Source organism: Rickettsia endosymbiont of Seladonia tumulorum (assembly GCF_964030815.1).
GTDB lineage: Bacteria > Pseudomonadota > Alphaproteobacteria > Rickettsiales > Rickettsiaceae > Rickettsia.
The window spans coordinates 515,001-572,671 of the sequence record NZ_OZ034963.1 but is presented as its reverse complement, the minus strand read 5'-3'; the positions used below and the strand labels follow the sequence as shown (position 1 = coordinate 572,671).

Here is a 57,671-nt window from a genome sequence, read left to right as displayed (position 1 = left end):
CCATATATACGCTGTAATACCTCATTTCGGCTATCACCACGCCAATAAGCTCCCGCAACTTTCATCAGTTTGAAATGTTTAACAAAGCCGGTAGATGGAGCGTGTGGACCTCGGCATAAATCAATAAAGTTACCTTGCCTGTATAAACTAATAGGCTCATTTGACGGGATGGAGGCAATAATTTCAGCTTTGTAATGCTCACCTATCGATTTAAAAAATTCTACAGCCTTTTCTCTGTCCCATAATTCTCTTGTTACTTTCTCATTCTTTTTAACAAGCTCATGCATCTTAGCTTCTATAACCGCTAAATCATCAGTAGTAAAAGGTTTATCCCTAGCGAAATCATAGTAATAACCATTTTCGATAGCAGGACCGATTGTTACTTGCGTTTCAGGAAATAATTCTTTTACCGCTTCCGCTGTTAAATGTGCAGCATCATGCCTTATAACTTCAAGACATTCAGGATCTTTAACAGTCAAAATACGCAATTTACAATCACTATCAATTTGAGTACTTAAATCTTTAAGCTCACCATTAATCTCAGCAATCATTGCTGCTTTAGCAAGCGATGTTGAAATAGACTCAGCTATCTCAAATGCGGTAATATTCTTTTCAAACTGTTTTACACTCCCATCAGGGAAAGAAATATTTATCATTTTTTATTCTAACTTATTTTTCTTTTAAACGATCAGCTATTAATTTATATGATTCATAAGCTTTAGCTGGGTCTTTTTCTAGCAATTCAAATCCTAGTCTTTCATTACTATTAATATGCCATAATTTACAAGTATCAGGGCTAATTTCATCAGTTAACATTACCAAAGATTCCTCACCGGTAAATACCCGTCCAAATTCAAGGCTGCATTCAACAAGCCTAATACCGATGCCGATGAACAAACCGCTTAGGAAGTCATATATACGCAAAGCTTGCTTTTTAACTGTATTAATTTCATCTTTAGTTAACCAACCAAAATTTAATATTTGATGTTCATTAACTATCGGATATTTAAACTCACGACTTTTTACTTTAAAGTCAATTATTGGCTTATCAAATACAAAGCCTTCATCCATGCCAAATTCTTTTACAAACCTACCGCACGCAACAGAAGATACGACTACTTGCAGAGGAAACATCTCAACATATTGAATTAACTGCTCTCTCATATTCAGCTTTTCAATAAAATGATTTTCAATGCCAATCATTTCAAGCTTATTCATTACAAAAGAAGAGATATTATTATTAAGCACTCCTTTGCCTGATACATCAATAATTTCACCATTTTCTAAAGTAGCTCTATCAGAAAAAGCCATTACAAGCAAAAACTCTTCTTCAGAAGTATATAGGGTTTTACTTGAACCTTCATATAGTTTTTTTTTCATATATTATTTTTTAAAATTTATTTAGCGTCATTGCGAGGAAAAACTACAAGTTTTGTACGTGTGCAATATAGTTAAAAAATGCTATAAATTAGCATTTTTTATTATTTTTCTGGCTCTAGTTCCGAAACCACGTTATGACATTTAAAGGCTTCTGAATCCCCGCATATGCTAAGAATGACATTGTGGATATTTTTCGACCATGCAACAAAGCCCCTTTGTACAATAATATATAAAAGAAGTCTAAGGCTTTTTTAGCAACTCAATTGTTTTCGAAAAGTCCAAAATATACTCTTCTTGCTTTTCTAAATCTTTGATTTTGAGTTTGTTATTTACTTGTTCTTTGTCACCGATAAAGACAATGAATTTGGCATTATCATTTAAAGCTCTTTGCATTCTTTTTGCCATTTTACCACTTACTTCTATCAACGCAGATATGTTATGTAAGCGTAATTGATCGGCTATTTTTAAAGAATGCGGAATATTATTCTCACCTATTGGCAATACAAATATTGGAGTTACCGAATCTATATTATATTCCCGCATCAAGGCTATTCGTTCAATTCCTGCTGCAAAACCTATCGCTGGTACTTCATCGTTATTGCCCATAATGCGACTAAGCCCATCATAACGCCCGCCGGCAAGAATAGTGGATTGGCTTCCTAGCTTTGTAGTCGTAAATTCAAAAGCAGTATGGCAGTAATAATCAAGTCCTCTAACTAGGCGTGCATTTATGGTGTATTTTATGCCTAAAATATCAAGATATTTTAATAGCTCTTCGAAATATTCTTTTGACTCATCAGTATAATACTCTGATAAAATAGGGGCATTTGCTATTATTTTTTGATCGATTTCGCTTTTAGAATCAAGAATCCGCATCGGGTTTTTAGTTAGCCTTATTTTACTATCTTCTGATAATTCATCCTTAAAGTCATTTAGATATTCTACTAATTTTTGCTGATAAGTAGCACGTGACTGACTGCAACCAAGAGAGTTTAGCTCTAAAGTAGTATCGGCTAAAACCTCTAAACTTTCAAGTATATCTACTGCTAATTTTAAGGTTTCAGCGTCAGAGATTGCTCCTTTAGCCCCTAAATATTCATAATTTAGCTGGTGGAATTGTCTTTGACGCCCTGCTTGCGGTCTATCATAACGAAAAACAGGACCAGTAGAAAATAATTTGAGAGGTAGTTTATGCTGCAAGCCGTTAGAAATAAAAGCTCTTACAATCCCTGCTGTAAATTCAGGACGTAGTGCTACTGATTCATCGCTTTTATCTAAAAAGCTGTAGATTTCTTTACTAATTACGTCAGAGCTTTCACCCATTGAGCGATTAAAGACTTTGGTATATTCGAGTACTGGCGTACTCATTTGCTTATAGCCATATAATTCCCCAACCTCTTTTGCTTTATTGATTATATAATCATGAACTTTATAATCATCCGGCAAAAGATCTTTCATTCCTCGAAGTGGTTGGAGTTTATCAGTCATTGTACTAGTTTTGTTTTTTTGGTTTTGATGTCATTGCGAGGAAAAATTAAAAATTTTGACGAAGCAATCTCAGGAATTTTCGTATTATTTCATGAGATTGCCACGTCGGTTATTAAAATAACCTCCTCGCAATGACGGACATTAGCTATATTTCTTTTTTCATAAAAAATGATCTCACAATATATAAAACAAATATCGTAACAAACCAAATTAATAAAGCACGTCCTGCAGTATGTAAATTAAATTCACCATCAAATACTTGAATAAATAACAAATATACACATGCACATATAATAAAAGGAGCAATAATATATACCAAAGGACATTTAAAAGGTCTTTGAGCATTCGGTAGTCTTGTTCTAAACAACAACACTATTGTTGCAACAGTTATGTAGTCAATAATTGCTCCCATCGAAGTTAATTGGGTCAATAATTCCGTTGAACAAAATCCTCCAAGAATAGCAGCTAAAGATGCAAATATTATAATTGTAATGTATGGGCTATCGTACTTAGGATGTAATTTTGCAAAGCTTTTTGGTAGTAACCCATCACGTGCGATAGCGTAAAAAATACGTGAAGTACCATAAATATTCATCATTAACACCGTCATCATACCGCAAACTGCACCGGTTGCAACGATAGCTGAGCCGATTTTACTGTTGTTGATAGTTAAAGCATAAGCAAGCGGTTGATCGTTATTTAACTGATCAAAAGGTGCAATACCCGTAACAAGACCTGCCATTGCTACATATACTATAGTAGTTAAAATGAGCGAGCCGATAATACCGATCATTATATCACGCTTTGGGTTTTTACACTCTTCGGCAGCAGTTGCAATTGTTCCAAATCCTGTAAAGGCTAAGAATAAAATAGATGCACCAACTAAGACATTACTAAAACCAAACGGCATAAAATTGCTCCAATTAGTTGCATCAAAATGTGGAGCAGCAGCAATTATAAAGACGAATATCGCCGCCATTTTAACAAATACTAAAATAGCATTTAATTTTTTACTGTCTTTAGTACCTAAAAATAGAATGAACCCAATAAATACCGAAATTAAAAATGCAGGTAATTTTACTATACCGCCATTTGTCGGCACTGTAGTTAAAGCTTTCGGCAACTCAATTCCACCAGCTGCGAGTATCCCTTGTACGTAACCAGACCAACCGGCAGCAACTATTCCTGAAGCAACTCCTAACTCTAATATTATAACGCTACCAATCATCCAAGCAAATACTTCACCGAATGCAACATAGGAATAAGTATAAATACTACCGGATGTCGGAAGCATTGCCGCAAGCTCAGTGTAAACAAAAGCTACAAAAATACAGGTAATACCTGCAATTGCGTATGATAACATTACAGCAGGACCTGCATATTTAGCGGCTATTATGCCGGTAACAACGAACACGCCGGTACCAATCATAGCACCAAGTCCAAGTAGTATTAGGTCAAATGCTCCAAGAGTCTTACTAAGACCGCTCGAGCTACCTATTTCCTTTACTGATTCAAAACTTTTCTTTCTTAAAAAACTCATTAGTTTCTCCTGTTTTTAGTGAGCTTATTTTTTTATGAATTATGTGTTTAATGTCACTCCGCAACTTGATTGCGGAGTCTTGTGTCGCAGACTGCGTCCTAAGATCCCGTGGTCAAGCCACGGGATGACACATCCCTAGTAATCCAGCCGCCGCCAAGTACTCTTGTGCCGTCATAAATAACGCATGCTTGTCCAGGGGCAACAGCCTTTTCTTCAGACAAAAACTTTACTTTCATTCTGTCACCCTCAAGCTTACTTATTTCAGCTAAACGAGGGGGTCTTGTTGAGCGGACTTTAACGCTTACTTCCAGCTTCTCGCCATCTTTTAGGCTACCGGCTAGCCAATTCACGTCCTTAATTACGAATTCCTGCACGTTTAACGCAGATTCTGGACCTACATATACTATATTACTATTAGGATCAATCTTTATCACATATAAAGGCTCGTGGTAAGATATCCCAAGACCACGTCGTTGTCCTATAGTATAGTTAATTATGCCGCTATGAGTTCCTAACTCAAAACCATTTATATGCAGAATCTTACCGCTTTCGCTTGCATTAGGACGCATCTTATTTATTACGTTCTTATAATTCCCATCAGGTACAAAGCAAATATCTTGGCTGTCAGGCTTATCTGCCACCTCAAGCCCAAATTTACTAGCAAGTTTTCTTGTTTCGTCTTTAGTAAGACTTCCAAGCGGGAAATCCAAATATTCAAGCTGTTCTTTAGTAGTTGCAAATAAAAAATAACTTTGATCTTTTAAAGGGTCAAGCCCCATATGAAGTTCTGGACCATTATCACCATTTATTTTTCGTACGTAATGACCTGTAACAAGTTTATCAGCTCCAAGTTCTTTAGCAGTTTTGATTAAGTCCCTGAATTTTACTGATTTATTGCATTGTACGCATGGCAGAGGCGTCTCACCTCGCAAATAGCTATCAACAAAATTATCTATTACCGATTCTTTAAATTTACTTTCATAATCAAGCACATAATGAGGCATGCCAAGCTTGTTTGCTACCATTTTAGCATCATAAATATCCTGACCTGCACAACAAGCATTTTTTTTGCCCACAGCCATACCATGATCGTATAATTGCAGGGTAATACCTATTACATTATAGCCTTGTTCGCACAATATCCCAGCAACCACTGAACTATCAACGCCGCCAGACATCGCAACGACTAAAGTAGACTGTCTATTGTTTGAGTTAATCATAAGAACTTCTAAACAAACAGCAAGTTATACTAGATTTACGATAAATTACAACCAATTATTTATGAAAAATTTAAATTTTAATGTTACTTTTTTTCTGCTATTATTATACATACTGAATAAATACTAATGTGCAGATGTTTAAAAAACACCTTAAAAGAATTAAAAGAAGTTATTTTGGTTTCTTAAAAGGAACAGTTAGAATAAATGATGATATAGTAAATTGTTCTTTCGAATCTGATTGGGAAATAAGCAATGATTAGCATAAAAACTAGAAAACCATTACACTAAACTTTAATTCAAATTAAAAGCTAATAATATGTCGTTGCAATATAAAAAATCCCTTAAAACTTTATGTAAAACGTTTGCTGCATTAATATTTATTTATTTGGTGCTTGTTATTTTAGAATATGCTCGCCAAGGTTTTATAAATGATTTATCGATGCAGAAAGTGGATTTATCAGTTCAAAACTCAATAAAAGAACCTATTTATTTAGTTTCTTATGCTGATGGTGCAGAACATATTTATCGTAACCAGAATGCGACAAGTCATTATGCGATTAATAAAGGTATAGACTTTATACTTAATTATAAGAAAAAACATATTGATCAAACATTTATTGAAAAACATCAAGAAATTTTTAATGAAAAAGCAGGAGCGGGTCTATGGTTATGGAAACCCTATATTATACTTGAAACAATGAAAAATGCTCCCGAGGAAGCTATTATAGTATATTTAGATTCAGCTTTTATTATCAAACAACATATTAGCAATCTGACTAATCTGTTAGGCAATAATGATGTATTACTGGTACATGATCGTGATCGTAAAAACGGCAGTTTTGTAAAAGGCGAAAGCTTTGCCTTGATGAATTGCCTTAATGAAGAATGTAGAAATGATGATCATATTTGGAGTGCGGTTATTGTAGTACGTAATACTAAGCTTGCTCGCTCCTTTATTGAAAAATGGCTAAAAAGTTGTGAGGATATTAGAGTCCTTTCAGGTAAAGATTATAATATTCATCCTAATTATGACGAATATAAATGGCATCACTCAGACCAGTCAGTGCTTAGCCTTGTATATCACCAAAATCCACAATCAGTTAAAGTAATAGAATATGAAGAGACTACGCCGCTTTTAAGTTGGTTTCATCGTAAAAATTCGAATAGTTCGCCGTTAAAAGCTTGGTATAGCATATATGGTATAGATCCAATAATTAACTTTAATACTAATGGTAAAGCATTGCCGTCTACAGCTCTTATAAATACTTCACCAATAGTTAAATTACGTAAATGGATTATTGAGTATACTCGTTAAACTTTGATGTCATTTCTGCATAAGCATTGCTCGCGTGGATCATTTTCCCCTGTCATCCCGTGATTTATTCACGGGATCCAGCTAAAAAATACTAATAAAATTAGTATTTTTTATTATTTTTCTGGATTCCCGCCTCCGCGGGAATGACATCAGAATCATACTTTCTCATAAGCTTTAATTCTTTATTTAGATCAATATTTTTATACTTATCTAATATATTTCGGGCTTTTTCTATATTTGAATGAAAAGTTGATACTATTAATTCTGAATCATTATATTTTATTGTTACCTCATCACCTGTTTTGAGTTTTAACTTTTTCCTAACTTTTATAGGAATTGCAAGTCTACCATTATTATTAATATAACTTTTCTGTACTATCATAAAAATAATTGTTTTCTTAGATTTTACTGTTTTTAATAGAATTAATCAATTAATTAAAATCTTATGTTTTGATAATTCCTTATTTTTTAACATCTCGTACTTTGAAAAAGCTATAAGACAAGGTAAGTACTTTTACATCTCTCATTTCAGGATCGTTTTCGAAATCCTTATCTATATAAAACGTGACTGGCATTAAAACTTTCTCACCGGCTTTTAATAATTGTTCTTCGAAACAAAAACAATGAATCTTTACAAAATATTTTCCTGCTTTATTAGGAGTAACGTTATAAATTGAAGTTCCTATAATATCGTTACTACTTAAATTTTCTGTTTCATAAAAAACTAAAGTATTTTGTCCCGGAACAATCTGCACTCTCTGCTGTCTTGGAATAAAACGCCAAGGTAGATTTTTATCGACATTAGCATCAAACTCAATAATTATAGGTCTAGTTCCTTTGACTTTAGAGTAGATACTTACTGTTTCTCTATTAGTAGTACCGCCATATCCCGTAACTTTACAAAATAAGTTATAAAGCGGTACGGCAGCAAAGCTAAGTAGTACCATGCTAATTATTAGTCCTAATAAGGAAAACGCTAAATTCTTATTAGATTTTTTAGACATTATTTGATTTTATTTAAAAATACTCTAGAAATAGTTTATTTTAGAACATATATATGATATTATAAAGAAAATTAATTGGTAAGGTTAGTAATGACTAGTAATATTAATGCATTAGCAATCTCTAGTGAATCAGGCTTTTATAGCTACTTACAGAAAATTAACAAAATTCCTTCACTAACGCAAGAAGAAGAGTTTTTGCTGGCTAAATCTTACTTAGAGCAGAATGATCTGCAAGCGGCACATAAGTTAGTAACTAGCCATCTTAAGTTAGTTGCAAAAATTGCAACTGGTTATAGAACTTATGGTCTTCCTGTTACCGAATTAGTATCGGAAGGTAATATAGGTTTAATGCAAGCAGTAAAAAAATTCAATCCTGAGCTTGGTTTTCGTTTATCAACTTATGCTATGTGGTGGATTAAAGCAGCTATTCAAGAATATATATTAAAATCTTGGTCATTAGTAAAGATGGGTACGACTGCTGCACAGAAAAAATTATTTTTCAGCCTTAGTAAAATTAAAAATAAAATCACTAATTTATATTCAAGAGCTATTACAAGCGATGATTTTGTCCAAATCGCTGATGAATTAGGCGTTTCAGTTAGTGAAGTTTCTGATATGAATATCAGGCTTTCCGGTTCTGATTTATCATTAAATAATACTATAAATAATGATGATGCAAGTTCAGGTGAATTGATAGAATTACTACCTGAAACACGCCCAAGCCCTGAAGCTATAGCCATTAGTAAAGAAGATATGACTCATAAGAGAGCTTTATTATCTAGTGCTATGAAAGTTTTAAACGCCAGAGAATTACGTATTTTAACAGAGCGTAAATTGCAAGATACTCCTAAAACTCTCGATGTTTTAAGTAGTGAATATAATATTTCTAAAGAACGTATTAGACAAATAGAAAACACCGCTTTTGAGAAGATAAAGAAATTTATTTTGAGTAGTGATGCTATTAAAGCTAATTAGGTTTTTAATAGGAAAACATAAGTATACTCGATGAACTTGAAAAATTGGCTACGTCGTCTTATAAGATCTGTGGTGCTCACGTACTATTTGTACGCTCCGCTCCTCGACTTATATACTCCTTGCTCTTTTCCAAGTTGATCTTCGTATACTCAACTCTTCATTTATTAGGGGTATACATAAACCTATTTATATTAAAGGTAAGAAAAGCAAGGTAGTATTAATTTCAGAAGAAGATTATCGTAATATGGAAGAAACTTTATATTTACTATCTATTCCAAATATGCATAAGTCTATAACCGAAGGACGAAAAGAACCAATAGAAAAGTGTAGCAATAAACTAGATTGGTAATTTTTTATAAATGTATATAATTCGCTAGGTTCTGTGAACATTTCTAATTGATTTTCAATTTTGAGCTATTTTTTAGCGAAAATTAATAAGATTTTTGCCGGAATAGTTATTCATATTTCAAAAAAATCTTATAATTTGCAGCAAAAAAGAGCCGAAATTAAATCTTTTTAGAAATGTTCACAGAGCCTATACTAAACAAGCACAAAAAGATGCTAAAAAAATAGCACGAGCTGGTTTAAATATGTTCGTCATTGCGAGGAAATTACGTTAGTAATTGACGAAGCAATCCAGTTAAAAAATGCTAATTTTTAGCATTTTTTTTTTATTTTTCTGTTTCTATATTCCTTTTTGCTCACAATGACATTATTATGAAACAACCAGTAGTATACATTATTACTAACAAAAGAAATGGTACTCTGTATGTTGGAGTAACTTCTAATCTTACTAAACGTATATATGAGCATAAAAATGAACTTTTAAAAGGATTCTCTAAAAAGTATGATTGTAAAATGCTGGTGTTTTATGAGTTACATGACACTATGATATCAGCAATCACAAGGGAAAAGCAAATAAAAGGCGGTTCAAGAAAAAGAAAGTTGGAACTTATTGAAGAAATAAATCAAGAATGGAGAGATTTATATGAAGAGATTATTTAACTGGATTGTGTACGTACCATTACTGACGTAATTTCCTCGCAATGACGGTGTAAGTATTATGAACAAAATCTCAGCTTTTATCATTACTAAAAATGAAGCTGCAAGGATAGAACGGGCTATAAATAGCGTAAAAAACATTGCTGATGAGGTGATAGTTGTAGATAGCGAAAGTACTGATGAGACTGTAGCAATCGCTGAAAGCTTAGGAGCTAAGGTAGTAGTAAAGCCATGGCTTGGTTATGTAGGGCAGAAATCTTTTGCTGAAGATCTATGTAAAAACGATTGGATTCTTAATATTGATGCTGATGAAGAACTTTCTAAAGAGTTGCAAGACGAAATAGAATATATCTTTGCCTCTCAAAATCAAGATCGTTATTTGGCTTATCAGATAAAGCTTTTAATAATGCATCGTAATGATACACGCCCTAGAATTTTTGCCCCTTATAATAAATGCACTAGATTGTATAATAAAAAATTTGCTAGTTTTGCAAATACTATAAATAGCACCACTCATGATTCGGTAGTGTTTAATAAGGATGTTGATTTTGCAAATAAAATCTATACATTAAATGAAGCTGCTTATCACTATTCAGGTACTTCGATCGAGCAGCTAGTAGCTAAAGCAAATTTTTATTCCGGTGAGCAAGCAAAAGATTTAATTAAGCAGGGTAAAAAACCATCGAATATTCGAATAGCAACCGAAATGATATGGTGGTTTTTCAAAGCATTTTTTATTAGAAGATATTTTGTGTTCGGCTTTGATGGTTTTGTAGATTCAATGATTTTTGCTTTTGCAAGATTTTTGCGGCTTGCGAAGTTGAGAGAGTCATCACTGCAATGTAATCCCGCAACTCGATCGCAGGATCTCAAGACACAGTTTGTTATACAAGATCCCGTGGACAAGCCACGGGATGACAATATTGTATGACGATTTAGAAAATAAAAAAGTAATTATGAAAGAAAATTTTAACGTTAGTAAATTAAAGAATGGTTTAACGATTTTAACATATAATATGCCTTATGTTAATTCGGTAGCAATAAATTTGATAGCCAAAGTTGGTAGCCGTTATGAAAATCCGGAAGAAGAAGGAATATCACATTTCCTTGAACATATGGCTTTTAAAGGTACTAAAACCAGAACAGCAAAGCAAATAGCTGAAGAGTTTGATTCTATAGGCGGACATTTTAATGCTTATACCGGTCATGAAAAGACAGTATATTATTCAAGAGTGTTATCTGAAAATTGTAATAAAGCACTAGCAATAATTGCTGATATAGTACAAAATTCTGCTTTTGCTGAAAAAGAGATAGCAAAGGAGTATCAGGTAATTTTGCAAGAAATAGCACATGCTCAAGATAATCCTGATGATTTAGTATATGAAAAGTTTTATAATAGTGTGTTTAAAGATCAGCCGCTTGGTAAACCGATACTTGGAACAAGCAAAACCCTTGAGACTTTTAATAAGGATCATTTCTTAAACTTTACAGGTAAACATTATAATGCTGAGAACTTTTATTTATCGATTGCAGGTAATGTTGACCATGAAGAAATAGTAAAAGAAGCAGAACGTTTATTTTCTTCTTTAACACAAGGAAAGAAAAGTAATTTTTCACCTGCAAAATATATAGGCGGTCATAGCTTTATAAATAAAGATTTAGAACAAACTACTTTAATATTAGGATTTGAAGGAACATCTTACATTAATTTAGAAAGGCTTTACCAAACTCAGCTACTTGCTATAATATTTGGCGGTGGGATGTCTTCAAGATTATTCCAACATATTCGTGAAAAATTAGGACTTGCATATGCTGTAGGAAGTTATAATAGTCCCTATTTTGATAGCGGAGTATTTACTATTTATGCAAGTACAGCTCACGATAAATTAGAGCTATTAGCCGCAGAGCTGAAGAATGAAATAAAGAGAATGACAGAGCAAGTAAAACAAGAAGAGATCGAAAGAGCTAGAACACAAATCCGCAGTAATTTACAAATGGCTCAGGAAAAAGTAGCTTATAAATCAGAAGAGATAGGCAAAAATTATGCTGTTTTCGGTAAATATATCTCTCCTGAAGAGATTATGGAAATTATCATGAATATAAAAGCCGAGGATATTATACAAACAGCAGCTAGAATATTTAGTACTAACGCTACATCTGCTGTTATTGGTCCTAATAGCTTAAGCGGGTTTTAGTGATTTTGTTACGTAAATACTAAATACGCCATTGCGAGTGGGCATTGCCTGCGTGGACCATTTTCCCCTGTCATCCCGTGATTTATGAACTAGAGCCAGTTAAAAATACTAATAAAATTAGTATTTTTTATTATTTTCTGGATCTAGTTCCCAAGCAACTAGATGACACCGATCACGTTTTTCGATCTACACAACAATGCCTTGCGAGTGAGCGTGGCAATCTCAGGAGTATCATACTGTTTCATAAGATTGCCATGCTCATTTTATTCGCCGAACTCATGACGATTTTGTACACTTAATATCAAGCGAAAATTCATTACCCATAAATCTAGGTTATTAAGCCTTTCACTTGTGAATTCCATAATTTTTGATAAAGCTTACTATTTTTTAACAGCTCTGAGTGGCTACCGTCTTCAGTGATACTACCTTTATCAAAAACTAAAATTCTATCCATATTAAGCAAAGTCGATAATCTATGAGCAATAACTATCACAGTTTTATTTTGCATTAAATATTCCATTGATTCTTGAATTAAGCTTTCTGTTTCGCTATCTAGACTACTTGTTGCTTCATCAAGAATTAGGATAGGTGCGTTTTTTAAGATAGCCCTTGCTATAATAACTCTCTGACGCTGACCACCTGAGAGGTTATTGCCACGCTCGCCGCACATAGTATCGTACCCTTCTGGTAACTTACTAATCACCTCATGTATATGAGCGGCTTTTGCTGCTTCAACTACCTCCTCAAATGATGCTTCTTTACGACCATATCTAATATTTTCTAAAATAGTACGATGGAAAAGTATCGGTTCTTGTGGGATAAGGCTAATAGCTTTTCTTAAAGAATCTTGCGTTACATTTTTGATATTTTGACCATCAATTAAAATCATACCATCTTCGATGTCGTGTAATCTGGTAATTAAGCTAATGAAAGTTGTTTTACCTGATCCAGAAAACCCAACTAATCCTACTTTCTGCTTACTTGGAATTAATACTGATTTATTACGGAATAAGTTATTATTATGATGATAATTAAAGGTAACGTTTCTAAATTCAACGATGCCGTCTTTTATATCTAAAGGAGAGGCGTTTTCTATATCGGTTATAATATGTGGTCCCATTAACGATAGACCTTGGTTAAAAGCTCCTACTTGTTCAAACATATCACCGATTTCTTGGGTTAAATCCCAAATATTATCTGACACATTTATGCATAATGTTAACACCAGCACACAATCACCTATGGTTATAGCGAGTTCACTACGAAGTGTTGAGAGGTAGTAAATCATGACAAAAATCATTATCGAGCAGGAAGTGCCAAGAGCATAACGCAGCTTGAACATAAAAAACTGCATAGTTTGCTCATCAGCTATGGCATTCTCTACTCTTGTTTCCAAATGTTGACGCTCAAATTTATGTGAGGTGAACATTCTAACCGCATTAATATTGCTGATTGCATCAACAATACTACCAGCGACAAGCGATTGGCTTCGTGCATAATTTAGCGAATATCTATTAATGTTACCTGAAAATAAAACGCTAAGCCCTAAGAAAACTGTAATCCATATAATAAATATGGTGGCAAAAATATAATGTACCGAATATAGAGCAACTAATGCAAAAGCAATAATTGCAAGCTTACGGAGAATTTTCTCACCAAATATCGAAATTATCATTTCAAATGATCTAGCAGTCTCAGTAATTCTATTGCTAATATGCCCTGCTAAATTGTCTTGAAAGAATTTATGGCTGTGATACTGGGTATAATTATAAAGCTCATTTAATATCTTTCCTTTAATAACCGGCATGGTTTTTAAATATAAATAATCGTATGAGCGGTAAGCGATATTAATTCCCTCCCACCAAAGGGCATAAAATACTGCCCAATAAATCATTGAAGATAAAAGATTATGTGCATTAGCGTCACTAAATGACTCAATTAAATCGATAATCTTTTGCAATAATATACTATCAACTGCCGGAATCATACCAAATATGATACAACTAGCAGTTAATAAGAGAATTTTAACTTTATCGAATTTTAAAAAATAAATACCTAAACTAAGCGTCGATTTGGATAAAGTAGGATATTTTATCACTATAATGTTACCTCATATTTTAAGAAAGCAGTGTATTTAACTTAATTTTTTTGTAAAAATATACCTAAAACTATTAAATATATTGAAAACTCTTGCTTCTTGTATTAAATAGTGTTACAAAAATCAGAAAATAAACTCAAAATCATTAGAAATGCAAGAAAAAGAATTATCTAATAATTTTTTAGAAGAACAAGAAGACATGAAAGATGATAATTCTCCATTCTTCGATGTAAAATATATTTGCCAAGCAAGCCTGTTAATTACTGATTCTATCCGTAAAGGATATGATGTTACGCAATTGCCAAACGGTGATGTTAATGTTACAGAAGTAAGAATAGTAAATGTTCATTATAATTGGAACTCCGAAAAAGGAAAATTTGTTAAAACTAATCAGATAGAATTTGATAATAGCAAAGGCGGATAATTAAATCAAATACAGAAATTTATTAGTTATGGTTTTGTAATATATGGAATTTGATCAAGTATTATTATCAAGAATTCAGTTTGCTTTTACCATAAGCTTTCATATCATATTTCCAGCATTTACTATAGGTCTTGCAAGCTTTCTGGCAGTCATTGAGGGGTTATGGTTAAAAACAGGAAAAACTGTTTATCAGGAAATATATAAATTCTGGGTAAAGATTTTTGCAGTTACTTTCGGTATGGGCGTAGTTTCTGGCGTCGTAATGTCCTATCAATTTGGCACTAATTGGTCGAATTTTTCTGATAAGGTAGGCAACGTACTTGGTCCATTACTCGGCTTTGAAGTTTTTACCGCTTTCTTTTTAGAATCCTCCTTTCTCGGCATCATGTTATTTGGCTTTAATAAAGTCAGCAAAAAAGTACATTTTATTTCTACTTTAATAGTTGCCATTGGCACTGTTATCTCGGCTTTTTGGATACTTTCAGCCATTAGCTGGATGCATACCCCTACCAGCTTTGAAATTAGGGATGATGGGCTTTTTTATCCTTTAAATTGGCTTGAGATTATCTTCAATCCTTCTTTCCCATATCGTTTTCTTCACATGCTTACGGCAGCTTATCTAACCACTTCGTTTGTTATTGGCGGCGTAGGGAGCTTTTATTTGCTAAATAATCGCTATAAAGAACATGCTAAAATTATGCTTTTTATGGCAGTATTAATGGCACTATTTGTTGCTCCTGTACAAGTATTTATTGGTGATCAGCATGGCTTAAATACTCTTAAATATCAGCCTGTTAAAGTTTCGGCTATGGAAGGAATTTGGGACACAGAAAAAGGGGCAGCTTTAAATATTATTGGCTTTCCGGATAAAGAAGAGGAAAAAACAAAATATGCTGTGCAAATACCATATGCTAGTAGCTTAATCTTAACTCATAGCTTAGATGGTGAAATAAAAGGACTAAAAGAATGGTCAAGAGACGAACGTCCACCGGTTGCTACAGTATTTTATAGCTTTCGTATTATGGTCGGGATTGGTTTTTTAATGGTATTTACTGGCATCGCCGGATTATATCTTTATTTAAAGAAAAGATTATATAATGCTAAATGGTTTCAATATTGGTATATTTTAATGTCACCATCAGGCTTTATTGCAGTTTTAGCCGGCTGGTTTGTCACTGAAGTAGGCAGACAACCTTATATTGTCTATAATATTTTAAGAACTGCCGATATGGCATCACCGGTGCTAGGCAAATATGTATTTATTTCTTTGATGGCTTTTATAGTAGTATATACGATTGTTTTCGGGGCAGGAATGTATTACATATTACGCCTAATCAAACAAGGAATAAAAGCCATAGATAATTCAGAAACATACGGAAAACTTGGCTTAAATAATCCTTTCTAAATTTCTGCTTTCAGCTTTTTTCACTTCTGCTTTTTTTAAGGTATTAGCTTCGATCATAAGCCATTTTAAGCGGTCTTCATAAGTGTTTCGCTCTTCCTCGTTAAAATTCATAACCTCAAGTACAGTCAAGGCTTTCTTTAAAACTTTATTATCCAATTCTTTTGGCAGCCTATCTTTGTTTAATAAATCATGGCGAGTTAAAAAAGCTAGCCATATATCAAGAGAATCTTTAACCTTTTTTACTATATCTGTTAGCTCTTCTTTAGCATTAGTAAATTTATTTAGTTCTATTGTATGTAACTCTATATCTTCAAAATATACTAAGCCGGTTACTCTATCTCTTAACTCAAAGGCACTATGATAGTTTGCAGTATTCGGAATACTAGTAAAATTTAGTATATGAATACCTATTGTTTTATTTAATTTCGAATAGTCATCACCGGCTTTTAATTGTTCTGCATATAATTTAGACCAATAATATAAGGCTCTTTTATCATAATCAGCTTCATCGGTCACTTGTATTTCGATATTAAACATTTTACCAGTTTCACTTTTAGCTTTGACGTCAAGAATAGATAATTTATCTGCTGCAAAATTTTTCGGATTATATGGATTAAGAAGCGTTACTTCTACAATTTGATCTTTTTCACTAACTATTGAATTAATAAGTGATATCAATAAATCCTTATTCTCCTCTACTCCGAAGATTTTTTTAAACGCTAAATCTACTCTTGGATTAACTTTGTACATATCTCTTTTACTATTCTATTTAATATTTTTATTATATCATTTTCTGAACTAAATATCCATAATAGTTAGCTCCTAATAGTGAGTTGCAAATAAGCAACGATATTTCAGCTTATCATAAGTATATTCCGAATAAATCCAATATTTAAGGATTATACTTCTAGGCTTTATGAAGATTTCTAATATGAATTGTTTAAGATGAGAAAATAGTTAGTTTTATTAATGTATACCTTTAATATTTCAAGATTTGGCAAGCCAAATTGCGGTATATGTGCTTCTTTTTCAAAAAGCTTTAGATAATAATGAACATCTAAGGTGAAAAGCAGATTTCACCTTAGATAAAGTTATTTATGGTTTAATTGACTTATAATTCCAAATAAAAATATAAGAAAGTTATATACTATTTAAAGCATATTTTATAAAATTTCAGACAAGATAAATTTCAAGATAAGTCTACACAGCGTAAATTCACTTGTATCAAACTTTATAAAATATGCCGTACCATACCGGTTAATGGTTCTGTGTACAAAGTTTAAATTACTCAAATTAACCACCAAAGAGCATAACGTTGGTGGCCGGGGAGTTAGAAGAACCGTCACAGAACAGTTATAACAGCCTTTAGGTTTAAAACCTTGTACATAGCTACTATCTCCCCAACCATGACAAAGTTGAGGAGCATTTTTAAATGGATGATGCTAACCATCTGTGATCAAGGGCTTCTATACCCAAGGATAGCATTACTGCTATCCTTGCAAAGGATTTTAGCTAACTTTTCTAAAATGTCAACTATATTTTCTATTAATAATAGAAAATATATTTTTTGTAAATGAAGAGTTAATAGACGAGGTTTAATTACTCGTCTCTTACTACTAGGACTGATATACTAGAGTGACGAACGATTTTAGAGGCATTAGGACCAAGCATATAATCTCTTAGCTGCGGTCTAACTGCTGAAATTATTATTAAATCAGCTTTGATATCATTGGAACGCTTAATTATTTCATCATAAACAGCACCGCTACCTATGTAATAATCAGCTTCAATTTCATCTGGTACATATTGTTTTATAAGCTCTTTTACTTGAGTTTGATATTTTGCTTTTTTTTCTGCAATCCAATTTTTAGGTAAATAATCTTCGACCATTTTCATACCAAAATCAGAAATCACATATATAAAATGTAGCTTTGCTTGAGAAGCTGTTGCAAACATTAAAGCTTTAGAAAGAAGAGCTTTCACAGACTTTTTATCTGCTAAGTCTATAGGTATAAGTATATTTTTAAACATAGTATTTCTATATAATACTCTAATAAATAGTTATTCTCTATTTCTTACCGAGTCATGTTTTGGTAAAACAAAGTTTTGAGTATCGGCAAAATAGTTAATGTTAATATTGTTCAATAAATAATTAGAAAGTTTAAAACTTGCAACATTTCTATGAAAAGCACCAATAAATTTATCTAACATATTAGAATCTACATCATTTCTAGTTACTAAAATTGCTGATACTTTTACAGTTGTTTGATCACCTGTAATACCTGGATATAAGCCTTTATGAAGCTCCGCTTTGCGAAAAGCTCTATTTTGTTGTATTAACTCTGCTATTTTATCGTTTTCAATTGAAACAAAATCAATTTCACATCTATTAGCAATTAAATTCACTAAAGGGTTTGGATGCCCAACCATCATGATTATAGCATCTATTTCTTTTTGGCAGAATTTATCGATAGAATCTTCGTAATTAATATCAGTATTTATTGGTTCTTTAGCAAATTTATATAGAGAACACATTGCATCATAAGTAATATTGCTGCTGGAATATTCTGGACCACTAGTTATTCTCTTTCCATCAATATCAGCAAAAAACTTTATCTTATCCTCATCTTTTACAATAACTGTAAAAAATTCATCATGCAAATTCAGTAGCTGACGTAGATTTTGCATTTTTCCTTTATCGCTATAATAACCTATTCCATCATATGCTTCTACTGCAATATTTGCTTGCACTAAAGCTAAATCGATTTTACCTTGTTGCAATAATTTTAAATTTTCAATACTACCATTTGTTGCAACAACTTCGCATACTATATTTTCGTTATTTTTTTCATCTCCTATAATTGTTTTGCATAAATCAAGACCTATAGAATAATAACCTTGCAAAATAGAGCCAGTACCAATCTTAAAAACTTTTTGCTTTTGATCAGCATAAATATCACTACATGTAAGAATTATACTAAAAACAAAGCTATATAATACTAATTTAAGGTTATTCATATAATTAATTCGCATGATTTTCAGGCTGCTGTTCTTCTTTACTATCACCAAGTTTTAACTCAAGTAAATTAATAGAGCCGATATTTATTCCTTTTTCAGAAAATTCAACATCAAACTTAGCTTTTTCTATATTAGAATAATCAGGATTTAAGTTATCTGATTCTTTAACTACAGCTTCATCGGAAGCTTTATTAACTGCTTTAGCTATAACTGTTTTAATAAACTTTTTAGAAAACATAATGTTATTAGGTAATAACTTATCAATAATAGAGTGATAGTTTTCAAGCTCAAATGATAACTTACCTTGTGGTAATTTGTTAGCAAAAAATTGTAAAGCACCATTTAGATTGATTTTAGAGTTATGATCACAACTAAAAATAAATTTTTCTATATTAAAATTTTGTAAAATAGCAGAATTTTCACCATCTGGGGTAAATTTTAATAAAGCAGCAATATCTAAAGTAGCATTTTTAAAATTAGCTATGTTCTTCTCAGAATCATAATTCATATTTAAAATCAATGAAATATCTTCGCTATCTGCTAGATTTTTCTTAGAAATAAAGAAAGCTAAATCATTAATTTTAAAAATCTCTTCATCATCTTTGAATATTAATAATGATTTATTATTAAGCTGAATCGATTTTATTACTTCTTTTAGATCATCATCTTTCGATATTTTATATAAAGGTTTATTAAATTTCCCTATTCCTTTTATATCCTCTTTACTACGCATATCATAGGTGAATGTTTTATCGCCGTAATTATCTACTTCTTTAATAAATGGTCCAAAATTTAAAGTAGCTTTTTTAGTACTAAACTTAATATTTAAAACAATATTTTCACTTGAAAGCTCTTTAGAATTTACATGATCTATTAATTTTACTTTTGGATCTGTTATAGTAATTTTCCAGTGAAACGGATATCCTGAAAATTTAACTGTATTATAGGATATTTTAAGATTATCCGATTCAGAATTTTTAATTAAATTTATTACATTGTTTTTCAAAGTATAAGCAGCAGCAAACCATACTATAGTAAAGGCTAAGAAAACAAAAATAAGTATTTTACGTATCACTTTTTTAATCCATCATTTTATGTTACGAGTAGCAGAAGGGAGACGTACTTTTATACCGTCTAATTTTTCAGTTAAAATAATCTGACACCCTAATCTAGAAGTATCCGTAAGACCAAAGGCTAAGTCAAGCATATCTTCTTCTTCTTCCTTAGGTTTTTCTAATTTGTTGTAAAATTCTTCCTCTAAAATAACATGACAAGTAGCACAGGCAAGAGAACCTTCACAAGCCCCCTCAAGATCTATGCTATTACTATGAGCAACTTCTAAAATAGAAAGCCCTAGTGGTGCCTCTATTATTTTCTCTTCCCCATTATTTATAACAAATGTAACTTTTATTGTTTTTGACATTATCCTCTTTCTTCCTTAGATTTTTCATATAACTTATCTTATAAAGAGGAATTTGCAGGAAACACGGAACGCAGCATACATAAACGTACGTAAGGATGCGAGTAACGGATTGACGTACAAATTACCTTTAGAAGTAAGTTATTTAATTTGATTGATATTTTTACCTTTCAATAAATCACTAATTACTACATTAATCTTCGTATTTAAAGATTTTTTTGTTTTAGATTTAAAATCTTTAACAGCATTATTAATTAAAGCACGATCTCGTGCATCTATTGCATGCTTTATGTTATTTAATAAACTACTGATTATATGCTTTTCGTTTTCTGATAGCAAATCTACTAATTCTTTAATAGCATGTTCTATATTAAAAATCAAAGATTCAGCTTCAATAACTGTTTCTTGTAATAATCTTGCAGCATGATCTAGTTTAGCATTTTTATAAGCATTTTCTAAAACCTTATCAACTTCACTTGTATCAATCCCGTAATCTGGCTTCACTTCTATGATATGTGAGGTATTACTTATTTTTTCGTAAGCAGAAACAGATAATATACCATCAGCATCAATAGAAAAAGTAACTTCCGCTCTAATACTTCCTGCTTTCATGGGAGGAAGTCCCTTTAGCTCAAACCTAGCCAAAGTACGGCAGTCTGCTACCATTTCACGTTCACCTTGTAGTATATGAAATTGTATGCCGGTTTGATTATCAGCATAAGTTGTGAATTCTTTTACCACAGAAATAGGGATCGGAGTATTTCGCATGATAATTTTTTCAACAATGCCACCATATAGCTCCATACCTAAAGATAATGGTACTACATCAATCAATAATGAGTCTATATTTGGTGTTGTTAAATTCTCTGCTTGCAGTGCAGCCCCGTATACAATAGCTTTATCAGGATTAATATCTGAAAGAATATTTACTTTAAAAGCTTTATATAATTCATCCTTGATTAACGGAATACGAGTTACACCACCTACTAAAATAATGCCATCTATGTTCGGATTTCCTGCTATTTCCAAACATTCTTTGGCTATATTGATTGTACGACCTATTATAGGGGTAATTAACTGTTCAAATGTTTGTTTATCAAGCGATATATTATTGAACTCAAAATTATCTTGGTTCGATAATGCTTCTTTTGCCTTTTTAGCAAACTGTAGAGTATCAGTGTTATCAGGTAAGTTAAATTTATTACAAAAATAATCAGCAATGATTTTATCTATATCATCGCCGCCAAGCATATTATCACCACTTGTTGCTATAACCTGAAAAACACCTGCTGTAATATTTAGAATTGATACATCAAAAGTACCACCACCTAAATCATATACAAGATAATAACCTGTTTGGTTTTTATTTAATCCGTAAGCATAGGCAGCCGCAGTAGGCTCTGCAATTAGCCTTAGAACCTCTAAGCCTGCAAGCCTTGCTGCAAGCATCACCTGCCCTCTTGCCGCATCATTAAAATGAGCTGGAACAGTAACAACAGCTTGGGTTACTTCGGTTGTAAGCTCTTTTTCTGCCTGTTGTTTTAGATATATAAAAACTTCTGCTGCAATTTCAGCAATCCGCATTTGCTTATTGGCAAAATTTAATTTAAGTTCCTGATTATTTACATTTATATAATCTTTAATTAAAGAAAAAAGAGCAGGAGTATTTAGAATTTCATTTAATGTTTTGCCGAATAACCTTTTAATTGAACGTAAACCTTTATTACTACCTACTATAATATTGTTATTCGTAAATTCTATAGTAGTTGGGATTAATTCTTTATTATCTTCAGTTTGTATAATTTTAACTTTTTTACCAGCTGAAATAGCTATTAGCGAGTTAGTAGTGCCAAAATCTATACCCACAGCTATTTTAGCTTCTTGTTTAGATTCTGCTTGCCCTGGTTCTCTAATTTCTATTATTTGCATAATTTCATTTTTTCCTGAAGCTTACTCAGCAATGTATGAATATATTTAAGTTTACTAGTTTTGATAGTCGCATCTGATAAATCTTGCTTTTTGAAAGACTCAGCTAAAAAATTTACTTCTGCTTTCTCCATTAATTCATATTTACTTTTTATTTCTTCTAAACTTTTATATGAGCTAGTATTTTCTATAAGCTCCATTTCATCCCAGAATATACTTAACTCAAGAGCAGAAAGCTTACTGCGTACTTTCTCATCATTTAAGTTTACACCATATAAAAGCAGCATATATTCAGCACGCTTTAAACTATCTTTAAGGGTAGAATAAGCTTTATTTAGGTTTGATGCTATAATAAGATTTTGCTCTTTTTCTTGCAAATTTTTGGCTTTATCAGGATGATATTTTATCTGCATAGAAAAATATTGCTTTTCTAATATCTTCAAATCAATATTATAAATTTGCTCTAACCCTAGCAATTCAAAATAATTTTGCACTTTATTTGTAACTCATAAACTGCTTTATCATATATTAAAAATATAAAAAATACAATTATGGAAATAGATATATTACATTTTGAAAAAAAATACCCAAATTTCATTCTAGCTGGCATAGATGAAGCTGGCAGAGGACCGCTAGCCGGACCAGTAGTAGCTGCCGCTGTAATAGTGGATCAAAACAATATTATAGCTGGCATTAAGGATTCTAAAAAGCTTTCTAAAAAGAAGAGAGAGTTATTATATGAACAGATAACTGCTAATTACAATTGGGCAACCGGTATTATCTCACACACTAAGATTGATAAGATTAATATATTAGAAGCAACGAAAAAAGCTTGTCTTCTTGCTGCGGAAAACCTTAGTACTAAGCCGGAAATAGTTTTAGTTGATGGTAACATGCAATTCAGCGATAAAAGATTGATCAGCATCATAGACGGTGATAATTTATCAATATCGATTGCTGCTGCTTCTATTATAGCAAAAGTTACTAGAGACCGATTAATGCTAGAATTAAGTAATGAATTCCCGCAATATTTATGGCACAAAAATTCAGGTTATGGCACAAAAGAGCATGCTCAGGCTATAAAAGAATATGGCTTATCCCCTTATCATCGCCTAAGTTTTACTAAAGCTTTATGTAAATAGAAGTTTATTTTGTATTATTGATGTTAAACCTTAAGTTTAAATAAATATAGACATCATATATAAATTAGGATAAAATACGCCGCAAAAAATTACTAGATTTTGTGGTCAAAAAATTAAAGCATGATTCCTTAGTAAAAATAATAATGACCGATAAAATAGCGGCACAAGAATTTTTAGAATATTATTTACCTAAGGATTTTAAAAAACTGATAGATTTATCAAAAATAACTGTAGAACAAGAAAGCTATATTGAAGAGTCTCTAAGTAAAAAATACAGTGATATAGTTTATGGAATTGAAACGAAAGAATATGGCAAGGGATTTGTGTATATATTAATTGAAGCACAATCAACTGTGGATTATTGGACTGCTCTAAGATTATGGAAATATACTTTGCTCTTATGTGAACGGCATAAAGAAAAAAGGAATAAATTGCCGTTAGTATATAACTTAGTTATTTATAATGGTAAGCAAGTTTATAACGCTCCTCGGAATTTATGGGATTTGTTTACTAATAGCGTAATGGCAAAAAAACTAATGATGGAAGATTATCAGCTAGTAGACTTACAAGCCATGTCAGATAATGAAATCGTTAAGAAAAAGCACATCGGAATGTTAGAATATATACTTAAACATATATATGAACGTGATATGATTCAATTATGGGAGCAATTTTTAGCAAATTTTAATCACGTTATAATGCTTGATAAAGAAAAAGGTTATATTTACCTAAAATCGTTTTTATGGTATACTGATGCAAAGATCTCAAAAAAGCAACAACCGAGATTAGTGCAAGTATTTGATAAATATTTATCACCACAACACAAGGATAACATTATGAAAACTATAGCAGATGTGTATATAGATGAGGGAAAACGAAAAGGAAAGCAAGAAGGAAAGCGGGAAGGTGAGTATAATAAAGCGGTGATGATAGCAAAAAAGATGTTCTCTCAAGGTTTCAAAATTCCCGTTATTGCTGAGCTGACTGGTCTAAAAGAAACCCTTATCCGCTCAATTATAGAAAGTAATTAATTGTGCAGTAGTTTGCTGTATAATTTATATCCTATTCAAAAAAAGCAACGCATTATTGTCATAATTAAATATAATCTTTATAATGTTAGTTATTCAAACTAGCAAAAACATTTATGAAAGAATTTCCGAAAAATTATAATTTTATCGAAAGCGAAAAAAAATGGCAAAAAATTTGGCAAGAAAAACAAGTTTATGCATACAATGAGAATATCGCTAAAGATGAAACATTTGTTGTAGATACGCCTCCGCCGACTGTTTCAGGACAGCTCCATATCGGGCATGTTTATAGCTATACACAGACCGATTTTATAGTACGGTTTCAGCGTATGATGGGAAAAAATATTTTCTATCCTATGGGCTTTGACGATAACGGACTGCCGACTGAGCGACTTGTTGAAAAGCAAAGACAAGTCAAGGCGTATAATATGGGCAGAGAAGAATTCATAAATATTTGTAATGAGGTAGTAGCAAGCAAAGAAGAAAAATTTAGAAGCTTGTTTAATCAAGTCGCTTTATCGGTAGATTGGAATTTAGAATATCAAACAATCAGTCCGCTATCTCGTAAAATCTCGCAAATGTCTTTCCTTGATTTAGTAAAAAAAGGCGAAGTTTATCGTAATAATCAGCCAATTTTATGGGATCCGGTAGATGGTACAGCCCTTGCTCAAGCTGATATTGAGGATAAGGAAAAAACCTCATTCATGAACTATATCACTTTTAAAACTGAAGCAAATGATGAATTTACCATCGCAACTACACGACCTGAACTATTACCTGCTTGCGTTGCCGTATTCTATCACCCAGACGATAAGCGTTATCAGCATTTAGCAGGAAAGTTTGCCGTTACTCCACTGTTTAATGTTAAAGTCCCGCTTTTAGCTGACCCGTTAGTGCAGCAAGATAAAGGCACAGGGCTTGTTATGTGCTGCACATTTGGTGATCAAACGGATATTATTTGGTGGAAAACGCATAATCTGCCTTTGAATACTATTATTACCAAAAAAGGTACGATAGATTTCCCTCATGAGATCGGAATAGACGGCTTAAAAATAAAAGAAGCAAGAAGCAAGATAATAGATATTTTAAAAGAGCAAGAATTGCTTGTTAAGCAAGAAGAGATTACCCAAACTGTTAAATGTGCTGAGCGTTCAGGTGCACCTCTTGAAGTACTAACTGTGCCACAATGGTTTGTTAAAACTATATCGCATAAAGATGAGCTATTAAAAAGAGCAAACGAACTAAATTGGTATCCTAAAAATATGAAGATTCGTTTAGACAACTGGATTAATGCCATATCTTGGGACTGGTGTATAAGCAGGCAGCGTTATTTTGGCGTGCCATTTCCTGTTTGGTATTCTAAAAGAATCGGCGAAGAGGGTAAAATTTTATATGCCGATATCTCGCAGTTACCTGTTGATCCTTTAAAGGATTTGCCTATTGGCTATAGCAAAGATGAAGTAGAACCCGACTTAGACGTTATGGATACTTGGGCAACTAGCTCTGTTTCGCCGCAACTTTCAACATGGGGTATTTCTGATGAGTTTGCCGTGAATAAGGATAGGCATAATAACTTATTCCCAATGGATTTAAGACCTCAAGCACATGAGATTATTAGAACTTGGGCATTCTATACTATCTTAAAAGCTCATCTACATCAAAATACTCTACCATGGAAAAATATTATGGTAAGTGGTTGGTGTTTGGCTGAAGATCGTAGTAAAATGTCTAAATCCAAAGGAAATGTATTAGTACCGGAAAAATTGCTAGAGCAATATGGTTCTGATGTTATACGCTATTGGTCGGCTAATTCAAAATTAGGAGCTGACACTGCCTATTCAGAAGACGTAATAAAAAATGGTAAAAGGCTTGTTAATAAGCTGTGGAATGCTGCTAAATTTGTCTCGCAACATTTTGATAAATTATCTGATGAAGACAAAAAAGCAAATCTTATATATGTGAAAGAAAAAATTACTCATGAATTCGATCAGTGGATAATTAATAAATTAGTAGAGCTAGTAAACAATGCAACAAACGAGTTGCAAAATTATGAATATGCTAACGCTATGCATTTAACGGAAAAATTTTTCTGGTCAGTATTTTGTGATAATTATTTAGAAATCAGTAAAACACGTGCTTATGATGAAGAAAATAAAAACCCTAGCGGACAATATAGTAGCATATTAACGCTTTATCACGTCATGCAAACCCTACTTAAACTATTTGCACCATTTATGCCACATATTACCGAGGAGTTGTATCAAATATTATATAGTGAAAATTCTATTCACATTAAAGGTAATCGGATTAATTATGGTAATTTAAACTATAAAATAGATGCAAAACAGCCGGAAGGATTGCTTGAGATTTTAGATCATGTTAGAAAATTTAAAGCTGAAAAGAATCTATCCATAAAAGCAGAAGTACAATTGCTTGAAGTTAGCGGCATTGAATTATCCGAAGAATTGACATCAGATTTAAAAAATGTTACATCAGCAAAAGAAATAAAATTCAAACCAACAAATAATGAAATTAAAGTCAGTATTCTCACCTAAAAATATTTTAGGTTCTATTCTCTTGCTTTTTGCCAGTATATTTTTTTATACTCACGTGCTTGAACATGATTGGCGTTATAAAGTGCCAACCGATGAAGAAGTAAAAAAATATAGAATTAGTGAGAATACGACTCTCTCACTCTATCAAATAATGAAAGATACTCATGAGTTGTTAACTAAGCACAATATTAATTATTGGATAGACGGAGGCACCTTGCTTGGGGCAGTTCGTCATCAAGGGATAATACCTTATGATGATGATCTTGATATTGGCATAATGCAAGAAGATGAGATAAGGCTACAACAAATATTTCCAGAGTTTCAAAAACTAGGTTATTCTATTTCTCATGATCTAGCTTATAAAATATGTCAAAAAGGCTGCATTGATATTTTTACTTTTCAAAAAGACCAAAATAAATTTATTCATTCTAACTTAAAAACACGCACTCAATATCCTAATGATTTCTTTTATGATCATGAATTATTACCTTTAAAAAAATATAAATTTGGTGATATAGAAGTTTATGGTCCCTATAACCCAAAGGAAAATTTAAATAGACAATATCCTGAATGGGATAAATATGCGGTAATACATCATCCCCACAATTTTCATTTGTTTTTTCTATCAAATATCGAGAGAAAAACTAAATTCATCTTAACGCCGGAATTATTAAAACCGGCTAAAGCACTTAAGCCCTTAAAAAATAGAGTAAACTAACGTTACTAGATGATACTACAAACTAGAATTATTAGAAATAGTAGAGCAATATCATGCAGATATAGGATTATTATTAGATTATTTTGATCAAAAAGGAAACGTTGATTATAACACAGGTCTAACTTTATGTGTTAAATCATCTCTCAAGAAATACTACCTCTTACCGGCAAAGGCTTTAATTTTGCTTAAAAATTTTACAAAAGAATAATTGCATTAAAAATTGCTATAGCTCATAATAGTTAATTTAAATTAACTATTATGAAAAATTATGAGCAGCAAGCTTGAAATAATATTAAACTATTATAATAATATATCAGCTTTTTCAACATGCTTATGGAAAAGTACTACTGCACTTGCAAGGTTTGATTTTGGTAAATTATTTAAAATATGGGGATATGATAAAAATTTTGATAATTTACCCACAACAACAAAAAATTTTGTTTACACAGAACATTTACAAGCACTATTAAGCAGCATAGCAAAAACTAAAAAATATCAAGGTGAAAATATTACCGATAAAAATTGGCAAAATATTTTTAACGAACTAAATAACTATGATCATTTTTTACATATAAAATTACAAAAATTAATAGGAATAGAAAATAAAAATCTTATTGACGCAATTCTAAAATATATAGGAGATATAAAATCACTAGAATTTATTGAGTTACGTAATAAAGTTCAGTTGTTTTTAGAGAATAATTTTGAGCATTACGCAAAATTATTTGAATCAGCAGAAAAAATTTCTAATACGTCATATCCGCTCACTAAAGAATATTTCCTATATCGATATGTTGCTAAGGCAATATTATATAAGCCAAACGTGAATTATGCAGAGGAATTTAACAAAGAAAAAGAGATACATTTAAATTTTGTAAGGTATATTAGTTCATTAAAGCAAAGTTACTTTAAGCTAGAAAAAGCTAAAGATCAATTTAACGAGGAACATAAAATTAACTCTTGGCTAATAGAAAAATCCAATTCTATTAGCAGCCATTCTGGCAAAATAGCATTGACTTATAGTACTCTTATAACAGGAGTAATATTACTTCGTTCATATGTATTTGATGAAGAAGAACCACTATATGAGCTGTGTGCTTTACCAACTACTATTCTTGCTATATTACAACTTTTATTATCTTTTCCGAGTACCGTATTATCAAGTAAACAAACCAAAATCATTAATTATAATCTGTTTAAGGAATTAGAAAGTAAAACAAACGATAAAAGTCATTTTGAAGATATTAAATTTTTATTTGATAATACTCCTACCTTTTCTGATAATTTGATAAATAATGTAGTTATTTGTTTTAGATATGCAGCAAATCTACTATTACAGCCTATTGATTTATTAAATAATGATACTGTAAATTATTTTATAACATGTACCGCTCTACGTTGGTTATCCGCAGCTGGAGTCGTCGAAGAATAAAGTAAAGTTACGGGCTTTATGCACAATAAGCTACTTGGATTTTTGCACAATAAAATTGTTCCTGCTTTAATTGAAAATAAGTTGTTTTCGTCTGAAGAAATTAAACCTTATTTTTATGTATTGTTTAAACATCTAAAAAAAAATGATCTTAATGAGCAGAAATTACAAGCAATATACAAAAGACTTACAGATCAGGATATAGATTTTAATAATCCTGAATTAAATAATATTCATACTTATAGTAATTGGCAGGATGTGGCTAAATATCTTGCTATGGCTACATTATTAATTGATTATATTTGTTTTTATTTCCGAGACCCAGAAACCATATTCTATGAAGATCCTATGTTTTATGCTTCAGTTTCTATTAAATTCGCAAGGCTTGCTTCATTATTAATATCATCTTACTATGGTAATAAAATTACTCAAGATGTTACTGGAGAGGAGTTAAGCAATAACATATTTTTCCAAAATTTTTATTATAATGATGCAGCAAGATTAAATATGGCTATAATCCCTCTAATAATGTTTGAATCGATAAAAGATTTAAAATTGATGCTAGAAAAAACCCAACAGCAGTAAATGAATTTGCTCTAAGCAAAAGTTTAGAATGGTTTTGCAAAATGGTTACAATGCAAGTACCACCTAATTATCCTGGTCATGGTAGAAAAGTATATCCAGGATTTTTACAACTTGCAGGTTTTGTAAGCTTAAATCTATTCCGTCATATAGATTCGCATTTGGAATTATGGCAAAATTTATTAAATTGCGATTATCAAAAAGCTGATCATACTATTAAATTCTATGATGAATATTTAGCTGCTATGGATATGCCGGCAGAATTTTACCTACAAACTATCGATGAAGTATTCCAACAATTTTCACTAGCAAGAGGCAAATTAGTTTCAGAGCAACGTCCTATTGATCTAAAAAATATTACTAAATGTGCATTACTTGGTATAGAGGGAGAACTTGACGATATTGCAGCAGTTGGTCAAACCAAAGCAGCTTTAAAGCTTTGTGCCAATATTCCCGAATCAATGAAGAAATATCATTTACAAAAAGGTGCAGGACATTATGGCGTATTTAGCGGCAGTAAGTTTAAACAGTTTATAGTACCTTAAAAGCTTCATATACGATTTTGACCAAGCTAATTTTAAACAACCTAAAGCTAAAATGGTTTGATAAAACTCTAATAATAGTATGTCATACTGCGATTCGATTGCGGTATCTTAAGGATACGGTTAGGAAAGATTCATTTTACTATATTTCTAGTTTGGTCTTCCCATATCAATAATAGTTGAATCTTTAAAATCAGTATTTATTAAAAAAGGTACGGTAATATAAGCTTGTATTCTATTATTAGCTACTTCTTGTGCAATTGGCTCGCTAAAGCTTTTACTATATTTAAGAAGCTTCGTAGCAGCTTTTAAATTTACTAAATAACCTGTAGAAGTATAAAAATATCTTTGGGTATTAATTTTTTTAAGATAAGGATTATTATAAATTTTATAAAATTTTTGCCTCGGTAGATGCATCAAAAACAAATAGACTAGATCCCAATCACTAGGTAAAGATTTGATTATGGTTGAGAATTTCTTATAAAAATTTTCTTCTAATATAGCATCGTCTTCTAAAATTAAGGCATATGGAATATTTTCTTCAACCATTTTAAGCCAAATTTCTCTATGGCTACAATAACACCCAAATTCACCCGCGGTTAAGGTGCGATTTAATATCTTACTATTTGCATAATAATTTATATTCTCTGATGGACAAACAATAGTATAATTATTATCTAATGATAAAAGGGAAGAATTATTCTTTACATCTAAACCGGTAAACTTTTCTCCTTTTTGGTTTGTTATAGATAATTCATAACCGTTTACTGCTCTAAATCTTTCATAAGGTAAATTAATATGAATAAATTGTTTATTTATATTATTATATCTATTGGTACTATGATCTAGATTAATTACAAAAATTTTAATATCTTTTTCACTAATCGGATTATTTTTTAACTGATAAGTAATATAAAAAAATACTTTTTTATGCGATAAATTTTATTTTTCATTTAATAAAGGTAAAAGTTTTTCTTTTAATTTCTCTTTTATTATAGGGTAATTATTTAAAGAATTGGGTACAATTGAGTTATTATATATTTCACAATATTTTTCGTCATTTTGATCAACAGAAATAATATAGTTATATAGATCTTCTTCTGAAGCAAAATCTTTAGCAAATATTACTGCCTTAGGATTTACGTCTTTAACATAACTTTTATCTGCATAATAAATAGGGACCGCTCCAGCTAGATAAGCTTGGAAAGGTTTTTCAGTAACATAGCCTTCATACGTCTTATTTTCATAAGCAATTACAAATTTGCATTCAGATAACCACTCTCTAGTGTTTTCTTTAGGTACTACTCTAGCTTCGTTATTTAAGTATTTACCTCCGCTTCTTATTCTTTTATATGATGATAGCTTGTGAAAAAATTTATCTCTTGCAACGCAACCATCAAATTTTTCAGTATCATCTATATGTGCACTAACAAGAAAACAAGCAAAATGCGGCTTATTCGGGTTGCATTTAGGTCTTTTATAATTTGTGCTTATCTCATTAGTAAAATACATATAATATAGAGGTATTCTTATATAATGCGGATGATCTATATAATCAAAACCTATAGCTATATCATAATTATCAGGGTTAGGTCTAATAGATTCACCAGTAAAAAATATTTTTATACTATTCTTGTTACTAATTTTTTTCTGACCGAAAACACTCTCAATTATAAGGTCATAATTTTTATGATCTATAACAATTTTTCTTCCACTTTCTTCTATTACTTCTTTTATCATTGGCAGTTCATCTATTGTAAATCCTGACCACATATTGATGAAACTAACCCTTAGAATATTTTCATTTTTTTTGGACTTTAAATTTTCTATACCATATATGCAGACAAATACTAATAATATTGATATGCAAATTATAAAAATTTTTCTTAACATTTGAATTATCAATTTATTCTTCTATTTGTTGTGGTTGAGAATTTTCTGCTTCTACTTCAATAATTTCGGATTTGGAAGAAACAATTTGGTAACGTTCAAGACTTGCAGGTAGCGTTTTATTTCCTGAATCAATACCAAGTTTTTGTATATTCTTAACTCTTGACATAAAATTACGATTAAAAGAAGCCGCAAACTTATCATAATTAGTAACCATATTATGTAGATTATTGCCAATTTTTTGAGAATAATCTGCTATAGTACCAATAGAGCTTAATAACTTTCTTACTTCTTCAATAATTACTTTATAATTTTCTGAGCGTCTATGGTCAGTAATTTGAAATTTTGCGAATGAAAGCATATTCATAAGCCCACTAGGTCCTACTGGGAAAATACTACAGCCCCATGCTTTTTGTAGAAAATTAGGATCAGCTGCAATAACTTTTTCAACGGCTTGTTCAGTGGGTAAAAACATTAAAGTAATAACATTGTTATAATTCTGCTCTTTTTTATTTAATTCAGCTAAAATATTTTCAGCATAATCTTTATTAGCTAACGATTTTAAATGATAATTCATAGTTTTGCTAAGATTCCCACTATTATCCTGCTCATCAACTAAAAATTTGGAAGCTTTTGAATCAATCACTATCAAATTACCGGAAGGCAGAAAAATAAGTGCATCAGGTCTTAATTTAGTACTATCTGCAGTAGTTAAACCATATTGCATGATGAAATCTAAATTAGAACGTAATCCTGATGATTTTAAGATATTTTCGAGAGTAATCTCAGCAAGTAGCCCTGCCCCAATAGGCGAAAGTAACGACTGTTTTATTAAGTCCACTGTGCTTTTAGACTGCTCAATATCTTTATTAAGTGTCCCTACCATAGTAATTAAACGCTCAAACTCACTATTAAACTTTCCAGAAGCAGTAGCAATATTTTTCTCAGCTAGTTCTCTTGCTGCTGTGTTTTCCATTTTATGGATTTCGATAAGTTGTTTAGATAAATCCTTGCCTAAATCAAATAATGCAGCTTTAGCTGAAGAAAAAGATTCACTACGTATTTTTTCAGAATCCTTAATAGATTGCTCTTGATACTCTACTCTGCACTTTAGTTGCTCGATTTTCTGTAAGTAAGCTATTTTTTCTTGATTAAGTAGCTGATTATTATTAGTAATTTCCAAATTTTGATCTGTTAAGAATTGTAGCTCTGTTTTTAAAGTTCTAACTTTTATATAAAACCATATATTTAAGCTCACTAAAACGAGTAAAACTATTGCAGCACTTGGTAGTAAATAATTCATAAAATATGATAAGCAGTTTTGATTTTAATTATACTTGATCTTTTTAAATTTGCACTATTTATTCTTTTTAAGAAATAGTTAAAAATTTAATTAAATGCTTGCAAAAATTAAGTATTAATATATAGTAAGTTTCTTAAAATAAATATATTACAAATATGATAAAAATTAAATGGGGAGAAAAGTTAACTCTAGAAATATTGAGGAACAACATTTAATCAATAATCCTAATTTTCTTGAGGCTATTGCCCGCTATATAACATATAGTCAAGACAAAATAACAAGTGATATTTATAGTCGTTATTGTAATTTAGCTATTAAAATTGATAATAAAAAAGCTCTAGATTTATTAGCCCCGCACTTAGCTTCTTACGGAAAACCTGATTTGATTATTGAAAGTAATAGTGTTAATGCTGCAAAGTTATTAGGTTATAAAAATTTCATAAATACGTTTGCAGTAAGCTATCCAATATTTTTAAATATGATAACCAAAAATGGTAATGAAGATTTTATAAAAGAAGTTTTTAGGCATTTAAAAATACATCCAGAAGATTTTCTTTTAGATATAGAAAGAAATCGTTTAAGTAATGCTAGTATAAATGCTATAGCTAAATACAATGAGAATATTAGGCAAGATAAAGAAATAAAATCTTTATTACATAAAAAAGGTTTTAAATATCTTGAATTAGAAAATTTAACTGAAATGGTTTATGGAGATGTAATAGCTGAACATATCAAAAAATATAATAGTATTAAAGGATTAGCTAACTTTTTAAATGAATTAGGTATAGAAAGAGTTATAAATTTTGGATTAAAAGAGTTAGTTGATATAGCCTTTGGGAAACTAAAAGATGATCACCACAACAACCTATTGAATGAATTAATTCAAAGTCGAGGTGTAGAATCAGTTAAAATTTTTAGGTTTAGAGAGTTAGCTGATAAAGATTTTGAAAAGCTAAAAGAAGTTTACATCGATAATTTATTGACTAAATTAATTGAAAGGCAAGATATAAAATCATTTATAACTTTATTAGAACATTCAAAAAAAATATCTGCTAAAAACATTATTTCAATTGCTGAAAATTGGTCTAAAGATAATATAAAAATAATATTCGAACATCCGGTTGTTCAAGATTTAAATAAAAATTATTTATTGCAGTATTTAAAATCAACATATTTGAATAAAGAAAGTAACTACATAAAAGCGGCTACAAAATATACAAAAGATTTAAATAAATTTGAAGAATTAAAACATTTATTGAAAAAGTTTGGAATTAAAGAAGTTGCAAGTTTTAATTCTTTAGAACTAATTAAGTTAGGATTTAAGGATTTATCATTTGACTTAATAGAACCATATATTAAAGGTTTTGACCAAGTTAAAAAAAATACTATTTCTGGAATATTAGAAGAATATTTTACAAATCCCAATACAAATACTCTTAAAGATCAAGAAAATTTTAAACTTGAAGAATTATTCTATATAGTTTCTGAAAATGAAAATATACATACTTTAGAGCAATTATTTAATCCTCACGTCAACCTTAAACCTAAAAATTCAGGTTTTGGTAAAAATAAATATAAACATTTGATTCCTAAGAACCTCAAAGATTTTAGTAAAGAGCAAATTAATTATTTTGTACAAAAAGCTATAAATAAAAATGATATTAAAATTATCAAATTATTGTTTGAATATTGTACGAATAATGAAATATTTATTGAAGATAATCAAATGAAAAATTTTATACAGAAAGCTGTTTCTAATAAATTTTTTGAAATTACTAGAACTCTCATTAAGAGCAGGGATATCATTAAGAGCAAAGAGATAGAGATTGATAATAAAGAGTTTATTAAAGAAATTGCAAAAAATATTACTGCCCCAGAAAATCTTGAACTTTTTGAAGTAGCGTTAAAATATGAAGGATATCCAATAAATTTTGAAACTACTATAAATTCTCAAGGTATTATAGAAAATTGTAATATTTTAGGAGATATTTAAATCTTTTAAAATAAAAAGAATAAGAGGATTAATTTTCCGTCATTACAAAAGCCACGACGTGGCAATCTCATAAAGCAAACTCCTGAGATTGCATTAAAACTATGCTCCTCGCAATGACTTACACCCACCTTAAGCCGGTATATCTTCAACAGCTGCTTGCTTTTTACTTGTTTTTGCTGCTGGGGTAATAATAGAAGTAATTATTGGCTCTATTAGCCCCTTAACTACATCTTCTGTAATAGTAACACGCTGTTTCTTCAGCTCAGCAACTTTATACATACTATCAAGTAAAAGATGCTCAATTATCGAACGAAGACCTCTTGCTCCAGTTTTTTTAGCTAAAGCTTTTTCAGCAATAGCTTCCAATGCAGAATCCTCAACTATTAACTCAGCTTCATCAAGCTCAAATTGTTTTTTAAACTGCTTCACTATAGCATTTTTTGGCTTAGTTAAAATTGTAACTAAAGCTTCTTTATCTAAATCATCTAAGGTTGTAACGATTGGTAATCTTCCGATAAATTCAGGAATTAATCCAAATTTTGTTAGATCCTCAATCTCTAAAGATTTAAGAATTTCTCTGTTAATTTTTTCTTTGTCAATATTTACATTTGCTGCAAAACCTATAGAACTATTATTTGTTCTAGAAGTTATGATACTATCAATTCCCATAAAAGCACCACCGCAAATAAACAAAATATTTGAGGTATCGAGCTGCACAAAATCTTGCTGTGGATGTTTTCGACCACCTTGCGGAGGAACAGAAGCAACAGTTCCTTCCATAATTTTAAGTAGTGCTTGTTGTACGCCCTCCCCTGATACATCTCTAGTAATTGAAGGATTCTCGGACTTTCTAGCAATCTTATCAACCTCATCAATATATATTATACCTTTTTGTGCTTTAGCCACATTAAACTCGGCAGCCTGAAGTAATCTAAGTAAAATATTTTCAACATCCTCACCAACATAACCAGCTTCCGTTAAAGAGGTAGCATCAGCCATAGTAAAAGGTACGTCTAAAATTTTAGCAAGTGTTTGAGCAAGCAACGTTTTACCTGAACCGGTAGGACCAATTAACAAAATATTAGATTTATTAAGCTCAACATCATTATTGCCTGATTGGACATATTCAAGCCTCTTATAATGATTATATACCGCTACTGCTAGAACTTTTTTAGCTTGCTCTTGACCAACTACATAATCATTTAAAACTGAACATATTTTTTGCAGAGTTGGAATAGTGGAAGTAATCTGCTTTAACGCTATTTTACTTTCTTCTTCCATTATATCCATGCATAAATTTATACATTCATCGCAAATAAATACTGCAGGACCTGCTATTAACTTTTTCACTTCATGCTGCTTTTTGCTACAGAATGAACAAATTAATTCCTTTTTATTAGCTTCTACTACCATCAATTTTTCTTTTTTTATGTTTATATACTTATTGTCTATCGTGGTGACGTACTCGCATGGTTTAGCTCTATCATCCCGTGGAGGCTTTGTTGTCTAGATCAATTCTTCCTCTGTCATCCCGCGAGCTTGTAGCGGGTTCCAGCTTAAAATACTAAAATTATTAGTATTAAAAGTTGCTTTTCTGGATACCGTGGTCAAGCAACTAGATGACACCGAGGGCGTTTTTTGATCCACACAACAATGCCTTGCGAGGAACATAGCTTTGATACAATCTTAAGGACATTTTCATAAGATTGCCACGCCACTTTCAGTGGCTCGCAATGACGTTTTTGTTACAAAACCCTACCATACATATAGTAATCTTTATGCTCATTTGCAACTATTTCGTATTTTTTAAGTATTCCCTCACGTGCAAACCCGCATCTTTCAAGTAAATTAATTGAGCGTAAATTATCTGTAATTACTGTTGCTTGAACTCTGACAATTCCAATATGATCAGCAATTTTTAAAATATTTTTTATAGATTTTAACATTATGCCCTGCCCCCAAAAGCTATAATCCAAATCATAACTGATTTCTGCCTTATGATGCTCTAAATTTATTATGTTAAAACCGGCAGTACCAATAAGTTTATTATCACTTTTAAGTGCAATACCCCAATAAAAACTTCTGTGATTCTTATATAAACTAGACCAATAACGAATTTCTTCCTTAGCTTCCTCTAAAGTTTTTGGTCTGTTACTTTCTGTTATATAAATAGCCATTTCAGGCTTATTCATATAATTAAAATAATCTTCAGCATCCACGTCCGTTAACTCTCTTAATATTATATCATCTAAATCGAGCGTAGGAAAGGGGGAGTATAAATATTTTCTATCAATCATAAATATTTTGCAGGGTCTTGTACGTTATTCTTTTTAAAAGCATCAAGCCTTATCGTGCAAGCAAGGCAAGTGCCGCAAGATAGATCATCTTCGCTAGGATCATAACATGATATGGTATTTTTATAATCTACTCCAAGCCTAAGCCCTGTTTTAATTATTTGATCTTTAGTCATATTAATCAAAGGAGTATGAATAGTAACTCCGCCTATGTTGGTTGCTAGATTTGCCATTGCTTCAAAAGATTTGATATATTCAGGGCGGCAATCAGGATAATTTGCTGAATCGCTAGTATGTACGCCTATGAAAATATCCTTAGCACCTATTATTTCGGCAAACCCTAATGCGTAACTTAAAAAGATTGTATTACGAGCAGGTACATAGGTAACAGGTACATCTTCAGGTAGCTCTTTCCCGTCCTGATAATGAGGAACGTTTATATTATCATCGGTAAGAGCAGAACCGCCAAAAGCTCTTAAGTCTATATTGACAATTTTATGTTGCTTGACGTTATACTCTTTTACTAGCTCCGTAACTTTCCGTAGTTCAGCATTGTTACGCTGCCCATAGTTAAAACTTATAGCATGAATCTCATAACCTTGCTCTCTCATTATTGCAAGAACAGTAGCAGAATCCGCCCCACCACTAACTAAAATAACCGCTTTTTTCATTTCTATATTCATTTCTTTATTAAGAGTAATTATAATACAATTATATAAAATATATACAGAAATTTTTATGACTACAAAAATATTTATTAAAGAAAAAACTATTAATAGTAAAGATTTGAGTGCTTTAAGCAAAGATATAGACAACACTAAAAAAGGTACAAAATTAATACAACAATTATCAGGTAAAAGTACCTCAAATATGTCTACCGATGAAATAATGAAATTAACACGAGGTAAGGTATAAATATTCTTGACTAAATAGTGATAATAATTTAAAGTCACGCTGTTACTTTGATAACTTATGGCGGGTGTAGCTCAGTTGGTTAGAGCATCAGGTTGTGGTTCTGAGGGTCGCGGGTTCGATTCCCGTCACTCGCCCCATTTTTTATTACATGTCATTCCCGCTTAAGGCTTGCCCCGCGTGGATCGAGAGTCGTCATTGCGAGCGAATGAAATGAGCGTGGCAATCCAGAAAAATAATAAAAAATGCTATAAGTTAGCATTTTTTAACTAGATTGCTTCGTCAATTACTTCGTAATTTCCTCGCAATGACGGAAAAACTAATCCACGCGGGGCAAGCCTTAAGCAGGAATGACATAATTCTTTTCATATGAACACCAAACTTTTATATAGACTGGCTAAAAACTTAAGATTCTATAAAAAAGATTTGATCATTGTTATAATCTCTCTTCTTAGCGTATCGCTTGCGTTATTACTAATCGGAAATGTTTTCAGAAATTTAGTTGATCAGGGTTTGGTTTTAGATCGCACTGCGGCAGTTGATAAATCCATATTATATATCTGCCTGCTTATTATTATCTTAAGCATTGCTAGTTTTTTCCGTTCGTATTTTATTAATAATGTTGCTGAGAAAGTCTCGAGTCAAATAAGAAAGGAAGCCTATAGCAAACTAATTAATTATGAAATTACTGAATTTGAAGAGCTAAAAATTGGCGATATAATCTCCCGTCTTACGAGTGATATAGATCAAATATCTAAGCTTATTGTTAATTTCCTATCTTTTTTTATTCGCAATTCAGTGATGTTAGTCGGTAGCATTATTTTGATGTTTTTTGAAAGCTTTAAACTAGCATCGATAGTAATTATCACTATTCCTTTGCTACTGATTCCTATAATCAAATTTGGTAAACATATTAAAGCTTTATCCAAAAAAACCTTAGAATCTCAATCACTTTTAGCATCTGATATTAACGAAAGTTTTAGTAATATCAAAACCATCCATGCTTTTGGCGGTCAGGCAGCTAAAATTACTGAGTTTAATAATCTGCTGCAAGATTATTTGACCTATTCGGCAACTCGTTTAAAAATTCGTGCTTTGTTTTTCGCATTCTCAATGGCTTTTATATTTCTTGGGGTTACACTCGTTATTTGGATTGGGGCTTTGGATATAGTAAAAGGTAATTTATCCTCCGGTCAAATTATATCATTCATTTATTATGCAATTATTGCCGGCTTTAGTAGTGGTGGTATTTTTGAGCTATTAAGCGAGATGCACTTGCCGCTTGCTGCTTTAGAGCGAATAGTTACCATCATTGATAAATCACCTATAATTAATCATACTAATTATTCGAATTTAAAGCCCGTTAATTCTATATCGTTAGAGTTTAAAAACGTAAATTTTTCATACCCATCAAGACCTAATTTAAAAATCCTCAACAATATATCTTTTAAAATAGATTCTACTCAGTTTATTGGTATCGTTGGCAGATCAGGCTCAGGTAAAAGTACTTTGATGCAGTTACTATTAGGCTTTTATGTCCAAGAAAGCGGTATAATTTTGGTAAATAGCCAAGATATTGCTCTTTTAAATCCTAATGAAATCCGTAAATTAATCGCTTATGTTCCGCAAGAAGCTAGTATTTTTTCTGGTACTATTAAATCAAATATTATGTTTGGTAATGATTCTAGCGAAGAGGAAATAACCGAAATAATAAAAATTACCGGTATAGCTGATTTTGCTGATAAAATTCCTGATGGGATTAATGCCAAAATTGGCGAAAAAGGCGTTAGGCTATCAGGCGGGCAGAAGCAAAGAATAGCCTTAGCAAGGGCTTTACTACGCAAACCGCAAATCCTACTTCTTGATGAAGCAATGAGTGCTTTAGATACCGAAAGCGAGCAGAAACTATTAAACTCTATTAGGGATATAATGCAAGGAAAAATCATTATCTCAATCGCCCACCGCATCAGCAGTATAGAATCAGCAGACAATATTTTGGTAATAGATAAAGGAGTAGTAGAAGCCGAAGGAACGCACGCTCATCTACTAAAAACCTCTGACCTCTACCGCACTATTTATAAGGAAGTGGATTTATGACTAACTACCCACGTGTTGGTATCGGGATTATCCTATTTAATAGTAAAAATGAGATTTTGCTTGGTAAGCGTATTAACTCGCATGGTGAATCTACCTATGGCAATCCTGGTGGGCATTTAGAGTTTGGTGAAACTTTTGAAGAGTGTATCATTAGAGAAGTTTTAGAAGAGACAAATTTGATCATTAAAGATCCTAAATTTTTAGCTGTTACTAATGATGTTTTTGAAAAAGAGCAAAAACATTACATATCGATTTTCCTTAAAGCTCATTGTTTAAACGAGCATGAATTACAGAATTTAGAACCCCATAAAGTAGAAAGCTGGCAATGGTTTGCATTAGATAAACTACCTGACAATCTTTTTTTACCTTTACAAAAGCTAATCAATAAGAAAGGTTATTTGTATAAAGAAATTATAGATTAATTATTAGTTATCTAGACCTAAATACCCAGATGCGTATTTATGCAATACACTTGAAACAAGAGTTTGATAAGGCATTCCTTCTTGAGCTGCAATCCGTTTTATATGATTTAAATCATGTGAGGTTAATCTAATATTGATTCTTTCGGACTTCTTAAAGAAATTAGCTGCCGCAGTTTTAGCTATATTTATTTCTTTTTCTACTTCAACAGTAATAGGTTTTCTAACAACACTATCTTGCTCAAAATAATCTAATATTTCTTGTTCTTCTTCTGTTAATTTATATTTTTTCATAATTTCTAAACCTTAGTTATTTAAGTATTTTTTACTTGCTTTTCTACTTGGTATAATTGTTTTTAAAAAAATTTTATCTTTTTGAATAATATGGGGTACTAAATAACAATAATTATCTATATCAACTATGTACATTTTTTGCTTTGGATATTTACTTTGATTAGGATGATCTATTAAATCTAATACATAGCCTTTTTCTATTAAAGCAATTACCTGTTCAAACGTTATTCCTCTTTCTTTAAATAAAAAAAGTTTTTTTCTTGATTAAATTCAAAATAGTGTTGTTTCTGCATATTTTAATATTATGGTTTTGCATGCCTTTTGTCAATACATATTTAACTGACGTCGACTATGTTTTAAACTAAAAAGAAAATGATCGCTCTTACTGCTCTTATGCGTAAATTAATCATTATCTCTAATGCTAAATTAAAATCTCTTTTTTTAAATTTAAAACATAGTTGACGATTGACAATCTTTTTTTACCTCTAAAAAAGTTAATTGATAGTAATAGTTATGTAATAATTAAAAATATGTTATAGTATAGCTTAATAATTGGATAGGTTATTTCAATGTTAAGTAGAATAAAATTATATATTAAGAAGCACTATAACAGCAAAAAGAAGCTTTCTTTAATTACTCAGGAAGCATTGTTTAAAGCGATACGAGAGAAAAATATTGCAGAAGTTGAGTATTTGCTTGAGCATGGTATTAGCCCTAATACAAATTATCAAGATGATATTGAAGGAGGCGGTGTAATTTTACATTGGGTTATAAAGGAGCAAAATGAAAATGATACGATAATTAAATTATTACTAAAAAGAGGAGCTGATCCTAACAACTTAGATAATTTTGGAGATGCTCCCTTACATTTAACCGCTCAAAAGGGCTATACTAATATAATAAAAATTTTACTTGAAAACGGTGCTTTTATAGATACTCAAGGTTTTGGTGGTTTTACTCCATTAGAGGCAGCGACTATGTCTTTTTCTAAAGCTAATTTCGATATTGTTAAGCTGCTATTACAATATGATGCTAAATTTATTTCAAAAATTATAAATAATTTTTATAGAGATCAAAGATCAATAATTGATGAAAAAGAAATAGCTTTAAAAGCTTTATTAGAACTTGAACATTTATTCCGTAATAAAAAAATATATAAAATTGTAGAAAAAGCTTATATTACCAAAGCTCATCTTGAAGATTTTGTAATATGGAAAGCAGAGGCTGAAATACCTAAATATATCAAAAATAATAAAACCCTCTTAAGTAAGTATATCTACAAATTATTCACCCTAAATAATTATTTAAATGATGATTCTCTTATGGTTAGCAAAAAAACGAAAGAACTTTTAGAGAAGAAAATCCATGAATATGTAGGTAATCAAGATTTAACTGAAACATTACGACCAGTATTAACCTTGAAACATTTTGCTGAATTTAAATTAATTCAAAATCCCGATGAAAGTAAAAAATATTTGATGGATAATTTATCGCTTTCCTATATAGAAATTATCACAAAACTAGAACAAGAATATAAAATTAACATAAGCGGTATAAGCGACCAAAATGAGGATTTATATACTCGTTTTATTTGAAAAAATTAGCTACCGCAGTTTTAATTTGATCTTCTAGCTATTTTTTAGGTAACTCTAAAAGCTCGTTTTTTCAAAATAATCTAATACTTCTTGCCTTTCTTCTGTCAAATTATATTTTCCTGACTCACTCTTTAAATTGTTCTACTAATTATTATACTAAAAATAGTTGCATATTAATAATACTTTCTCTATTATAAGCCCAATTTTGTAAGTTACAATTATATACCTAATAATCAACTAATTTATATTAACCTATGGCTCATAAAGATTTATCACATTTAACAGAAGAACAAATTAAAGATTTAATAAAACGTTACTATAATCATGAAAAAATGGTTGATTTATTAGAAGAATTTAAGATTAACGTACATCCTAATACGTTAATTAAACTCTTTCCTCCTGTAATTCATAATGAATTATTTTGTAAATATTGCTCAGATGTAAACCTAGTAAGTAAACTAGAAGGTAGGAGTCATACTAATTGTAACATAGTACATTTTGAAAAATTTTGCCCTGCATGTGATCATAGAGACAATTCACACTGCTCATGTTCTCATTGCAAAGATATTAGAAAACAAAAAAAACAAGCTGAAGAAGAAAATAAAAGAAATATTTTAATGCAAACATTTTTGCCTGTTAATACTGATATTCCTGCAGTTGAGGAATTGACATTGAAAGATGCGGTATATTTAATTTCTGCAGCAGAACACTCGGCTACTAAAGACTTTGAGTTTATAAAACCATATTTAGAAGGACCTACTGTAACAAGTTTAGCACCAGACGAAGAGTTAATATATGATATTATAGAACATCTAAATCATAGAGGCTTCATACAAATTAATCCTTTAAAAAATAATCTCGATGTTTTTAAATTTGATTTAAACGACAAGGTAGTAGGTTATTATCGAGATAGAGTATTATGGGAGCTTTTACCTAATATGGATATTAGAGAAAAAATAGAATATTTAAATTCAATTCTAAATATTATTAAAGGCGAATGGTCTTTCTCATGGAAAAACGATGTTATTAAAATGCGGGAGCTAATCACTAAATATGAATGTTTAGAAAATTTAAAATGTTTATTAGAAGAACATAGCTTTCCTGAAATGGATCAGCATGCAGAAAAGCAAGCTTTATCAACTTTTACAGATTTATTTGAAGATTTTTCAGTAGGACAAATATTTAACTTATCATGGCAAGCAGTAAGTAGAGTAAAATACGAGATTTCATTAGACAAAATTTATTACGGTACAGCGAAGATAATATTATTGCTATAATTATAAGTAAAATGCGACAAAAAGCGAACAAATTTATTGCAGAGAATCGGACAATAAAAAATTCTAGAAGAGAGTATTGTTTCCCGCAAACTATAATCAGCTCTACTTTTTTTGATTTATTTTTAGAAATAGGCGATGAGTATTATGAAAATATTATATCGACTGAATATAGTAAATAATTTATTTTTCCTTAGCCATCTCTTTTGCCTCTCTCCAAAGCTTCAGCAAAAATTCTGTGGATTGTCCTTGTAGATTTAGCAAATTATGTTTTTTGGTAAGTGTTTTTACTGCCTCCATACGCTTAGCGAATTTTGTACTGGTTTTGTTAAGCGTCTCTTCTACATCAAACTCTAAAAACCTACATAAAGAAATTGCTGTGTGGAGTAAATCGCCTATTTCTTCCTGTACTCTTTCTTTAGATTCACCATCGTTAATAGCTTCTTTTATCTCTCTACATTCATCAATTACCTGTTCTAAAATCATCTCATAATCAGACCAATCAAACCCATAAGCTCGTGCGTCTTTTTCTAAGGTAATTAAATCTTTTAAAGCACTCATAAATTTATAATACCTTTCCTAAATCTATATAATTTTTTTGTATCGAAATATCGTTAAACTCCACATCTATATATCCAAGCTTGCGGTAAAAAGCTTCAGCACTTATTCTTGCATGCATTTTTAGAATTTTGATATTTTGGTCTCTTAACCATTTTTCTAAAAGCTGCATCATATATTTACCGAATCCTTTATTTTGACTGAGCTTATCCACCGCAAGCGATCTTAAAGCTGCCTCATTCTTATTTAAGAATTCTATGTGAGCGGTTGCAACTATCTCTTTTGCCTTATAAAGCACAAAATGATAATGATTATTTGCAGTTATAGTCGAATGGTTAGAGTCATATTCTACATTTATAGGATCAAAAATTTGTTCCGCTCGTATGCGGTGATATTCCTGCCATTCTCTATCATCCAAACAAAGATTAATAATTAAGTTTTTATACATCAAATAAATAAAGGCTTAAGTAGACGAAGTTTTATTTGGAAAAGAGCAAGGAGATTATAAGGCGAGGAGCGGAGCGTATAATAATACTTGAGCACCGCAGATCTTATAAAACGACGTAGCCAATTTTTCAAATAAAACGAGTATACATATTTTTAAAAATTGTTTATGTTACAATATTCTACTTCAAATTACTTTAAGGAGTGCTAAATGAATAAAATTATTACACAATTACCCGAAATTAAGTTGGTCGGTATTACAACTCGTACTTCTAACGCAGCTGAATTCAATCCTGATACTGCTAAAATAAAGTCTATGTTGCAAAGATTTTTTGCTGATAACTTACAAGATAAAATTCTGAATAGAAAAAATCCCGGTAAAATTTTTGCAGTTTACACAAATTACGATAGCGATGAAAATGGAGAATATACCTATTTTCTGGGTGAAGAGGTTACTACTTTTGAAAATGTTAGTCAAGGATTTGAAGAGTTAACTATCCCATTACAGAATTATGCAAAATTTACATCAGATCCCGGGCAAATACCGACAGTCGTTATTGATATGTGGCAAAAGATTTGGCAAATGGATGATACAGCTTTAGGTGGTAAAAGAGCTTATATAGCTGACTTCGAAATATATGATGAAAGAAGCCACGACCATAATGAAGCTGTTTTAGATATTTATATTGGTATAAAAAATGAAAATATTTAATAGTTATCGTGATTCGGTTTATATTAAAGATCATGTCAAATCAAAGCATATTATAGCAGGCGAATATTCTTATTACTCAGGCTATTATCATGGTGTGGCATTTGATGAATGCGTTACGTATTTAGATGTAGAAAATAATAACTGTGACGCTGATGAAATTGATAAGCTCATTATTGGCAAATTCTGTTCCATTGCTACCGGTGTTAAATTCATGATGGGTGGGACGCAAGGGCATAATTATAATTGGATAGCATCTTATCCTCTCGATTCTTTTGATGAAGATTTTGACAATTACGAAACCGTCCCACCGAAAGCTTATAAGCTCAAAGGTGATACTGTGCTTGGAAATGATGTTTGGATCGGTACTGAAAGCTTAATTATGCCTGGGATTAAAATAGCAGATGGGGCAATAGTAGGAGCAAGGAGTTTAGTAACTAAAAACATTGGAGCTTATGAAATATGGGGTGGTAATCCTGCTCGTTTGATTAAAAAACGCTTCTCTGACGAAGATATAGAAAAGTTACTACAAATTAAATGGTGGGATTGGAGCGATGATAAGATAAAGCAAAACTTACATCTACTTAGAGATTCAGATGTAGAAAGTTTGTGGGAAAGTGGTAAGAAATAAGTTGATTAGATTAATAATTTATGGTTTAATTGATTAAAATAATTAAAATGATCATTTTATGGAACAATTAAACGCAACTGAAGCAAAACGTGAATTTGGAGAATTGCTTATTAAAGCTCAAGTAGAACCTATTAGTATTATTAAAAATGGTAAGCCTGTAGCAGTAATTATTTCTAACAATGAATTTAAAGAGCTGGAAGCTTTTAAGGAGCAATTCCTAAAAATTGCTATTGCTGAAGGAATAAATGATATTTCTCAAGGTAAAATTCACTCACACAAAAGTGTTTTTGACAGTTTAAAAATGAAAATTAATGAATAAATGTGATTTTACCGATAGTGCTAAACGTGATATTGAAGATATTATAAATTACAGCTTAAAAAATTGGGGTAAACAGCAGACTACAAAATATTTAGATGAAATATATAAAAAGACGCTTGATTTAAGTGCCAATCCTAATATTGGAGTATTGCGTTCTAATATCTATCAAAATCTATTTAGCTTTCCTATAAAAAAGCATGTAATTTATTATATAAAACAACCAAGCGGTATAATAATTATCATAATTTTACACTCTGTAATGCATCCAACAATTCGTAATTTTCCAATTTCTAAATTAAAAATAGAGCAGTAATGAAACCTCTAAACTTTATCCTCTTAAGCCTCTTTTGTTTATCCGCTAATTGTTTCGGGGATATTATTCCGACTAATGATTTCAAAGTAATAGAGGAATATGTAAAGCCGATAAAGATACTTTAGTTATTTTTGATGTGGATGATGTGCTTGCAATACCAACCGATGAGTTTGCTTTTAATGCTCCCGTTAGAGTAGCACTAACGCAAAAACTAAGAGAACACTACTCAAAAGATGAGCTTAAATATTTGTATAGTTGCGTCTTTGAAAGACGTAATGCTCAGCCTGTTGAACCAAATATGCTAGGCTTGATTAAAAGCTTAGAACAACGGAACATTCCGGCAATTGCTTTAACCGGATGGTGGACAGGGAAGTATGGTAAAATAGATAAAATGGAAAATTTGAGATTTGATGCTTTAAAACAAGTGGATATTTCTTTCATTAATACTTCACCTTTTAAAGAAGATACGACTTTTCCGGAATTTGAGAATGAAAACGGGATTCCGATGTTAATATCAGGAGTTATTCTAACTTCCTTAGCAGATAAAGGTTTAGTACTTAAAGCTGTTCTTGAGAAATATAATTTACATTTTAAAAAAATTATTTTTATTGATGACAGTCTAAAATATCTTGAATCGGTTGAAAAAGCTTGCCTAGATATGAACATTGATTTTCAAGGTATTCATTACGGAGCCGCTAAAATAGCCCCTTTACCTATCCTTGATAAAGAAAAAGAAGAATTACGTTATGAAATTTTTGAAAAAGAACATATTTGGCTTTTAGATAAGGAATTAGAGGAAAGAATTAGAAAATGACAGCCATTATTTATTTGATAGGAAAACCTAGAACGGGTATACCGCAGATACTTCAAAAGTTGGTAAGTCAAATAAGCGGTGAGCCTGCACAGCGTATATTAATACGTGAGCACAGGCGAATCCCGAAATTTGACATGCCAAATCTTGAAGTATCAAAGGTATAAATATACTATAGCGAAAGAACTTAGCAAAAGTGGATATATTGTATGTGACAACCAACTAATCAATAATCCTATTTTTGCGTTGCTTGAATATGATGGATTTAAAGAGATTCCGGAATTTGCTTGGGAAATAATTAGGAAAATTCGGGATAATATTTTTGAATTTATTTCTTGCAAACATAGCAATAATTATGTGCTAACTAATGTACTCGGTGAAATTGAACGAGATCACAAGCTTTTTAAACAAGTAGAGAATATGGCTTTGCAGCGTGATTCGCTTTTTGTGCCGGTAAAACTACTTATCTCAAAAGAAGAAAATAAAATACGTGTAGCAAACCCTGAAAGAGCTTTGCGTTATAAATCTCTACAAATTGAAGAGGGGATAGAGTTAATTAATATCTCACATTCTAATTTATTAGAACTGGACGTTAGCGATTTATCTGCTAGTGCTGCCGCAGAGAAAATTTTAGAGCATGTTTTAAAATTGAAATAATTTTTATTTCATACGATCTAGTAAAACTTATTTATTCTTTTGTAGACATTGCCAGCGTGGATCATTTTTCTCTGTCACTCCATTATAGTACTAGTGTCGTCGCATGGCTCAAAAAACGTCCTGTATGTCATTCTCGCAGAGGCATTATTGCGTGGATCAGTTTTTGCCTGTCATCCCGTGACTTGATCACGGGATCCAGCTTTAAATACTAAAATTATTAGTATCAAAAATTGTTTTTCTGGATCTAGTTCCCAAGCCATGGGAGGCATTATTGCGTGGATCGAAAAACGCTCTCGGTATCATACCGTGGAGGCATTGTTGCGTGGATTGAGAGTCGTCATTGCGAGGAAATTACGAAATAATTGACGAAGCAATCTAGCCCAAAAATGCTACTTATAGCATTTTTTACTATTTTTTCTGGATTGCCACGCTCCTTGCAGTCGCGTAGCTCAGACGATTTGGTATCCACGCAACAATACCTACCGTGGCTTGTCCACGGGATGACAGGGGGGAGAATGATCCACGCAACAATGCCACCACGGTATGACACCAAGAACGTTTTTCGATCCACGCAAACCTACAGTACCGGACAGTTATTAAAAAAGGTCTCGTTATTGCGAGGAAATTATGAAATATTGTACGTACGTAATCTTAGAAGTTATAACTTTAATTCATGAGATTGCAACAAAGCTTCACTCTTTGCAAGGCCTTGTTGCGTAGATCGAGATTCGTCTGAGCTACGCAAATGAAACGAACGTGGCAATCCCGAAAAAATAATAAAAAATTATAAGTAGCATTTTTTGGCTAGATTGCTTCGTCAATTACTTCGTAATTTCCTCGCAATGACGATTTGGAAGCTATTTAATATCCTTATAATAATAAACTATCCAATACTATTCGATATGATACCGAGAACGCTTTTTGGTCCATGCGGGCAATACAATTTACCACTGACAATATCTATATTTATATCCATATCCAAGGTTTATCAGGATCTGCTAGCACTCCTTGTTTTATATCTTTTACTGCATATATTCTTGTGAAATAACGATCTTTTCCATCCCATTTAGGGGTATATTTATCTCTCTTATGTAAAACCGCTTTATTGCTCAATATAACAATATCCCCAGAGTTAACGTATATATGGTTCTGAATTGATTTCTGATCTACAATCTCTCTAATTCTATTTAAAAAATCTTGTGCCTTTTGCGTTTCAGCTATAACGTCCATTTTTATTCTACTATAATATCCTGTAGAATGCTCTACTAATAAAGGCATATTATTGATCGATATTTTATGCAAAAAAGAGTCCGCACTCATAATCGTAAATTCTTTGCTTAGCCCTACTAAAATATCATCATAGCTTAATTGGTTTAATATATCTTTAAGGCTGATATAAACTATAGGTAAGTTCTCATGCCCTTTATGAACAATGCCGAAAATCAAATAATCAACTATAGGCGATAGATTATTAGCTTTTTCAAGCATTGGTCTATACGCAGCGTCAACATGCCAATCTAAATCATTAAAAGGTGACTGAGAGCTGTGTTCATTATGAGAACCATACCGAGGTGCTACTGCCCTGATAATATTTTTATCTTCATCTTTATACAATATATGTAAACTATCTATTGCACTTATTATTCCATACATATGACAAATTAAATCCTCTATTCCTGTGACTTCTACTTCACCGTTATAAGGAGTTAGAACATTATAATTCTGCTTACTAGCATTCTTTATATGTATAATTTCCGCACCACTATTTATTGCATCCTTAATTTCTTTGATATAATCCGGATATGTTTTTTCTAAAAAATCTTTAAAAAACATACTAGCTTGATGAGGATTATCAGAAAGATTATTTAAAATATCATTATATCCAATATCAAAATTTTTAAGATAAATTTCTTTTCTCATAATTTATCTTAAAACTTTCTTATTACTGAATTCCAATTTTTTGAAGCATTAGTAATACCAAAAGAATCTACATATTTTGTATCAACTAAATATAAATCTTTTTTCTCTCTCAACCAGTTAGTTAATTTAACAATTTTATTGTTTAAATTTTCTAGTTTTTCTATGCAAGGTTTTTCTCCAAATATCATAGCACGCATTGTTATAGTCAATATTAGTATCCTCAACAATAAAGTAATCACCGGTTTTAAATATGTTATTATGAAAATAATCTAAAATACCTGTAGTATTAATATGAGCATCTTCTATTAAAAGTAGCGGATGAATTATTTCAGATATTTTTTCTTTGGGAAAAATTTCTTCTACTTTATTAGAATCACCTTGTAAAAATTCAATTCTATCATCAAATTTTACTCTTGAATCGATATTGTCAAAATCAATATCTATACTAATTACTTTCCCTTCTTCTACGGATAGACTTTGTATATCAGCTAACCATAAAGCTGAAGCTCCTTTAAAACTTCCAAATTCAATAATAGTTTTAGGCTTTAACTCTTGAATTAAATTCTGAGTAGTTACAATTTGAAAAGGGCTTTTTTGCATTGGGATATTTTTCCAATTAGTATCACAACTATTTGCCGCAATAGAATGCCAAAACGATTCATCTAGATCACTTCTTGTAACTCTATTATTTATCGATACAAATCTTTTCTTCTCTTTTTGATTAGTCGTACTATTTAATAAGCCTAACATATTTTTCAACTATAAATTACATATAGATATGGTAATAAACACTTTTAACTCTAAAGTCAATAGGTTTTTTAAACTATAAATTGAAAAGTTATAAATTAATTATTATTACAGGAAGTTAATAGTAGTTGAGTTTTTACAAAAAAAGCTATATATTAATTCTTTTTTAAAAAATTAATATTGGTAAAATTATGTATAAGACAAATAAGATTAAGGATATTTATTCCTCCAATGTAAAAATTATTTCAGAAAAAGCTAAAGCTAATATAGCTGAGTATGCACATTTATTATTAAATTTTGAAACATGTTATAACGATATTTTATATGTAGAAAATGCTAATGCAGCAGTGGAAATAGTTAATTTTACTATTAACCATAATAAAGGGGATGTAACGACTACTAAAAATATTATGACAAAGCTATTTGATAGTTATAAATATCATGAATATAGTAAAAACGCATTACTTAAAAAGTATAATATTGAGCGTAATAAAACGACTCATTTAAAATATAAAATAGGCGACAAAACTCAAATATATAAAATAAATAATAGCAGTAAAGATATAAATGTAGATGCTTTTTCAAAAGCTATGGCATATTTCTCTGCTATACATGCCGCTACAATGAATAATAATTTAGCAATGGCAGATGAGCTTATAAAATATCTACTACAAAATACTGCAAAATTTCTAGATAAATTGCAAACTACTAATAAATTACAATATGAAAAATGTACTCAAGCTATTACAGCAATAATTACTATGTTTTTAGAGCCTAAATTTCAAATAGAAATTATTATGGATTTTAAAAAATACTGGCTACATGATTTTAATGCATTGTCTAACTTCTCTAAAATATTAGTAGATAATAATTATTATAACAAAACCATAGAATTACTAACTGAGAAACCACTTCCTAATGATAAGTCAGACCCTGATCTCACTAATTGCTACTCTAACCTTGCTCTAGCATATTGTAAACTTGGAAATTATACAGAGGCTGAAAAATATTATTTAAAGGCTCTTGAGAATTGTAAAGATGAGGATGTAATTTGTAACTTAATATCAATTTTTACTCTTCAAAATGAAATTGATAAAATAGACGAATTTGTAGGAAAATTACCTAATGGATACTTAAAAAAAATACTTTTGATGAACTTTAAAACTTCTTTAATTACAGATGAAGAATTAAAATCAATTAATCCTGATGCGTTATCTCCATATTGTAAAGAAAAATATGAAGCCTTAAAATACATCGCTTATATTAATAAGCATAATAAAATAATGGATTTAAAAATAAAAAATGACTTTATTAAATTTTTACATAATTATTTAGATTATAAGCATGCTTTTACATTAGCAATTTATGCTAATGAATACGAAACAGCACATATTATTTTTAATAAAATACCTGCTGAACAAGTAGCTAATAGTAAAACTTTAAAGCAATATAACTTACTCGTTAATAATTATTTGAGTTTAAAAAAGATTCTAAAATTTATAGAAGAATCTAAATTCTCTGATAAAGAAGCCATTGAGGTACTTAATACAAGTAGTACTTGTTTACTTGCGGATAAAAAACCTAGCGAAGCCGCTGAAACTATTAAAAAAGCCTTAGAATATAACCCTAATAATGAAGAAACATTAGAAATAGGGGTAGCTACTTCCTTATTAAATAAAGATACAGATACAGCTAAGGAGTATGCTAATAAACTAAGCCAAGAAAAACAAGAAGAAATTATCGTAAGCTATTCTTTAGACGAGAACCCAGCAGAAGATATAGAGCAGCTTGTTGAGCAGCACGATCCAAAGAAGATCCATGAACATTATCAGCTATTAAAGAAAGAAGCGTTTTATAAAGCTAGCCAAAACATTATTAAAAATGATGTTATAATATGGTATATTGATAAAGATATTATAAAAAGCACAGATACAACTTTTATAGGAAAATATAAAGGGCTAGATTGTTATGCGAAAATTTCTAAAAATCTTCAATTAGATAATAATATAGATTCCTACGAAAACGCTCTAAAAAAAGGTATATTACACCATAGTAAAGGGGGAACTGGTGTTAAATTTATAAGAAATAATGCCATTGAGCTAAAAGGATCAGAAGGAGATCGATTATTTACAAATATTCTACATGCAAATGATAATGGGAAGCTGTTAATAGATTTTGATCATAAGGGTAATCATAACGAGGCTGATAGATTTTTTAGAAGCCACCATTTAGAATATAGTAACGACAAATACCTAGAACTTAGTGGCAGTCACCCAGAATTATATTCTGAATAAATTTAGAGTTTAAACGTAGATTGAAAGTCGTCATTGCGAGAAGTATAGCGACGTAGCAATTCAAAAAATAATAAAAAATACTAATTTTATTAGTATTTTTAACTGGATCCCGTGAATAAATCACGGGATGACAGGGGAAAATGATCTACACAGGCAATGCCTGCCGTGGCTTGACCGCGGCATCCAGAAAATAATAAAAAATACTATAAATTAGCATTTTTTATACTTCAGCATTTTCGACGCTCATTAATGCGGCTAAGACAAGCTCATAATCATAATTAGTAATAGCTTCTTGTACTATATCAGGGCTTAACTTATCACTTAACTCGGCTATTTTTTGCAGGCTAAATTTGCTTAAAGCTAACTCTAGCAATTTTGGATGATTCAAAAGCGGCTTATCATAAACTATTTCTTTTACTGACCAAGTTAGCATCATGTTAGCTTCTTTATTAGTTTGTTCAAGTATAAACCCCTCCATTTCATCTTCTATGTCTAAAAGCTTACCTTTTGTAATTTTTCCAGTTTTAAGCTCTGTTATACTAGTCGTTATTTTTTCTATGAGAGATATATTTGTTAAATTTGCTACCCTATCTATTATTTTGTTCATGACGTTTTGCATTATAGCTTTATTGTTTGAGCTAATAGTATTGTCATCATCTAACTTAGCCGTTATATCCATCGCTATTTTGCTGAATAAAACAAGCCTTTCTTTACATGAATGATTATTTATTATAGTTTGCTCTTCTAATACTTTATCAAGTTTGCCTGCTAAATCGATTAACATATCATTATTAATTTGATCCTTGTTTATAACCTCTTTTATGTTTTGACTTATTGGATGCGTATATAAATCGGCTGTGTTTTCTACTAGCTTTTGTATCTCAAGCATTTTTTGTAGTACTTTATAAAGATTTTCTTCTGACGCTGGAAGATTTGCTTGAGTTTGATCTTGCTTATTTACTTCTATAGGTGGATTGTTTTGTTCATCTATTTTGTGAGTTAATAAATCACATATTTTTTTTAAACCTTTATTCTTAGCTATGTTTAATGCTGTATGCCCTTTAAGTAATCCATCTTTAACAACACTGTCAATAGCTTGCACCGACATTTTAAGAATTAATACCTCACAAACTTTTTCTAAGCCATTACCTGCAGCCAAAGTTAAAGCTGTTTCACCGTATTTAGTAATCTGATTAATAGCCTGTGGCGACATTTTAAGAATAAGAGACTCACAAATCTTTTCTAAGCCGTTACCTGCAGCCCAAGTTAAAGCTGTCTCGCTGTTATTATCAACTTTGCTTAACTCTGTAATATTCATTGCAGTAATTAATCTTTGTGCTTCTAATTCATTTCTTGATTTTATTGCTTGTATTAATTTTTCGTGCTTAGTTTGAAACCACCCAAACATAATTTATACTCTTATTAAATTTCATAATTTTTAATATTTTGTTAAAAATGAGCTATCGGAAGAATCTAGATAAGAAGATTTAAGAAAGCAATAGAAATTTAACTAAAAATATAAATTAATAACTTAGGAGTAATTTGAGAAAAGTAAGGATTAGTATGGGGTTAAGAGCAATAATAAAGGGTTTTAATAGTTAGTAATAATTACTACCTATGATTATAACAAAATATTTTAATTATATTAATTAATTGTTTAGTAAGTGAATTTTTTATAAAGCGTGGATAAATGAGATATATTAAATTGAGTTTTTATATTATAAATTGTATAAAATTAAATAGTCGTTTTATAAGGTGCTATATGAAAGAGGAAGAAATAAAGGCTAATTATCTATTTATAAAAAATAATAGGTTAAATAAATTAAAGGAAGATAGTATTTATAAACTTAATTGGCTTTTCCTTCCTGGCGGTCCTGGCATGGGAGCTAATTACTTGATTGATTTCGTATCAAAATTAGATTTACCAGGTTCATTGTTTATAGGGGATTTTCCTGGAGATGGCAACAATGATCGTAATGTTAAAGAAATAAGTTATGAAGATTGGAAAGAGGGTTTAATAGAAGTAGTAACTGAATTAGCACCCTGCATACTTGTTACCCATTCTTTTAGTGGTATGTTTGCATTAACTATAGATAATTTAGAAAATTTATTAACCGGTTTAGTTATAATGAATAGTGCCCCTAATAGTTCATGGATGGAATTATTACAAAAAACTGCTACTAAATATAATTTACCAGATTTAACCAATGATATAAATGAGCTATATACAAACCCAACAGATGATCAGTTAAAGGCATTTATTTATGCAAATATTCCATATATATTTTGCGAACATGAGATCCCTGCAGGAAAGGAGCTATTAGAGCTTTGTTCATATAACATAAAAACAAGAATATGGGCTAGTCAAAATTTTTATAACTCTTATAAATATAGCTGGATACCTAGTAAATTACCGACCTTAATTATTGGAAGTCATGATGATAGATCGCTGCCTATTGAACTATTTTTGAAAGATAAAGAATGGTCTCGTCCTAATATAAAAATAGTCGAATTACGTAATACAGGACACTTTCCTTGGCTAAGCTGCTTTGATCAAATTAATGAAGAATTATCAGGACTAGCAAAAGAACTAATTGAACAACACTAAAAGCTCTACTGCTTCGGTATATTGACTCATTTATATTTTTTAGAAAATAATATCAGTAAGCATATTTTTCTCTTTAAATATATTTTAAATAATATATTGTAGGTATAAAAACTAATAGAAAATTATAATATGACTGATAAGAATCTGAATATAGCAATAACTTACTATACTTCCATGAATAACAAGAAATTTGAGGAAATGGCTTCCTGCTTACATTCTGATATTCATTTTATAGGACCGTTATCAGTTATGGATGGTAAAGAATCAGTTGTCGAGGCAGCGAAAAACTTTGCTATGTTCTTTAAGAATCTTACAATTAGTGAAAAATTTTCTTCTAATGATAAAGTTATGCTGGCACTTGAATTTGATTGCCCTGCACCTATCGGTATTTTTCGAGGTGCTTCACTATTATCTTTTAATGACGGGCTTATTTCTCGTATAGAATTATTTTATGATGCTCGTCCTTTTGTACAGAAAAAAGAAGAGATTTTTAATTAAAATAAATCAATCTCTAAATGCAGAAGCTCATCTTCAGAAAATATAGAGAAAGTCTTTAATTCGGCTAGTGTATTATCCTGCCTTAACCATCCACCTTTTTGGGAATATTCTAGCTTAAATCCAAGCTTTAAAGGAATTTGCATACTTGGTAAATTTTCTGCATCACAATGGATCTCAACTTTCTTAGCCTTCAGACTTCTAAAAGCTAGTAAAGCCATTATATGAGTTGCAGTAGTAGCATAACCTTTAGATCTTTGACTTTTTCTTATGAAATATGCAATACCAAATTGCGGCACTGACCAACCTGATTGAATAGGCAGGAATGCACATCTGCCAACAATTGCGATTCATAAAAGTTATATATTTACAAAAAATTTATGGGTTTTACTTCTTGGTAAAGCTTCAACTGAATGCCCACCAATAAACGCCACAATCGCCCATCTTGAAAAAGACTTGCCAATCTCAGATTTATCTAATTGAATTACGTCATGCCATGCAGGTTTTAGTAGCTCATTATCAATTATTTTTCTAAAATTACTAGAAATAAAGAAAATAGCTTTATTTTCTTTATGTCTGACAACTTCCAAATCTTCAGGATTTGTTCCAATTCGAAGACCAGGACTACTTTCTGCTATTGCGATAGTAAATGATCCTGAATCGAAGTGAGGCTTTGCAAGATACTGAC

59 protein-coding genes, 1 tRNA gene and 4 pseudogenes (1 of these 64 only partly in view) are annotated in these 57,671 nt (G+C 30.9%); 34 read left to right on the top strand and 30 right to left on the bottom strand.

All coding sequences use genetic code 11. The annotated features are described in order from the left end of the window. The 5 genes from thrS to mnmA form a co-directional block, all read right to left on the bottom strand. A protein-coding gene (gene thrS, locus AAHF54_RS02790) for a threonine--tRNA ligase (RefSeq protein ID WP_341794974.1) crosses the window boundary here: on the bottom strand, positions 1-656 show its 5' end (the start). Its footprint begins 1,252 nt before the window's first position; the window shows 656 of its 1,908 coding nt (coding positions 1-656); the start codon lies at positions 654-656; its stop codon lies beyond the left edge, outside the window. A 13-nt stretch (positions 657-669) separates the two neighbouring features. Then, positions 670-1,380, bottom strand: a complete 711-nt coding sequence (locus AAHF54_RS02785; RefSeq protein ID WP_341789057.1) for a phosphoribosylaminoimidazolesuccinocarboxamide synthase — start codon at positions 1,378-1,380, stop codon at positions 670-672. A 240-nt stretch (positions 1,381-1,620) separates the two neighbouring features. Continuing rightward, entirely contained in the window at positions 1,621-2,868 is a 1,248-nt protein-coding gene (gene hisS / locus AAHF54_RS02780; RefSeq protein ID WP_342170179.1) for a histidine--tRNA ligase, read from the bottom strand. A gap of 145 nt (positions 2,869-3,013) precedes the next feature. Next, complete coding sequence (locus AAHF54_RS02775) at positions 3,014-4,408, bottom strand: amino acid permease (protein ID WP_342170178.1); 1,395 nt, start codon at positions 4,406-4,408, stop codon at positions 3,014-3,016. Between the two features lie 98 nt (positions 4,409-4,506). Next, positions 4,507-5,628, bottom strand: a complete 1,122-nt coding sequence (gene mnmA / locus AAHF54_RS02770) for a tRNA 2-thiouridine(34) synthase MnmA (RefSeq protein ID WP_342170177.1) — start codon at positions 5,626-5,628, stop codon at positions 4,507-4,509. 134 nt (positions 5,629-5,762) lie between these two features. On the opposite strand from mnmA, the gene AAHF54_RS02765 reads away from it, so the two are divergent. Together AAHF54_RS02765 and AAHF54_RS02760 are read left to right on the top strand one after the other, a co-directional pair. Further along, positions 5,763-5,888: a hypothetical protein gene (locus AAHF54_RS02765; RefSeq protein WP_341789053.1), complete on the top strand. Its 126-nt coding sequence runs from the start codon at positions 5,763-5,765 to the stop codon at positions 5,886-5,888. A gap of 56 nt (positions 5,889-5,944) precedes the next feature. Further along, positions 5,945-6,943, top strand: a complete 999-nt coding sequence (locus AAHF54_RS02760) for a hypothetical protein (protein ID WP_342170176.1) — start codon at positions 5,945-5,947, stop codon at positions 6,941-6,943. 100 nt (positions 6,944-7,043) lie between these two features. On the opposite strand, the gene AAHF54_RS02755 is transcribed toward AAHF54_RS02760, so the two are convergent. Beyond that, positions 7,044-7,325: an AbrB/MazE/SpoVT family DNA-binding domain-containing protein gene (locus AAHF54_RS02755; protein WP_341789051.1), complete on the bottom strand. Its 282-nt coding sequence runs from the start codon at positions 7,323-7,325 to the stop codon at positions 7,044-7,046. A 79-nt stretch (positions 7,326-7,404) separates the two neighbouring features. After that, positions 7,405-7,947: a cytochrome c oxidase assembly protein gene (locus tag AAHF54_RS02750; RefSeq protein ID WP_341789050.1), complete on the bottom strand. Its 543-nt coding sequence runs from the start codon at positions 7,945-7,947 to the stop codon at positions 7,405-7,407. A gap of 90 nt (positions 7,948-8,037) precedes the next feature. On the opposite strand from AAHF54_RS02750, the gene rpoH reads away from it, so the two are divergent. The 5 genes and pseudogenes from rpoH to AAHF54_RS02720 all read left to right on the top strand — a co-directional run bounded on the left by rpoH (position 8,038) and on the right by AAHF54_RS02720 (position 12,119). Beyond that, positions 8,038-8,922 carry an RNA polymerase sigma factor RpoH gene (gene rpoH / locus AAHF54_RS02745; RefSeq protein ID WP_011477198.1) on the top strand — a complete coding sequence of 295 codons (885 nt, stop codon included), beginning with the start codon at positions 8,038-8,040 and terminating at the stop codon, positions 8,920-8,922. Positions 8,923-9,094: 172 nt separating this feature from the next. Further along, a pseudogene (locus tag AAHF54_RS02735) lies at positions 9,095-9,271 on the top strand (type II toxin-antitoxin system Phd/YefM family antitoxin); the annotation flags it as partial. Between the two features lie 368 nt (positions 9,272-9,639). Beyond that, on the top strand, positions 9,640-9,927 hold the full coding sequence (locus AAHF54_RS02730) for a GIY-YIG nuclease family protein (protein ID WP_341789049.1): 288 nt from the start codon (positions 9,640-9,642) through the stop codon (positions 9,925-9,927). Positions 9,928-9,985: 58 nt separating this feature from the next. After that, on the top strand, positions 9,986-10,855 hold the full coding sequence (locus tag AAHF54_RS02725; RefSeq protein ID WP_341789048.1) for a glycosyltransferase family 2 protein: 870 nt from the start codon (positions 9,986-9,988) through the stop codon (positions 10,853-10,855). Positions 10,856-10,880: 25 nt separating this feature from the next. Further along, the gene (locus AAHF54_RS02720) at positions 10,881-12,119 is read left to right on the top strand and encodes a pitrilysin family protein (protein ID WP_341789211.1); all 1,239 of its coding nucleotides are present in this window, start codon (positions 10,881-10,883) and stop codon (positions 12,117-12,119) included. A gap of 328 nt (positions 12,120-12,447) precedes the next feature. Here AAHF54_RS02720 and AAHF54_RS02715 read toward each other — a convergent pair whose 3' ends face one another. After that, positions 12,448-14,217 carry an ABC transporter ATP-binding protein gene (locus tag AAHF54_RS02715; RefSeq protein ID WP_342170175.1) on the bottom strand — a complete coding sequence of 590 codons (1,770 nt, stop codon included), beginning with the start codon at positions 14,215-14,217 and terminating at the stop codon, positions 12,448-12,450. Positions 14,218-14,368: 151 nt separating this feature from the next. On the opposite strand from AAHF54_RS02715, the gene AAHF54_RS02710 reads away from it, so the two are divergent. Both AAHF54_RS02710 and AAHF54_RS02705 read left to right on the top strand, forming a co-directional pair. Continuing rightward, on the top strand, positions 14,369-14,641 hold the full coding sequence (locus AAHF54_RS02710) for a DUF2671 domain-containing protein (RefSeq protein WP_341789046.1): 273 nt from the start codon (positions 14,369-14,371) through the stop codon (positions 14,639-14,641). 43 nt (positions 14,642-14,684) lie between these two features. Then, on the top strand, positions 14,685-16,046 hold the full coding sequence (locus AAHF54_RS02705) for a cytochrome ubiquinol oxidase subunit I (protein ID WP_341789045.1): 1,362 nt from the start codon (positions 14,685-14,687) through the stop codon (positions 16,044-16,046). Here AAHF54_RS02705 and AAHF54_RS02700 read toward each other — a convergent pair. From AAHF54_RS02700 to hscB, 7 genes are all read right to left on the bottom strand, one after another. Next, on the bottom strand, positions 16,029-16,796 hold the full coding sequence (locus AAHF54_RS02700; RefSeq protein ID WP_342170174.1) for an Rpn family recombination-promoting nuclease/putative transposase: 768 nt from the start codon (positions 16,794-16,796) through the stop codon (positions 16,029-16,031). The genes AAHF54_RS02705 and AAHF54_RS02700 overlap by 18 nt on opposite strands. An 849-nt stretch (positions 16,797-17,645) precedes the next feature. Beyond that, positions 17,646-18,077 carry a universal stress protein gene (locus tag AAHF54_RS02695; RefSeq protein WP_016948239.1) on the bottom strand — a complete coding sequence of 144 codons (432 nt, stop codon included), beginning with the start codon at positions 18,075-18,077 and terminating at the stop codon, positions 17,646-17,648. A 30-nt stretch (positions 18,078-18,107) separates the two neighbouring features. Continuing rightward, positions 18,108-19,064 (bottom strand): TAXI family TRAP transporter solute-binding subunit, encoded by a 957-nt coding sequence (locus tag AAHF54_RS02690; protein ID WP_342170173.1) that lies wholly within the window; start codon positions 19,062-19,064, stop codon positions 18,108-18,110. A gap of 4 nt (positions 19,065-19,068) precedes the next feature. After that, positions 19,069-20,139, bottom strand: coding sequence for a hypothetical protein (locus AAHF54_RS02685; RefSeq protein WP_341789041.1), 1,071 nt, complete (start codon positions 20,137-20,139; stop codon positions 19,069-19,071). A gap of 12 nt (positions 20,140-20,151) precedes the next feature. Continuing rightward, entirely contained in the window at positions 20,152-20,487 is a 336-nt protein-coding gene (locus AAHF54_RS02680) for a ferredoxin family 2Fe-2S iron-sulfur cluster binding protein (protein WP_011477186.1), read from the bottom strand. A gap of 138 nt (positions 20,488-20,625) precedes the next feature. Then, complete coding sequence (hscA, locus tag AAHF54_RS02670; RefSeq protein WP_342170172.1) at positions 20,626-22,413, bottom strand: Fe-S protein assembly chaperone HscA; 1,788 nt, start codon at positions 22,411-22,413, stop codon at positions 20,626-20,628. Further along, on the bottom strand, positions 22,404-22,904 hold the full coding sequence (gene hscB, locus AAHF54_RS02665) for a Fe-S protein assembly co-chaperone HscB (protein WP_341789037.1): 501 nt from the start codon (positions 22,902-22,904) through the stop codon (positions 22,404-22,406). Before hscB ends, hscA begins: the two co-directional genes overlap by 10 nt. Positions 22,905-22,961: 57 nt before the next feature. Between hscB and AAHF54_RS02660 the strand changes: the two genes are divergently transcribed. From AAHF54_RS02660 to phaZ, 7 genes and pseudogenes are all read left to right on the top strand, one after another. Beyond that, positions 22,962-23,552 carry a ribonuclease HII gene (locus AAHF54_RS02660; RefSeq protein ID WP_342170170.1) on the top strand — a complete coding sequence of 197 codons (591 nt, stop codon included), beginning with the start codon at positions 22,962-22,964 and terminating at the stop codon, positions 23,550-23,552. Positions 23,553-23,653: 101 nt separating this feature from the next. Continuing rightward, a complete protein-coding gene (locus AAHF54_RS02655) occupies positions 23,654-24,583 on the top strand; it encodes an Rpn family recombination-promoting nuclease/putative transposase (RefSeq protein WP_342170169.1) in 930 nt (309 codons plus the stop codon). A gap of 113 nt (positions 24,584-24,696) precedes the next feature. Further along, on the top strand, positions 24,697-27,135 hold the full coding sequence (locus AAHF54_RS02650; protein WP_342170168.1) for a valine--tRNA ligase: 2,439 nt from the start codon (positions 24,697-24,699) through the stop codon (positions 27,133-27,135). Further along, entirely contained in the window at positions 27,104-27,853 is a 750-nt protein-coding gene (locus AAHF54_RS02645; RefSeq protein ID WP_341789210.1) for a LicD family protein, read from the top strand. The genes AAHF54_RS02650 and AAHF54_RS02645 overlap by 32 nt, the downstream gene beginning before the upstream one ends. Positions 27,854-28,121: 268 nt before the next feature. Next, a complete protein-coding gene (locus AAHF54_RS02640; protein ID WP_341789033.1) occupies positions 28,122-29,285 on the top strand; it encodes a hypothetical protein in 1,164 nt (387 codons plus the stop codon). A gap of 18 nt (positions 29,286-29,303) precedes the next feature. Next, positions 29,304-29,867: a hypothetical protein gene (locus AAHF54_RS02635; RefSeq protein WP_341789032.1), complete on the top strand. Its 564-nt coding sequence runs from the start codon at positions 29,304-29,306 to the stop codon at positions 29,865-29,867. Further along, a pseudogene (gene phaZ / locus AAHF54_RS02630) lies at positions 29,837-30,470 on the top strand (polyhydroxyalkanoate depolymerase); the annotation flags it as partial. The gene AAHF54_RS02635 and the pseudogene phaZ, both read left to right, overlap by 31 nt. Before the next feature lie 86 nt (positions 30,471-30,556). Here phaZ and AAHF54_RS02625 read toward each other — a convergent pair. The 3 genes from AAHF54_RS02625 to AAHF54_RS02615 form a co-directional block, all read right to left on the bottom strand. Continuing rightward, entirely contained in the window at positions 30,557-31,225 is a 669-nt protein-coding gene (locus AAHF54_RS02625) for a glycosyltransferase family 25 protein (RefSeq protein ID WP_341789209.1), read from the bottom strand. 123 nt (positions 31,226-31,348) lie between these two features. Then, entirely contained in the window at positions 31,349-32,299 is a 951-nt protein-coding gene (locus AAHF54_RS02620; protein WP_341789031.1) for a glycosyltransferase family 10 domain-containing protein, read from the bottom strand. A 13-nt stretch (positions 32,300-32,312) separates the two neighbouring features. Further along, positions 32,313-33,599, bottom strand: coding sequence for a DNA recombination protein RmuC (locus tag AAHF54_RS02615; protein ID WP_342170167.1), 1,287 nt, complete (start codon positions 33,597-33,599; stop codon positions 32,313-32,315). 169 nt (positions 33,600-33,768) lie between these two features. Here AAHF54_RS02615 and AAHF54_RS02610 point away from each other — a divergent pair, with 169 nt between their 5' ends. Further along, positions 33,769-35,592 carry a hypothetical protein gene (locus AAHF54_RS02610; protein ID WP_341789029.1) on the top strand — a complete coding sequence of 608 codons (1,824 nt, stop codon included), beginning with the start codon at positions 33,769-33,771 and terminating at the stop codon, positions 35,590-35,592. 129 nt (positions 35,593-35,721) lie between these two features. On the opposite strand, the gene clpX is transcribed toward AAHF54_RS02610, so the two are convergent. The 3 genes from clpX to queC form a co-directional block, all read right to left on the bottom strand. Then, entirely contained in the window at positions 35,722-37,005 is a 1,284-nt protein-coding gene (gene clpX, locus AAHF54_RS02605; RefSeq protein ID WP_342170166.1) for an ATP-dependent Clp protease ATP-binding subunit ClpX, read from the bottom strand. A gap of 332 nt (positions 37,006-37,337) precedes the next feature. Then, positions 37,338-37,889, bottom strand: a complete 552-nt coding sequence (locus AAHF54_RS02600) for a GNAT family protein (RefSeq protein WP_341789027.1) — start codon at positions 37,887-37,889, stop codon at positions 37,338-37,340. Then, entirely contained in the window at positions 37,886-38,557 is a 672-nt protein-coding gene (gene queC, locus AAHF54_RS02595; protein ID WP_341789208.1) for a 7-cyano-7-deazaguanine synthase QueC, read from the bottom strand. Before queC ends, AAHF54_RS02600 begins: the two co-directional genes overlap by 4 nt. A gap of 67 nt (positions 38,558-38,624) precedes the next feature. Between queC and AAHF54_RS02590 the strand changes: the two genes are divergently transcribed. The 4 genes and pseudogenes from AAHF54_RS02590 to AAHF54_RS02575 all read left to right on the top strand — a co-directional run. Continuing rightward, positions 38,625-38,801: a hypothetical protein gene (locus tag AAHF54_RS02590; RefSeq protein ID WP_341789026.1), complete on the top strand. Its 177-nt coding sequence runs from the start codon at positions 38,625-38,627 to the stop codon at positions 38,799-38,801. Between the two features lie 60 nt (positions 38,802-38,861). Next, positions 38,862-38,938: transfer RNA gene (locus AAHF54_RS02585), tRNA-His, on the top strand. A gap of 229 nt (positions 38,939-39,167) precedes the next feature. Next, positions 39,168-40,895 carry an ABC transporter ATP-binding protein gene (locus AAHF54_RS02580; RefSeq protein ID WP_341789025.1) on the top strand — a complete coding sequence of 576 codons (1,728 nt, stop codon included), beginning with the start codon at positions 39,168-39,170 and terminating at the stop codon, positions 40,893-40,895. Further along, a pseudogene (locus AAHF54_RS02575) lies at positions 40,892-41,218 on the top strand (nucleotide triphosphate diphosphatase NUDT15); the annotation flags it as partial. The gene AAHF54_RS02580 and the pseudogene AAHF54_RS02575, both read left to right, overlap by 4 nt. Positions 41,219-41,320: 102 nt before the next feature. Here the strand turns inward: AAHF54_RS02575 and AAHF54_RS02570 are convergent. Then, positions 41,321-41,608, bottom strand: coding sequence for a CopG family antitoxin (locus AAHF54_RS02570; RefSeq protein WP_341789024.1), 288 nt, complete (start codon positions 41,606-41,608; stop codon positions 41,321-41,323). Positions 41,609-41,620: 12 nt separating this feature from the next. Next, positions 41,621-41,743, bottom strand: a complete 123-nt coding sequence (locus AAHF54_RS02565; protein ID WP_341789023.1) for a hypothetical protein — start codon at positions 41,741-41,743, stop codon at positions 41,621-41,623. 434 nt (positions 41,744-42,177) lie between these two features. Between AAHF54_RS02565 and AAHF54_RS02560 the strand changes: the two genes are divergently transcribed. From AAHF54_RS02560 to AAHF54_RS02550, 3 genes are all read left to right on the top strand, one after another. Then, on the top strand, positions 42,178-43,203 hold the full coding sequence (locus AAHF54_RS02560) for an ankyrin repeat domain-containing protein (protein ID WP_341789022.1): 1,026 nt from the start codon (positions 42,178-42,180) through the stop codon (positions 43,201-43,203). A gap of 254 nt (positions 43,204-43,457) precedes the next feature. Continuing rightward, complete coding sequence (locus tag AAHF54_RS02555) at positions 43,458-44,480, top strand: hypothetical protein (RefSeq protein WP_341789021.1); 1,023 nt, start codon at positions 43,458-43,460, stop codon at positions 44,478-44,480. 11 nt (positions 44,481-44,491) lie between these two features. After that, positions 44,492-44,659 (top strand): hypothetical protein, encoded by a 168-nt coding sequence (locus AAHF54_RS02550; protein ID WP_341789020.1) that lies wholly within the window; start codon positions 44,492-44,494, stop codon positions 44,657-44,659. A 1-nt stretch (position 44,660) separates the two neighbouring features. Here AAHF54_RS02550 and AAHF54_RS02545 read toward each other — a convergent pair whose 3' ends face one another. Together AAHF54_RS02545 and AAHF54_RS02540 are read right to left on the bottom strand one after the other, a co-directional pair. Further along, positions 44,661-45,038: a MazG nucleotide pyrophosphohydrolase domain-containing protein gene (locus tag AAHF54_RS02545; RefSeq protein ID WP_341789019.1), complete on the bottom strand. Its 378-nt coding sequence runs from the start codon at positions 45,036-45,038 to the stop codon at positions 44,661-44,663. A 4-nt stretch (positions 45,039-45,042) separates the two neighbouring features. Continuing rightward, positions 45,043-45,483 (bottom strand): GNAT family N-acetyltransferase, encoded by a 441-nt coding sequence (locus AAHF54_RS02540; protein ID WP_341789018.1) that lies wholly within the window; start codon positions 45,481-45,483, stop codon positions 45,043-45,045. 207 nt (positions 45,484-45,690) lie between these two features. On the opposite strand from AAHF54_RS02540, the gene AAHF54_RS02535 reads away from it, so the two are divergent. The 7 genes and pseudogenes from AAHF54_RS02535 to AAHF54_RS02505 all read left to right on the top strand — a co-directional run bounded on the left by AAHF54_RS02535 (position 45,691) and on the right by AAHF54_RS02505 (position 48,919). Next, complete coding sequence (locus AAHF54_RS02535) at positions 45,691-46,191, top strand: GyrI-like domain-containing protein (protein WP_342170165.1); 501 nt, start codon at positions 45,691-45,693, stop codon at positions 46,189-46,191. Further along, entirely contained in the window at positions 46,178-46,819 is a 642-nt protein-coding gene (locus AAHF54_RS02530; RefSeq protein ID WP_341789016.1) for a CatB-related O-acetyltransferase, read from the top strand. The genes AAHF54_RS02535 and AAHF54_RS02530 overlap by 14 nt, the downstream gene beginning before the upstream one ends. Positions 46,820-46,877: 58 nt before the next feature. Continuing rightward, positions 46,878-47,138, top strand: coding sequence for a type II toxin-antitoxin system prevent-host-death family antitoxin (locus tag AAHF54_RS02525; protein ID WP_341789015.1), 261 nt, complete (start codon positions 46,878-46,880; stop codon positions 47,136-47,138). Then, positions 47,131-47,451 carry a type II toxin-antitoxin system RelE/ParE family toxin gene (locus AAHF54_RS02520; RefSeq protein WP_341789014.1) on the top strand — a complete coding sequence of 107 codons (321 nt, stop codon included), beginning with the start codon at positions 47,131-47,133 and terminating at the stop codon, positions 47,449-47,451. Before AAHF54_RS02525 ends, AAHF54_RS02520 begins: the two co-directional genes overlap by 8 nt. 136 nt (positions 47,452-47,587) lie before the next feature. Then, the gene (locus AAHF54_RS02515) at positions 47,588-48,265 is read left to right on the top strand and encodes a DUF2608 domain-containing protein (RefSeq protein WP_342170164.1); all 678 of its coding nucleotides are present in this window, start codon (positions 47,588-47,590) and stop codon (positions 48,263-48,265) included. 37 nt (positions 48,266-48,302) lie between these two features. Then, positions 48,303-48,426 (top strand): annotated as a pseudogene (locus tag AAHF54_RS02510) (palindromic element RPE5 domain-containing protein); the annotation flags it as partial. Then, a complete protein-coding gene (locus AAHF54_RS02505) occupies positions 48,410-48,919 on the top strand; it encodes a hypothetical protein (protein WP_341789012.1) in 510 nt (169 codons plus the stop codon). The pseudogene AAHF54_RS02510 and the gene AAHF54_RS02505, both read left to right, overlap by 17 nt. A 966-nt stretch (positions 48,920-49,885) precedes the next feature. Here the strand turns inward: AAHF54_RS02505 and AAHF54_RS02500 are convergent. Further along, a complete protein-coding gene (locus AAHF54_RS02500; protein ID WP_342170163.1) occupies positions 49,886-50,839 on the bottom strand; it encodes a cephalosporin hydroxylase in 954 nt (317 codons plus the stop codon). Between the two features lie 135 nt (positions 50,840-50,974). Next, the gene (locus AAHF54_RS02495; protein WP_341789207.1) at positions 50,975-51,439 is read right to left on the bottom strand and encodes a CmcI family methyltransferase; all 465 of its coding nucleotides are present in this window, start codon (positions 51,437-51,439) and stop codon (positions 50,975-50,977) included. 338 nt (positions 51,440-51,777) lie between these two features. Here AAHF54_RS02495 and AAHF54_RS02490 point away from each other — a divergent pair, with 338 nt between their 5' ends. After that, the gene (locus tag AAHF54_RS02490; RefSeq protein WP_341789010.1) at positions 51,778-53,880 is read left to right on the top strand and encodes a tetratricopeptide repeat protein; all 2,103 of its coding nucleotides are present in this window, start codon (positions 51,778-51,780) and stop codon (positions 53,878-53,880) included. A gap of 220 nt (positions 53,881-54,100) precedes the next feature. Here the strand turns inward: AAHF54_RS02490 and AAHF54_RS02485 are convergent, their stop codons facing one another. Continuing rightward, complete coding sequence (locus AAHF54_RS02485) at positions 54,101-55,288, bottom strand: ankyrin repeat domain-containing protein (RefSeq protein WP_341789009.1); 1,188 nt, start codon at positions 55,286-55,288, stop codon at positions 54,101-54,103. Positions 55,289-55,642: 354 nt separating this feature from the next. On the opposite strand from AAHF54_RS02485, the gene AAHF54_RS02480 reads away from it, so the two are divergent. Beyond that, a complete protein-coding gene (locus AAHF54_RS02480) occupies positions 55,643-56,488 on the top strand; it encodes an alpha/beta hydrolase (RefSeq protein WP_341789008.1) in 846 nt (281 codons plus the stop codon). A gap of 129 nt (positions 56,489-56,617) precedes the next feature. Further along, positions 56,618-56,986, top strand: a complete 369-nt coding sequence (locus AAHF54_RS02475) for a nuclear transport factor 2 family protein (protein ID WP_341789007.1) — start codon at positions 56,618-56,620, stop codon at positions 56,984-56,986. Here AAHF54_RS02475 and AAHF54_RS02470 read toward each other — a convergent pair. Both AAHF54_RS02470 and AAHF54_RS02465 read right to left on the bottom strand, forming a co-directional pair. Further along, positions 56,983-57,282 carry a GNAT family protein gene (locus tag AAHF54_RS02470; RefSeq protein WP_342170162.1) on the bottom strand — a complete coding sequence of 100 codons (300 nt, stop codon included), beginning with the start codon at positions 57,280-57,282 and terminating at the stop codon, positions 56,983-56,985. The two genes, AAHF54_RS02475 and AAHF54_RS02470, sit on opposite strands and share 4 nt — an antisense overlap. Before the next feature lie 60 nt (positions 57,283-57,342). Then, the gene (locus AAHF54_RS02465) at positions 57,343-57,573 is read right to left on the bottom strand and encodes a hypothetical protein (protein WP_342170161.1); all 231 of its coding nucleotides are present in this window, start codon (positions 57,571-57,573) and stop codon (positions 57,343-57,345) included. Positions 57,574-57,671 lie beyond the last annotated feature (98 nt).

What these genes read in the sequence shown, in the direction of transcription:
- AAHF54_RS02785 (WP_341789057.1), bottom strand. Translation starts at nt 1,380, where the DNA reads ATGAAAAAAAAACTATATGAAGGTTCAAGTAAAACCCTATATACTTCT.
- hisS (WP_342170179.1), bottom strand. Translation starts at nt 2,868, where the DNA reads ATGACTGATAAACTCCAACCACTTCGAGGAATGAAAGATCTTTTGCCG.
- AAHF54_RS02775 (WP_342170178.1), bottom strand. Translation starts at nt 4,408, where the DNA reads ATGAGTTTTTTAAGAAAGAAAAGTTTTGAATCAGTAAAGGAAATAGGT.
- mnmA (WP_342170177.1), bottom strand. Translation starts at nt 5,628, where the DNA reads ATGATTAACTCAAACAATAGACAGTCTACTTTAGTCGTTGCGATGTCT.
- AAHF54_RS02765 (WP_341789053.1), top strand. Translation starts at nt 5,763, where the DNA reads ATGTTTAAAAAACACCTTAAAAGAATTAAAAGAAGTTATTTTGGTTTC.
- AAHF54_RS02760 (WP_342170176.1), top strand. Translation starts at nt 5,945, where the DNA reads ATGTCGTTGCAATATAAAAAATCCCTTAAAACTTTATGTAAAACGTTT.
- AAHF54_RS02755 (WP_341789051.1), bottom strand. Translation starts at nt 7,325, where the DNA reads ATGATAGTACAGAAAAGTTATATTAATAATAATGGTAGACTTGCAATT.
- AAHF54_RS02750 (WP_341789050.1), bottom strand. Translation starts at nt 7,947, where the DNA reads ATGTCTAAAAAATCTAATAAGAATTTAGCGTTTTCCTTATTAGGACTA.
- rpoH (WP_011477198.1), top strand. Translation starts at nt 8,038, where the DNA reads ATGACTAGTAATATTAATGCATTAGCAATCTCTAGTGAATCAGGCTTT.
- AAHF54_RS02730 (WP_341789049.1), top strand. Translation starts at nt 9,640, where the DNA reads ATGAAACAACCAGTAGTATACATTATTACTAACAAAAGAAATGGTACT.
- AAHF54_RS02725 (WP_341789048.1), top strand. Translation starts at nt 9,986, where the DNA reads ATGAACAAAATCTCAGCTTTTATCATTACTAAAAATGAAGCTGCAAGG.
- AAHF54_RS02720 (WP_341789211.1), top strand. Translation starts at nt 10,881, where the DNA reads ATGAAAGAAAATTTTAACGTTAGTAAATTAAAGAATGGTTTAACGATT.
- AAHF54_RS02710 (WP_341789046.1), top strand. Translation starts at nt 14,369, where the DNA reads ATGCAAGAAAAAGAATTATCTAATAATTTTTTAGAAGAACAAGAAGAC.
- AAHF54_RS02705 (WP_341789045.1), top strand. Translation starts at nt 14,685, where the DNA reads ATGGAATTTGATCAAGTATTATTATCAAGAATTCAGTTTGCTTTTACC.
- AAHF54_RS02700 (WP_342170174.1), bottom strand. Translation starts at nt 16,796, where the DNA reads ATGTACAAAGTTAATCCAAGAGTAGATTTAGCGTTTAAAAAAATCTTC.
- AAHF54_RS02695 (WP_016948239.1), bottom strand. Translation starts at nt 18,077, where the DNA reads ATGTTTAAAAATATACTTATACCTATAGACTTAGCAGATAAAAAGTCT.
- AAHF54_RS02690 (WP_342170173.1), bottom strand. Translation starts at nt 19,064, where the DNA reads ATGAATAACCTTAAATTAGTATTATATAGCTTTGTTTTTAGTATAATT.
- AAHF54_RS02680 (WP_011477186.1), bottom strand. Translation starts at nt 20,487, where the DNA reads ATGTCAAAAACAATAAAAGTTACATTTGTTATAAATAATGGGGAAGAG.
- hscA (WP_342170172.1), bottom strand. Translation starts at nt 22,413, where the DNA reads ATGCAAATAATAGAAATTAGAGAACCAGGGCAAGCAGAATCTAAACAA.
- AAHF54_RS02660 (WP_342170170.1), top strand. Translation starts at nt 22,962, where the DNA reads ATGGAAATAGATATATTACATTTTGAAAAAAAATACCCAAATTTCATT.
- AAHF54_RS02650 (WP_342170168.1), top strand. Translation starts at nt 24,697, where the DNA reads ATGAAAGAATTTCCGAAAAATTATAATTTTATCGAAAGCGAAAAAAAA.
- AAHF54_RS02640 (WP_341789033.1), top strand. Translation starts at nt 28,122, where the DNA reads ATGAGCAGCAAGCTTGAAATAATATTAAACTATTATAATAATATATCA.
- AAHF54_RS02635 (WP_341789032.1), top strand. Translation starts at nt 29,304, where the DNA reads ATGCACAATAAGCTACTTGGATTTTTGCACAATAAAATTGTTCCTGCT.
- AAHF54_RS02620 (WP_341789031.1), bottom strand. Translation starts at nt 32,299, where the DNA reads ATGTTAAGAAAAATTTTTATAATTTGCATATCAATATTATTAGTATTT.
- AAHF54_RS02615 (WP_342170167.1), bottom strand. Translation starts at nt 33,599, where the DNA reads ATGAATTATTTACTACCAAGTGCTGCAATAGTTTTACTCGTTTTAGTG.
- AAHF54_RS02610 (WP_341789029.1), top strand. Translation starts at nt 33,769, where the DNA reads ATGGGGAGAAAAGTTAACTCTAGAAATATTGAGGAACAACATTTAATC.
- clpX (WP_342170166.1), bottom strand. Translation starts at nt 37,005, where the DNA reads ATGGTAGTAGAAGCTAATAAAAAGGAATTAATTTGTTCATTCTGTAGC.
- AAHF54_RS02600 (WP_341789027.1), bottom strand. Translation starts at nt 37,889, where the DNA reads ATGATTGATAGAAAATATTTATACTCCCCCTTTCCTACGCTCGATTTA.
- queC (WP_341789208.1), bottom strand. Translation starts at nt 38,557, where the DNA reads ATGAAAAAAGCGGTTATTTTAGTTAGTGGTGGGGCGGATTCTGCTACT.
- AAHF54_RS02590 (WP_341789026.1), top strand. Translation starts at nt 38,625, where the DNA reads ATGACTACAAAAATATTTATTAAAGAAAAAACTATTAATAGTAAAGAT.
- AAHF54_RS02580 (WP_341789025.1), top strand. Translation starts at nt 39,168, where the DNA reads ATGAACACCAAACTTTTATATAGACTGGCTAAAAACTTAAGATTCTAT.
- AAHF54_RS02570 (WP_341789024.1), bottom strand. Translation starts at nt 41,608, where the DNA reads ATGAAAAAATATAAATTAACAGAAGAAGAACAAGAAATATTAGATTAT.
- AAHF54_RS02565 (WP_341789023.1), bottom strand. Translation starts at nt 41,743, where the DNA reads ATGTACATAGTTGATATAGATAATTATTGTTATTTAGTACCCCATATT.
- AAHF54_RS02560 (WP_341789022.1), top strand. Translation starts at nt 42,178, where the DNA reads ATGTTAAGTAGAATAAAATTATATATTAAGAAGCACTATAACAGCAAA.
- AAHF54_RS02555 (WP_341789021.1), top strand. Translation starts at nt 43,458, where the DNA reads ATGGCTCATAAAGATTTATCACATTTAACAGAAGAACAAATTAAAGAT.
- AAHF54_RS02550 (WP_341789020.1), top strand. Translation starts at nt 44,492, where the DNA reads ATGCGACAAAAAGCGAACAAATTTATTGCAGAGAATCGGACAATAAAA.
- AAHF54_RS02545 (WP_341789019.1), bottom strand. Translation starts at nt 45,038, where the DNA reads ATGAGTGCTTTAAAAGATTTAATTACCTTAGAAAAAGACGCACGAGCT.
- AAHF54_RS02540 (WP_341789018.1), bottom strand. Translation starts at nt 45,483, where the DNA reads ATGTATAAAAACTTAATTATTAATCTTTGTTTGGATGATAGAGAATGG.
- AAHF54_RS02535 (WP_342170165.1), top strand. Translation starts at nt 45,691, where the DNA reads ATGAATAAAATTATTACACAATTACCCGAAATTAAGTTGGTCGGTATT.
- AAHF54_RS02530 (WP_341789016.1), top strand. Translation starts at nt 46,178, where the DNA reads ATGAAAATATTTAATAGTTATCGTGATTCGGTTTATATTAAAGATCAT.
- AAHF54_RS02525 (WP_341789015.1), top strand. Translation starts at nt 46,878, where the DNA reads ATGGAACAATTAAACGCAACTGAAGCAAAACGTGAATTTGGAGAATTG.
- AAHF54_RS02520 (WP_341789014.1), top strand. Translation starts at nt 47,131, where the DNA reads ATGAATAAATGTGATTTTACCGATAGTGCTAAACGTGATATTGAAGAT.
- AAHF54_RS02500 (WP_342170163.1), bottom strand. Translation starts at nt 50,839, where the DNA reads ATGAGAAAAGAAATTTATCTTAAAAATTTTGATATTGGATATAATGAT.
- AAHF54_RS02495 (WP_341789207.1), bottom strand. Translation starts at nt 51,439, where the DNA reads ATGCAAAAAAGCCCTTTTCAAATTGTAACTACTCAGAATTTAATTCAA.
- AAHF54_RS02490 (WP_341789010.1), top strand. Translation starts at nt 51,778, where the DNA reads ATGTATAAGACAAATAAGATTAAGGATATTTATTCCTCCAATGTAAAA.
- AAHF54_RS02485 (WP_341789009.1), bottom strand. Translation starts at nt 55,288, where the DNA reads ATGTTTGGGTGGTTTCAAACTAAGCACGAAAAATTAATACAAGCAATA.
- AAHF54_RS02480 (WP_341789008.1), top strand. Translation starts at nt 55,643, where the DNA reads ATGAAAGAGGAAGAAATAAAGGCTAATTATCTATTTATAAAAAATAAT.
- AAHF54_RS02475 (WP_341789007.1), top strand. Translation starts at nt 56,618, where the DNA reads ATGACTGATAAGAATCTGAATATAGCAATAACTTACTATACTTCCATG.